At 64.5% G+C, this 54,168-nt stretch carries 60 protein-coding genes (1 of these 60 only partly in view); 23 read left to right on the plus strand and 37 right to left on the minus strand.

The features are described from left to right. Positions 1 to 173 precede the first annotated feature (173 nt). Positions 174 to 776 carry a GNAT family N-acetyltransferase gene (locus LOM8899_RS17960; RefSeq protein ID WP_133065065.1) on the minus strand — a complete coding sequence of 201 codons (603 nt, stop codon included), beginning with the start codon at positions 774 to 776 and terminating at the stop codon, positions 174 to 176. 49 nt (positions 777 to 825) lie between these two features. Then, positions 826 to 1,311 carry a GNAT family N-acetyltransferase gene (locus LOM8899_RS17965; RefSeq protein WP_093993642.1) on the minus strand — a complete coding sequence of 162 codons (486 nt, stop codon included), beginning with the start codon at positions 1,309 to 1,311 and terminating at the stop codon, positions 826 to 828. Positions 1,312 to 1,451: 140 nt separating this feature from the next. Here LOM8899_RS17965 and LOM8899_RS17970 point away from each other — a divergent pair, with 140 nt between their 5' ends. From LOM8899_RS17970 to LOM8899_RS17980, 3 genes are read left to right on the plus strand one after another with little or no spacing between them, the layout of a single operon-like run. After that, positions 1,452 to 2,093, plus strand: a complete 642-nt coding sequence (locus LOM8899_RS17970; protein WP_093993643.1) for a DUF1007 family protein — start codon at positions 1,452 to 1,454, stop codon at positions 2,091 to 2,093. Continuing rightward, positions 2,084 to 3,025: a nickel/cobalt transporter gene (locus tag LOM8899_RS17975; RefSeq protein WP_093993644.1), complete on the plus strand. Its 942-nt coding sequence runs from the start codon at positions 2,084 to 2,086 to the stop codon at positions 3,023 to 3,025. Before LOM8899_RS17970 ends, LOM8899_RS17975 begins: the two co-directional genes overlap by 10 nt. Before the next feature lie 42 nt (positions 3,026 to 3,067). Next, positions 3,068 to 4,444, plus strand: a complete 1,377-nt coding sequence (locus LOM8899_RS17980) for an MATE family efflux transporter (RefSeq protein WP_093993645.1) — start codon at positions 3,068 to 3,070, stop codon at positions 4,442 to 4,444. Here the strand turns inward: LOM8899_RS17980 and LOM8899_RS17985 are convergent. Both LOM8899_RS17985 and LOM8899_RS17990 read right to left on the minus strand, forming a co-directional pair. After that, positions 4,419 to 4,859: a hypothetical protein gene (locus LOM8899_RS17985; protein ID WP_093993646.1), complete on the minus strand. Its 441-nt coding sequence runs from the start codon at positions 4,857 to 4,859 to the stop codon at positions 4,419 to 4,421. The genes LOM8899_RS17980 and LOM8899_RS17985 overlap by 26 nt on opposite strands. A gap of 305 nt (positions 4,860 to 5,164) precedes the next feature. After that, positions 5,165 to 6,367, minus strand: a complete 1,203-nt coding sequence (locus LOM8899_RS17990; RefSeq protein WP_093993647.1) for a pyridoxal phosphate-dependent aminotransferase — start codon at positions 6,365 to 6,367, stop codon at positions 5,165 to 5,167. A 93-nt stretch (positions 6,368 to 6,460) separates the two neighbouring features. Between LOM8899_RS17990 and LOM8899_RS17995 the strand changes: the two genes are divergently transcribed. The 3 genes from LOM8899_RS17995 (at position 6,461) to LOM8899_RS18005 (ending at position 7,867) form a co-directional block, all read left to right on the plus strand. Continuing rightward, positions 6,461 to 6,913 (plus strand): helix-turn-helix domain-containing protein, encoded by a 453-nt coding sequence (locus LOM8899_RS17995; protein ID WP_093993762.1) that lies wholly within the window; start codon positions 6,461 to 6,463, stop codon positions 6,911 to 6,913. Between the two features lie 34 nt (positions 6,914 to 6,947). After that, positions 6,948 to 7,247 carry a succinate dehydrogenase assembly factor 2 gene (locus LOM8899_RS18000; RefSeq protein ID WP_093993648.1) on the plus strand — a complete coding sequence of 100 codons (300 nt, stop codon included), beginning with the start codon at positions 6,948 to 6,950 and terminating at the stop codon, positions 7,245 to 7,247. A 110-nt stretch (positions 7,248 to 7,357) separates the two neighbouring features. Further along, complete coding sequence (locus LOM8899_RS18005; RefSeq protein WP_093993649.1) at positions 7,358 to 7,867, plus strand: MarR family winged helix-turn-helix transcriptional regulator; 510 nt, start codon at positions 7,358 to 7,360, stop codon at positions 7,865 to 7,867. A gap of 3 nt (positions 7,868 to 7,870) precedes the next feature. On the opposite strand, the gene LOM8899_RS18010 is transcribed toward LOM8899_RS18005, so the two are convergent. From LOM8899_RS18010 to LOM8899_RS18030, 5 genes are all read right to left on the minus strand, one after another. Then, the gene (locus LOM8899_RS18010; RefSeq protein WP_093993650.1) at positions 7,871 to 8,635 is read right to left on the minus strand and encodes a DUF1194 domain-containing protein; all 765 of its coding nucleotides are present in this window, start codon (positions 8,633 to 8,635) and stop codon (positions 7,871 to 7,873) included. Then, positions 8,632 to 9,342, minus strand: a complete 711-nt coding sequence (locus LOM8899_RS18015; RefSeq protein ID WP_093993651.1) for a DUF1194 domain-containing protein — start codon at positions 9,340 to 9,342, stop codon at positions 8,632 to 8,634. The genes LOM8899_RS18010 and LOM8899_RS18015 overlap by 4 nt, the downstream gene beginning before the upstream one ends. After that, on the minus strand, positions 9,342 to 9,770 hold the full coding sequence (locus tag LOM8899_RS18020; protein ID WP_093993652.1) for a VOC family protein: 429 nt from the start codon (positions 9,768 to 9,770) through the stop codon (positions 9,342 to 9,344). The genes LOM8899_RS18015 and LOM8899_RS18020 overlap by 1 nt, the downstream gene beginning before the upstream one ends. A 90-nt stretch (positions 9,771 to 9,860) precedes the next feature. After that, positions 9,861 to 11,252, minus strand: coding sequence for a fimbria/pilus outer membrane usher protein (locus LOM8899_RS18025; RefSeq protein WP_093993653.1), 1,392 nt, complete (start codon positions 11,250 to 11,252; stop codon positions 9,861 to 9,863). Between the two features lies 1 nt (position 11,253). After that, positions 11,254 to 12,339 carry a hypothetical protein gene (locus LOM8899_RS18030; RefSeq protein WP_093993654.1) on the minus strand — a complete coding sequence of 362 codons (1,086 nt, stop codon included), beginning with the start codon at positions 12,337 to 12,339 and terminating at the stop codon, positions 11,254 to 11,256. 216 nt (positions 12,340 to 12,555) lie between these two features. Here LOM8899_RS18030 and thyX point away from each other — a divergent pair, with 216 nt between their 5' ends. From thyX to LOM8899_RS18045, 3 genes are all read left to right on the plus strand, one after another. After that, positions 12,556 to 13,485 carry an FAD-dependent thymidylate synthase gene (gene thyX, locus LOM8899_RS18035; protein ID WP_093993655.1) on the plus strand — a complete coding sequence of 310 codons (930 nt, stop codon included), beginning with the start codon at positions 12,556 to 12,558 and terminating at the stop codon, positions 13,483 to 13,485. Positions 13,486 to 13,585: 100 nt separating this feature from the next. Further along, positions 13,586 to 14,293 (plus strand): hypothetical protein, encoded by a 708-nt coding sequence (locus LOM8899_RS18040; RefSeq protein WP_093993656.1) that lies wholly within the window; start codon positions 13,586 to 13,588, stop codon positions 14,291 to 14,293. A gap of 228 nt (positions 14,294 to 14,521) precedes the next feature. After that, complete coding sequence (locus tag LOM8899_RS18045) at positions 14,522 to 14,848, plus strand: arsenate reductase family protein (RefSeq protein WP_093993657.1); 327 nt, start codon at positions 14,522 to 14,524, stop codon at positions 14,846 to 14,848. 61 nt (positions 14,849 to 14,909) lie between these two features. Here LOM8899_RS18045 and LOM8899_RS18050 read toward each other — a convergent pair whose 3' ends face one another. Beyond that, positions 14,910 to 15,116 carry a cold-shock protein gene (locus LOM8899_RS18050; protein ID WP_093993658.1) on the minus strand — a complete coding sequence of 69 codons (207 nt, stop codon included), beginning with the start codon at positions 15,114 to 15,116 and terminating at the stop codon, positions 14,910 to 14,912. A gap of 171 nt (positions 15,117 to 15,287) precedes the next feature. Here LOM8899_RS18050 and LOM8899_RS18055 point away from each other — a divergent pair, with 171 nt between their 5' ends. Further along, complete coding sequence (locus tag LOM8899_RS18055; protein ID WP_093993659.1) at positions 15,288 to 15,632, plus strand: arsenate reductase family protein; 345 nt, start codon at positions 15,288 to 15,290, stop codon at positions 15,630 to 15,632. Positions 15,633 to 15,659: 27 nt separating this feature from the next. Beyond that, positions 15,660 to 16,025, plus strand: a complete 366-nt coding sequence (locus LOM8899_RS18060) for a hypothetical protein (protein ID WP_093993660.1) — start codon at positions 15,660 to 15,662, stop codon at positions 16,023 to 16,025. On the opposite strand, the gene LOM8899_RS18065 is transcribed toward LOM8899_RS18060, so the two are convergent. From LOM8899_RS18065 to LOM8899_RS18095, 7 genes are all read right to left on the minus strand, one after another. Next, positions 16,009 to 16,548 carry a DoxX family membrane protein gene (locus LOM8899_RS18065; protein ID WP_093993661.1) on the minus strand — a complete coding sequence of 180 codons (540 nt, stop codon included), beginning with the start codon at positions 16,546 to 16,548 and terminating at the stop codon, positions 16,009 to 16,011. The two genes, LOM8899_RS18060 and LOM8899_RS18065, sit on opposite strands and share 17 nt — an antisense overlap. Positions 16,549 to 16,560: 12 nt before the next feature. After that, the gene (locus tag LOM8899_RS18070; protein WP_093993662.1) at positions 16,561 to 17,298 is read right to left on the minus strand and encodes an HvfC/BufC N-terminal domain-containing protein; all 738 of its coding nucleotides are present in this window, start codon (positions 17,296 to 17,298) and stop codon (positions 16,561 to 16,563) included. Then, positions 17,295 to 18,152, minus strand: a complete 858-nt coding sequence (gene bufB, locus LOM8899_RS18075) for an MNIO family bufferin maturase (RefSeq protein ID WP_093993663.1) — start codon at positions 18,150 to 18,152, stop codon at positions 17,295 to 17,297. The genes LOM8899_RS18070 and bufB overlap by 4 nt, the downstream gene beginning before the upstream one ends. Positions 18,153 to 18,267: 115 nt before the next feature. Next, positions 18,268 to 18,570 (minus strand): BufA1 family periplasmic bufferin-type metallophore, encoded by a 303-nt coding sequence (locus tag LOM8899_RS18080; RefSeq protein WP_093993664.1) that lies wholly within the window; start codon positions 18,568 to 18,570, stop codon positions 18,268 to 18,270. 405 nt (positions 18,571 to 18,975) lie between these two features. Next, positions 18,976 to 20,928, minus strand: coding sequence for a threonine--tRNA ligase (gene thrS / locus LOM8899_RS18085; protein WP_093993665.1), 1,953 nt, complete (start codon positions 20,926 to 20,928; stop codon positions 18,976 to 18,978). A 177-nt stretch (positions 20,929 to 21,105) separates the two neighbouring features. Beyond that, positions 21,106 to 21,525, minus strand: coding sequence for an MAPEG family protein (locus tag LOM8899_RS18090; RefSeq protein WP_093993666.1), 420 nt, complete (start codon positions 21,523 to 21,525; stop codon positions 21,106 to 21,108). Beyond that, the gene (locus tag LOM8899_RS18095) at positions 21,522 to 22,271 is read right to left on the minus strand and encodes an ArsR/SmtB family transcription factor (RefSeq protein WP_093993667.1); all 750 of its coding nucleotides are present in this window, start codon (positions 22,269 to 22,271) and stop codon (positions 21,522 to 21,524) included. Before LOM8899_RS18095 ends, LOM8899_RS18090 begins: the two co-directional genes overlap by 4 nt. Positions 22,272 to 22,391: 120 nt before the next feature. On the opposite strand from LOM8899_RS18095, the gene LOM8899_RS18100 reads away from it, so the two are divergent. From LOM8899_RS18100 to LOM8899_RS18125, 6 genes are all read left to right on the plus strand, one after another. Then, entirely contained in the window at positions 22,392 to 23,690 is a 1,299-nt protein-coding gene (locus LOM8899_RS18100; protein WP_245820599.1) for an MFS transporter, read from the plus strand. Next, the gene (locus LOM8899_RS18105) at positions 23,683 to 24,426 is read left to right on the plus strand and encodes an alpha/beta fold hydrolase (RefSeq protein WP_245820600.1); all 744 of its coding nucleotides are present in this window, start codon (positions 23,683 to 23,685) and stop codon (positions 24,424 to 24,426) included. Before LOM8899_RS18100 ends, LOM8899_RS18105 begins: the two co-directional genes overlap by 8 nt. A gap of 82 nt (positions 24,427 to 24,508) precedes the next feature. After that, entirely contained in the window at positions 24,509 to 25,858 is a 1,350-nt protein-coding gene (locus LOM8899_RS18110; protein ID WP_093993668.1) for an MFS transporter, read from the plus strand. Beyond that, positions 25,842 to 26,711 (plus strand): alpha/beta hydrolase, encoded by an 870-nt coding sequence (locus tag LOM8899_RS18115; RefSeq protein WP_133065066.1) that lies wholly within the window; start codon positions 25,842 to 25,844, stop codon positions 26,709 to 26,711. The genes LOM8899_RS18110 and LOM8899_RS18115 overlap by 17 nt, the downstream gene beginning before the upstream one ends. Before the next feature lie 17 nt (positions 26,712 to 26,728). After that, positions 26,729 to 27,355 (plus strand): hypothetical protein, encoded by a 627-nt coding sequence (locus tag LOM8899_RS18120; protein WP_093993670.1) that lies wholly within the window; start codon positions 26,729 to 26,731, stop codon positions 27,353 to 27,355. Positions 27,356 to 27,437: 82 nt separating this feature from the next. Further along, the gene (locus LOM8899_RS18125; RefSeq protein WP_093993671.1) at positions 27,438 to 28,148 is read left to right on the plus strand and encodes an alpha/beta fold hydrolase; all 711 of its coding nucleotides are present in this window, start codon (positions 27,438 to 27,440) and stop codon (positions 28,146 to 28,148) included. On the opposite strand, the gene LOM8899_RS18130 is transcribed toward LOM8899_RS18125, so the two are convergent. Together LOM8899_RS18130 and phaZ are read right to left on the minus strand one after the other, a co-directional pair. After that, positions 28,145 to 28,726 (minus strand): DUF6151 family protein, encoded by a 582-nt coding sequence (locus LOM8899_RS18130; protein WP_093993672.1) that lies wholly within the window; start codon positions 28,724 to 28,726, stop codon positions 28,145 to 28,147. The two genes, LOM8899_RS18125 and LOM8899_RS18130, sit on opposite strands and share 4 nt — an antisense overlap. A gap of 6 nt (positions 28,727 to 28,732) precedes the next feature. Then, the gene (gene phaZ, locus LOM8899_RS18135; RefSeq protein WP_093993673.1) at positions 28,733 to 30,016 is read right to left on the minus strand and encodes a polyhydroxyalkanoate depolymerase; all 1,284 of its coding nucleotides are present in this window, start codon (positions 30,014 to 30,016) and stop codon (positions 28,733 to 28,735) included. A 103-nt stretch (positions 30,017 to 30,119) separates the two neighbouring features. Here phaZ and phaC point away from each other — a divergent pair, with 103 nt between their 5' ends. The 3 genes from phaC (at position 30,120) to phaR (ending at position 33,236) form a co-directional block, all read left to right on the plus strand. Beyond that, positions 30,120 to 31,937 (plus strand): class I poly(R)-hydroxyalkanoic acid synthase, encoded by a 1,818-nt coding sequence (gene phaC, locus LOM8899_RS18140; protein WP_093993674.1) that lies wholly within the window; start codon positions 30,120 to 30,122, stop codon positions 31,935 to 31,937. A gap of 153 nt (positions 31,938 to 32,090) precedes the next feature. Further along, the gene (locus LOM8899_RS18145; protein WP_093993675.1) at positions 32,091 to 32,534 is read left to right on the plus strand and encodes a phasin family protein; all 444 of its coding nucleotides are present in this window, start codon (positions 32,091 to 32,093) and stop codon (positions 32,532 to 32,534) included. A 162-nt stretch (positions 32,535 to 32,696) separates the two neighbouring features. Beyond that, positions 32,697 to 33,236: a polyhydroxyalkanoate synthesis repressor PhaR gene (gene phaR, locus LOM8899_RS18150; protein WP_093993676.1), complete on the plus strand. Its 540-nt coding sequence runs from the start codon at positions 32,697 to 32,699 to the stop codon at positions 33,234 to 33,236. A 198-nt stretch (positions 33,237 to 33,434) separates the two neighbouring features. On the opposite strand, the gene LOM8899_RS18155 is transcribed toward phaR, so the two are convergent. Continuing rightward, the gene (locus LOM8899_RS18155; RefSeq protein ID WP_093993677.1) at positions 33,435 to 34,802 is read right to left on the minus strand and encodes an aminotransferase; all 1,368 of its coding nucleotides are present in this window, start codon (positions 34,800 to 34,802) and stop codon (positions 33,435 to 33,437) included. Between the two features lie 332 nt (positions 34,803 to 35,134). Between LOM8899_RS18155 and LOM8899_RS18160 the strand changes: the two genes are divergently transcribed. Then, positions 35,135 to 36,094 (plus strand): LysR family transcriptional regulator, encoded by a 960-nt coding sequence (locus LOM8899_RS18160; RefSeq protein WP_093993678.1) that lies wholly within the window; start codon positions 35,135 to 35,137, stop codon positions 36,092 to 36,094. Between the two features lie 8 nt (positions 36,095 to 36,102). Here the strand turns inward: LOM8899_RS18160 and LOM8899_RS18165 are convergent, their stop codons facing one another. The 15 genes from LOM8899_RS18165 to LOM8899_RS18235 all read right to left on the minus strand — a co-directional run bounded on the left by LOM8899_RS18165 (position 36,103) and on the right by LOM8899_RS18235 (position 50,228). Continuing rightward, a complete protein-coding gene (locus tag LOM8899_RS18165; protein WP_093993679.1) occupies positions 36,103 to 37,281 on the minus strand; it encodes a DegT/DnrJ/EryC1/StrS family aminotransferase in 1,179 nt (392 codons plus the stop codon). A 338-nt stretch (positions 37,282 to 37,619) separates the two neighbouring features. Then, positions 37,620 to 38,921, minus strand: coding sequence for an NAD(P)/FAD-dependent oxidoreductase (locus LOM8899_RS18170; RefSeq protein ID WP_093993680.1), 1,302 nt, complete (start codon positions 38,919 to 38,921; stop codon positions 37,620 to 37,622). 27 nt (positions 38,922 to 38,948) lie between these two features. Continuing rightward, on the minus strand, positions 38,949 to 39,521 hold the full coding sequence (locus tag LOM8899_RS18175) for a hypothetical protein (protein ID WP_133065067.1): 573 nt from the start codon (positions 39,519 to 39,521) through the stop codon (positions 38,949 to 38,951). A gap of 64 nt (positions 39,522 to 39,585) precedes the next feature. After that, the gene (locus tag LOM8899_RS18180) at positions 39,586 to 40,938 is read right to left on the minus strand and encodes a glutamine synthetase family protein (protein ID WP_093993682.1); all 1,353 of its coding nucleotides are present in this window, start codon (positions 40,936 to 40,938) and stop codon (positions 39,586 to 39,588) included. After that, complete coding sequence (locus tag LOM8899_RS18185; protein WP_093993683.1) at positions 40,935 to 41,615, minus strand: type 1 glutamine amidotransferase; 681 nt, start codon at positions 41,613 to 41,615, stop codon at positions 40,935 to 40,937. The genes LOM8899_RS18180 and LOM8899_RS18185 overlap by 4 nt, the downstream gene beginning before the upstream one ends. 130 nt (positions 41,616 to 41,745) lie before the next feature. Next, positions 41,746 to 43,077 carry a glutamine synthetase family protein gene (locus tag LOM8899_RS18190; RefSeq protein WP_093993684.1) on the minus strand — a complete coding sequence of 444 codons (1,332 nt, stop codon included), beginning with the start codon at positions 43,075 to 43,077 and terminating at the stop codon, positions 41,746 to 41,748. Further along, on the minus strand, positions 43,074 to 43,880 hold the full coding sequence (locus LOM8899_RS18195) for an ABC transporter permease (RefSeq protein WP_093993685.1): 807 nt from the start codon (positions 43,878 to 43,880) through the stop codon (positions 43,074 to 43,076). The genes LOM8899_RS18190 and LOM8899_RS18195 overlap by 4 nt, the downstream gene beginning before the upstream one ends. Next, entirely contained in the window at positions 43,880 to 44,761 is an 882-nt protein-coding gene (locus LOM8899_RS18200; protein ID WP_093993686.1) for an ABC transporter permease, read from the minus strand. Before LOM8899_RS18200 ends, LOM8899_RS18195 begins: the two co-directional genes overlap by 1 nt. Before the next feature lie 45 nt (positions 44,762 to 44,806). Continuing rightward, positions 44,807 to 45,535 (minus strand): transporter substrate-binding domain-containing protein, encoded by a 729-nt coding sequence (locus LOM8899_RS18205; protein ID WP_093993687.1) that lies wholly within the window; start codon positions 45,533 to 45,535, stop codon positions 44,807 to 44,809. 53 nt (positions 45,536 to 45,588) lie between these two features. Continuing rightward, positions 45,589 to 46,326, minus strand: a complete 738-nt coding sequence (locus LOM8899_RS18210; protein ID WP_093993688.1) for a transporter substrate-binding domain-containing protein — start codon at positions 46,324 to 46,326, stop codon at positions 45,589 to 45,591. Next, positions 46,323 to 47,114, minus strand: coding sequence for an ABC transporter ATP-binding protein (locus tag LOM8899_RS18215; protein ID WP_093993689.1), 792 nt, complete (start codon positions 47,112 to 47,114; stop codon positions 46,323 to 46,325). Before LOM8899_RS18215 ends, LOM8899_RS18210 begins: the two co-directional genes overlap by 4 nt. 60 nt (positions 47,115 to 47,174) lie before the next feature. Continuing rightward, the gene (locus LOM8899_RS18220; RefSeq protein WP_093993690.1) at positions 47,175 to 47,957 is read right to left on the minus strand and encodes a phosphate/phosphite/phosphonate ABC transporter substrate-binding protein; all 783 of its coding nucleotides are present in this window, start codon (positions 47,955 to 47,957) and stop codon (positions 47,175 to 47,177) included. Beyond that, the gene (locus LOM8899_RS18225; protein WP_093993691.1) at positions 47,954 to 48,397 is read right to left on the minus strand and encodes a tellurite resistance TerB family protein; all 444 of its coding nucleotides are present in this window, start codon (positions 48,395 to 48,397) and stop codon (positions 47,954 to 47,956) included. The genes LOM8899_RS18220 and LOM8899_RS18225 overlap by 4 nt, the downstream gene beginning before the upstream one ends. Positions 48,398 to 48,535: 138 nt before the next feature. Continuing rightward, positions 48,536 to 49,438, minus strand: coding sequence for a PhzF family phenazine biosynthesis protein (locus LOM8899_RS18230; RefSeq protein WP_093993692.1), 903 nt, complete (start codon positions 49,436 to 49,438; stop codon positions 48,536 to 48,538). Continuing rightward, the gene (locus tag LOM8899_RS18235) at positions 49,431 to 50,228 is read right to left on the minus strand and encodes a 23S rRNA (adenine(2030)-N(6))-methyltransferase RlmJ (protein ID WP_093993693.1); all 798 of its coding nucleotides are present in this window, start codon (positions 50,226 to 50,228) and stop codon (positions 49,431 to 49,433) included. Before LOM8899_RS18235 ends, LOM8899_RS18230 begins: the two co-directional genes overlap by 8 nt. A 175-nt stretch (positions 50,229 to 50,403) precedes the next feature. Between LOM8899_RS18235 and LOM8899_RS18240 the strand changes: the two genes are divergently transcribed. Then, the gene (locus LOM8899_RS18240; RefSeq protein ID WP_093993694.1) at positions 50,404 to 51,237 is read left to right on the plus strand and encodes a MipA/OmpV family protein; all 834 of its coding nucleotides are present in this window, start codon (positions 50,404 to 50,406) and stop codon (positions 51,235 to 51,237) included. 165 nt (positions 51,238 to 51,402) lie between these two features. On the opposite strand, the gene pyrG is transcribed toward LOM8899_RS18240, so the two are convergent. Continuing rightward, positions 51,403 to 53,046 carry a CTP synthase gene (gene pyrG / locus LOM8899_RS18245; RefSeq protein WP_093993695.1) on the minus strand — a complete coding sequence of 548 codons (1,644 nt, stop codon included), beginning with the start codon at positions 53,044 to 53,046 and terminating at the stop codon, positions 51,403 to 51,405. Between the two features lie 164 nt (positions 53,047 to 53,210). Then, positions 53,211 to 53,567, minus strand: a complete 357-nt coding sequence (secG, locus tag LOM8899_RS18250) for a preprotein translocase subunit SecG (RefSeq protein WP_093993696.1) — start codon at positions 53,565 to 53,567, stop codon at positions 53,211 to 53,213. A gap of 138 nt (positions 53,568 to 53,705) precedes the next feature. Here secG and LOM8899_RS18255 point away from each other — a divergent pair, with 138 nt between their 5' ends. Beyond that, positions 53,706 to 54,168 carry the 5' portion of a hypothetical protein gene (locus LOM8899_RS18255; RefSeq protein WP_093993697.1) on the plus strand. 236 nt of this gene lie beyond the right edge of the window, so 463 of the gene's 699 nt are visible here — the first part of the coding sequence; it begins with the start codon at positions 53,706 to 53,708; the stop codon falls past the right edge of the window.

Genomic DNA, 54,168 nt, shown 5'->3' on the forward strand with positions numbered 1-54,168 from the left:
CAAAACCTCCGGAAACTGGCGAAATTGGTCCCAGAAGCATCGCCAGCGTGAAGGGCAACGAGGCTGGCCAGCTTCTCGCTCAGCATCAAGCTCACCAAAACCCCCACTTTTTCAACAGTATCCGGACAAAGTGAGCTTTCGCTGCGGCTGCGCCAATGTCTGCATTGCATTTCTTAGAGCGACTTGACCATTAGCACCCAATCTTGGCCTGGCCCTTTCCAGTCACCCTTGAACATAGGGCGTCTGGCTATTTCTTCGAAGCCACTACGTTCATAAAGGCGGATCGCCGGAATGCTGGCATCGGAGACCACCAGTGCGATGCGGGAATGTCCGCCAGCGCGTGCCATGCTTTGCGCTTGCGCCATCAAACGGGCACCATGTCCTAAGCCGCGATATGCGGGCAGCGTTGCGATCACGTTCAGGCACCATGCTTCTGGGACGAGGTTTTCCAGTTCCATTAGTGGGACCCACTCGGCATCGACGCCTTCGAGCGAAGCCGGTTCGGCTCCGTGGGGTTGTCCCATCATGACCGCCTCGACACCGGACCCTTGATCGAGCACGACGATGTTCCATCCGGACTCTATCTGCTCGAACTGTTGATGACGGCCTTGTTCCCAAGGATCACCGTTTGTGCCTGCCATTCGCTTCCAGACTGTTAGGAGTATGCCGCCAGATGCCATGTCGTTAAGCCGCGCAACGGTGTCGGCATCTTCGGGTTTGAAAGGACGCAACGGAGGAGCAAGTGCGACTGATAGATTTGACCTGATTTGCGTCACTGGATTTCCTTCAGCTTTCTAAGTTGGGTGGAATCAAGCCAATTGCAAATCACAGCGTCAAAGACATTTCATGCCAAACCATCCCACCGTGTTCGGAGGCTGAGGGTTGCTGATAGACATATCCAAACTTCTCATAGAGCTGCACGTGTTGCTCCTTGCACATGAGATGAATGGCCTCCTTGCCCCGCCCCCTCATGCGTTTCTCGAACTCGACTAACAGTGCCTTTGAGTAGCCTTTCCCTTGATGCTCGGGATCGACAACAACTGACAAGATGACCACATTCGGTGCGTCTGGATCGTGACCGATGAGTTCCTTGAACTCTTCGTCTGACATCTCGACATTGTTTGCACATCCGGAATTGATGAACCCTACAACTTGACCATCGATTTCAAGGATCAGAAAACCTTCTGGATAGGTCCCAATGCGCTTTGCGATTTTCGCAAGGCTAGCTGCCTCGTCGCCTTCGTAGGCATCGGTCTCTATTTCAAAGCAGCGATTTGCGTCGGTAGGTTTGGCGTTTCGAAATTCGTTCATGCGACTACACTATTCGGGATGGATCAAGTTGCAAAGCCGCCGTTCGCACTGCTCGCAGCATCCGGCACTCTGGGCTCAAACCCGCCGTTTGCCGCGCACCCCGGATTGCCTCGCTCTGCCCACTCCACTAGATATCGCAAATGCTTCGCCCAACCGCCCTTGCCCTCGCCTTGCTGCCCGCCCCGCTGGCCGCTCATCCGCATGTCTTTGTCGAGGCGCAGGTGGGCCTTGTCTTTGACGGCGCGGCGCTGGTCGGGGTCCGCCTGTCGTGGACCTATGACGATTTCTTTTCGCTGCTGCTGACCGAGGATCTGGGCGTCGATCCCGATGGCGACATGGTCCTGACCGAGGAAGAGCTGGAGATCGTGCGTGCCTCCGTGCTCGATTGGCCTGCGGATTATGCCGGCGATCTGGTGCTGACCGGTCCGGCCGGCGAGCTGCCTCTTGGCCCCCGCATCGACGCCGAGGTCGAGGTGATCGAGGGCCGCATCATCGAGAGCCATCTGCGTCTGCTCGCGGATCCGGTGGACCCCGGCCCGCAGGGCGTGGCGGTGCAGGTCTACGACCCGTTCTACTACGTCGCCTATCAGGTGGTCGGCGAGATCGCGATCGAGGGCACCGACGCCTGTGCCGCCGCCTACACCCCTGCCGATCTGGAGGCGGCCTATGCGCTGCTCGACGAGCTCCTCTATGGCCGCCCGGCCAGCGATGTCGGCCCCGAGGAAGAGTTCCCCATGGTCGGCGTGGCCTTTGCCGATACCGTGATGGTCACATGCGACTGAGGGCGCTGTGGCTGCTGCCGCTGGCGCTGTTCGGCGCGGCGGCGCTCTGGCTCTGGGGCTTTGGCGGGGCAGGGCAGGTGGCCCGCTTTGCCGCCGAGGGTCAGCGCGACGTGCAGAACGCGATGGCGGGTGCCTTGCGGTCGCTGCGTGCGGGAGAGCCGGGGGCGCTGGTGTCGCTCTGGACACTGTGCTTTGCCTACGGGTTCTTCCATGCGGCCGGCCCCGGTCACGGCAAGCTGGTGATCGGCGGCTACGGTCTGGCGCGCCGGGTGCCGATGCTGCGGCTCAGCGCCCTGGCCGTCGGAAGCAGTCTGGCCCAGGCCGCCACCGCCGTCCTGCTGGTCTATGCCAGTGTGCTGGCGCTTGGCTGGAGCCGCGAGCGGATGCAGGGCCTTGCCGAGGGCCGGATGACCGATCTGAGCTATGCGCTGATCGCGGGTCTGGGCCTGTGGCTGGTCGTGCGCGGGTCACGGGCGCTCTGGCGGAACCGGGTGGCCCCAACCGGGCCAGAGGCGGCAGCCGAAGGCCACCACTCCGATCACGACCATGTCGGCCATGGCGCCGACTGCGCCGTCTGTGGCCATGCCCACGGCCCCAGTCTGGCCGAGGCCGAACAGGTCCGCTCGCTGCGTGACGCGGTAGCCGTCATCGGGGCGGTCGCGGTCCGTCCCTGCACCGGGGCGTTGTTCCTGCTGATCCTGTGCTGGCGCTTCGGCATCGATGCGGCGGGCATCGCGGGGGCCTTCATCATGGGGCTCGGCACCGCCTGCGTGACGCTCGTGGTCGCCCTTGCCGCCGTCAGCCTGCGCGAGAGCGCCTTGCTGCGTGTCGCATCCGGCCCGGCGGTCCCACGGGCGATGGCGCTGATCGAAGCGCTCGCGGGCGCGTTGGTCTTTGCGGTGGCGCTGCAGTTGCTGCTGCGCGGCATATAAGCCGTCTGGACTGACCGCGCCGCCGGGCGTAAGGCTGCCCACATGACTGCAAATCCCCTGACATACCGCGAACACGCAAAGCTGCTGCTGGCGCTTGGATTGCCTTTGGTCGGCACCAGCGTGGCAGGGTTTGCCATCCACATGACCGACACGCTGATGCTCGGCTGGTACAGCGTCACGGCGTTGGCGGCGGCGACGATTGCCTCGTCGTTCTGGTTCATCACCTTTATCGTCGGCGCGGGCTTTGGCCGGGCCGTGGTGCCCCTCGTCGCCGAGGCGGTGGCGCAGGACGACGAGACGACCGCCCGCCGGGTGACCCGGATGGCGCTATGGCTGTCGGTGGCGTTCGGCTGCGTCGCGGTGGCGGTGCTGTGGGAATCCGAGGCGCTGTTTCTGGCCATCGGGCAGACCCCGACCGTGGCCGCGGAGGCGCAGAACTACATGCGGATCGCGGTCTTCGGGATGTTTCCGGCGCTGATCGGCAACGTGATCCGATCCTACCTCGCCGCACAGGGCCTGACGGCGGTGCAGTTGTGGATCACCGTGGGGGCGCTGCTCCTGAATGTGCTGGCCAACTACGTGCTGATCTTTGGCAATTTCGGAGCGCCGGAAATGGGCATCAAGGGTGCTGCCGTGGCCTCGATCCTCGTGCAGTCGGTGCAGGCCATCGTCCTGTGCTGGTACGCCCATTGGAAGCTGCCCGAGGTGCGCCTGTTTCAGCGCATCTGGAAGGCCGACCCCGGCGCGTTGCTCACCGTGTTTCGCCTCGGCGGGCCGATTGGCCTGACCGGGTTGGCCGAGGGCGGCCTGTTTGCGGCGAGCGCGGTGATGATGGGCTGGATCGGTGAAGTGGAGCTGGCCGCCCACGGCATCGCTCTGCAACTGGCCGGTCTGACCTTCATGTTTCACGTCGGCATGGCCGAAGCCGCCACCGTCCGGGCCGGCCGCGCCTTTGGCCACCGCGACCGCGCCGAGCTCGCCATGGCGGGCCAGACCGCCTATGCCGTGGGGCTCGGCTTTTCGGTGCTGGTGGTGACGCTGTTCGTCACCATGCCGGGCCTGCTGATCAGTCTGTTCGTCGATCCGTCGGAGCCGCAGCGCGCCGAGTTGATCGCCGTCGGCACCAGCCTGCTTCTGGTCGCCGCCCTGTTCCAGCTTGTCGATGCGGGCCAGATTCTGGCCCTGAGTCTGTTGCGCGGGGTGCAGGACACCGCGGTGCCGATGTGGATGGCCATCGGCAGCTATTGGGCCGTTGGCCTGCCTGCCGGCTACCTCATGGGATTTGTCTTTGGCTGGGGCGGCATCGGCATCTGGTTCGGCCTGACCGTCGGGCTGGGCGCCGCGGCCCTGTCGCTGGGCTGGCGCTTCTGGGGCGGGTCGATCGAGCGGGCGGCTATTCCGCGGCCGCCGGCCCCTTAGCCTCCTTGCCGTCGGCGGCCTTGATCAGCCGGTCCGCCTTCTTGCGCACCAGAACCGACCGCAGGTCGTGCATCGCCAGCAAGAGCGCGTCGGTCACGTCCTCGAGCTGCTCTTCCGAGGCTTTGGACTGCGCCCATTGCGTCGTCAGATTCAGATAGTCGACCGCCCGGTGGATGTCGTCGATGTCGCGCTTGGCCAGCAGCGCGATCCGCTCTGTCAGCCAGTCCTTGATCACCGTCAGGTCTTGCTCCGAGAGCACCCTGTCGCCCTGCGGCTTGATATCGCCGTTGCGCACGTTGACGACGGCGATCTGGTCCATCTCGATCCGCCGCTGCCGGTTTTCGGTATCCACACGAAACACAGCCGCCCCGTTTTCGCGGATGCGAAAGTAATAGTCGGGAAGCTCTGCGCCCATGAATGATGCCCTTAGCCTGTCGCGCGTGGCGGAATACGTTGGAATTTGAGGGGATCGTAGCAAATCCATTCCCGTCGCGCCAGCGGCCGATCACCCATTGGCCGGCCTCTTGGCAAACTGTTTGAAAACGGGCACAGCCGCGCAATTGTTTCCCAAAGGGAAACAATGTGCGATCTACGAGGATTTCGCCCTGCAACGCCCGGCAGATCGCCGGTGAGGGCCGTTCAGCCTTGGATTGCGGGCGCCGCGTGGTGCTCCACCCGGTCGCGCCCCGTCCCGCCCCGTTGCCCGGTGCCGGTTCGCCGTCAGGCCAGACCGGCGCAGAACGATTGGATCCGTGCGCAGGCCTCGGTCAGTGCCTCGTCCGAGGTGGCATAGCTGACCCGGAAGTTTGGGCTGAGTCCGAAGGCCGCTCCGAACACGACCGCCACGCCGGTTTCATCGAGCAGAGCGGTGGCAAAGGCTTCGTCGTCGGTGATCCTGGTGCCGCCGGCGCTGGTCTTGCCGATGCAGCCCGAGATGTCGGGGTAGACGTAGAACGCCCCTTCGGGCACCGGACAGGAGATGCCCTTGCAGGCGTTCAGCCCCGCCACCACCAGATCCCGCCGCCGTTGAAACAGCGCCCGGTTCGTCGCCAGATAATCCTGCGGCCCGTTCAGAGCGGCCACGGCGGCGTGCTGGCTGATCGAGCAGGGGTTCGACGTGGACTGCGACTGCACCTTGCGCATCGCGGTGATCAATTCGATCGGCCCGGCCGCATAGCCGATCCGCCAGCCCGTCATCGCATAGGCTTTCGACACGCCGTTGACGGTGAGCGTCTGGTCGTAGAGCCCCGGCTCGACCTCGGCGGGGGTGCAGAACTTGAAATCGTCGAAGACGAGGTGTTCGTACATGTCGTCGGTCATCACCCAGACATGCGGGTGACGCATCAGCACCTCGGTCAGCGCCTTCAACTCGTCCCAGCTATAGCCCGCGCCGGTCGGGTTCGACGGCGAGTTGAACAGGAACCACTTGGTCTTGGGCGTGATCGCCGCCTCGAGCTGCTCGGGCGTGATCTTGAAAGCGGTGTCGATCTTGGCGGTGACGATGACGGGCGTGCCGCCGGCCAGCAGCACCATATCGGGATAGCTCACCCAATAGGGCGCCGGAATGATCACCTCGTCGCCGGGGTTCAGCGTCGCCATGAAGGCATTGTAGAGCACCTGCTTGCCGCCGGTCCCGACGCTGACCTGCTTGGGCGTGTAGGTCAGGTGGTTTTCACGGGCGAACTTGGTGCAGATCGCGGTCTTGAGCTCGGGGATCCCGTCGACGGGCGTATACTTGGTCTTGCCCGCGTTGATCGCGGCAATGGCGGCGGCCTTGATGTTCTGCGGGGTGTCGAAATCCGGCTCTCCCGCGCCGAGGCCGATGATGTCGCGCCCGCCGGCCTTGAGTTCGGCGGCACGGGTGGTGACGGCGATGGTGGGCGAAGGTTTGACGCGGGCAAGGGAGGCGGAGAGGATCGACATGGCTGGGCTCCTGCGCAGGGATCGGCTGGCAATTACTACCTGTCCGTGTCATATGGCGGGCCGAGCGACCAAGCAAGCGAGAAGGAGGCCGTGATGACGCGCACCGACGCCACGATTGACGCCGAGACTGACACCGACACCGAAGTTCCCACCGACGCTGCCAATTCGGATTGGTACGGCGAGGAAACCGCCACCTTTGGCGACCGGCTTGCCGGCGCCCGCGAGGCCGCCGGCCTAACGCAATCGGAGGTGGCACACCGGTTGGGCGTCAAGACGGCGACCCTGCGCAAGTGGGAAGACGATCTGGCCGAGCCGCGCGCCAACCGGCTGACCATGCTCGCCGGCATGACCGGCGTGTCGCTGACATGGCTGATGACCGGCCGCGGCGAGGGGCCGGAGGCCCCCGGCGAAGAGCCCGACATGTCCGACGACGTCAAGACGATGCTCGACGAGATGCGCGTGCTGCGCAGCCAGATGGCCGTGGCGACCTCGCAGCTTGCCGCCCTTGAAAAGCGCCTGCGCAAGACCCTCAGCCAGCCGCAGTAACCGCAACCGCCGATCCAGCCAGAAGAGCCTGCCCATGACCACGCCCGAACCCCGCGACACCGCGATCAAGCGGCTGAAGATGCGCTCCATGCGGCGCGGCATCAAGGAGATGGACCTGATCCTGTCGGATTTTGCCGGGCGCGCACTGGACGGGATGGAGCCGGCCGAACTGCTGCTCTATGACCAGCTTCTCGAAGAGAACGACCACGACATCTATGGCTGGGTCAACGGCCAGTTTGCCGTGCCCGAGCACTATGCCGAGATGATCGCGCGGATCGCTGACGGCGCCAGAGGGATCGTGCGTCCGGGCGTATTTGGTGGGGCAATTGAATAAAAATGGCAGCTTTTAGGCTTTTTTGGGCCGCCGAACCAAGGATCGCTTAACCGCTTGTTGGACATTTTGCTTCAATTCTGACCGTCAAACAGGAAGACGGAGACTGGAGCATGAGCGTGCATTCAAACCTTGACGACACCCGGAGTGCGGGTCGTCAGGCAGCCTTTATGAACGGCTATCTGGAGGCGTTGACGCTTGTCGAACGGCTTCACCGGCTGTTGCTGGATGTCATCAAAGACGAATTCGAGCGCGTCGGCGTGCTGGAGATCAACGCGGTGCAGGCGCTGCTGTTGTTCAACATCGGCGACAACGAGGTAACCGCGGGCGAGCTGAAATCGCGCGGCTACTATCAGGGCAGCAACGTCAGCTACAACCTCAAGAAGCTGGTCGAGATGGGATATATGCACCACCAACGCTGCGAGATCGACCGCCGGTCGGTGCGCGTCCGTCTGACCGACAAGGGCCGCAAGATCCGCGACGTGGTGACCGACCTGTTCATGGGCCATTCCGAAGGGCTGATGACGCGCGGCGTGCTGGATATGAACGGGATCGACAACATCACCACCTCGCTGCGCAGGGTCGAACGCTATTGGAGCGAGCAGATCCGGTATATCTATTGACCCTCAGTCGGCGCTGACCCGGATCACGGGCAGCGTGGCGGGGGCCGTCAGGGCAGGTGCGCTATCGGGTTCCGGGCCTGCGCCGATGGCCAGACTGGTCAATTCACGCAGGAGCTTGCGCCGCATCGCCGTCTCGTAATCCTCGAAGCCGAGCGCGGTTTCGACAAAGGCCCCGAAGCCCCGGATCACATAGGCGGTGTAGTAGGACGACAGCTCCTTGATCTCGGCCAGACGCGCGTCGCCGTTGGTGTCGGATGTGCCGATCACCAGCCCGTTGACCGTGATCGGCCGGGGCCCGGAATGGGCCACGTCCTGCGGCCTCGGTCCGGTATTGGACGGCCCGTCGCCCGAGATATCGAGCGTGAGGGTCAGGCAGTCCGACCGCTGATCCAGCAGGTCGAAGCCGGTCCGCAGCGCCGATCCGATGGCAGTCGTCAGCGCGCCGTTCTGGCGTTGCGCGGACTGCAGCCTGGCAACGGCCCCAAAGAGCGCGGCCTCGTCGGTGATCGAGGTCCACGGCACCAGAAGCGCCTGATTCTCCGGCCCGCTCCATTCGTAGACGGCGAGGCTGATCGGTGCTTCGGGCTGGTCCAGCAGCACTGCGCGCACCTCGGGGTCGAGCAGCGCCCCGGCAAGGCCGTTGATCTGCAGGGCATATTCGCGCGCGTCGACAGAGCCTGACACGTCCAGCCCCAAGGCCAGCGCCTGCCGGCAGTCGGCCGTGACGGGCCCCGCGATGCAGGCGAGCAGGGCGGCAAGGCGCATCATCCGGGGCTGACCTCTGCTGTGGGCACGCCGCCGATGACCTGAACCGACAGTTCTGTCAGTAATTTGCGGCGCATGGCACGGGCATAATCTTCGAACCCGGCGGCGGTTTCCACGAAGGCTCCCGGCCCCCGGATCACGTTCGTGCGGAAATATTCGGGCAAGTCGGGCGCAAAGTCGGCAATGGGCGAGCGGATCGCCAAGGCGTTCACCGTGACCCCATCGAACGGAAAGGCGGCATAGGCCGACGCCGGGCCGAAGCCCTCGTTGTTGGTGCCGTCCCCCGACACGTCGATGGTCGAGAACAGGCAGCCCGGATTGTCCTTGAGCACGACCGACGCGTGCCCCAGCGCATAACCGAGGGCGGTCGGCATATCGGCGCGCGATCGGGTGCTGGCCGCGATGCGCCCCGCGACGTTTGCCAGATCGGCGGGGGTCTCGATCAATGTCCAGTCCGGCAGCAGGGCGACCTGATCGTAGCGCCCCGACCATTCGAAGACATAGAGCGCTACCGGCTCAGGCGCCGCAAAGAACGCGCGATTGACGGAGGGGTCCAGCAACGCGCTGGCCAGTCCGTCCCGTTGCAACGCGTATTCGCGGGCATCGACCGAGGACGAGACGTCGAGCGCGAGGACGAGCGCCAATCGGCACGCCTCGGCGCTTGCGGGGAGGGCGGCCGCAGCCGCGATGGCCGGGGCCGCCCAGTGCATCACCAGTGACCGGTGTTTTCCATCGAAGCCCACGGCTCTTGCGGCGGCAGGGAGTCGCCCTCTTGCAGCAGCTCGATCGAGATGTTGTCGGGCGAGCGCACGAAGGCCATGTGCCCGTCGCGCGGCGGCCGGTTGATGGTGACGCCCGCGTCCATCAGCTTTTGGCAGGTCTCGTAGATATTTTCGACGCGGTAGGCCAGATGCCCGAAATGCCGGCTGTCGGACGGCAGGCCGTCGTCCCCGTCCCAGTTGTAGGTCAACTCGACCGGGCATTCCTCTTGGCCGGGAGGCGCCATGAAAATAAGGCTGAACCGCCCCTTTTCATTGTCGCTGCGCCGGGTCTGTTGCAGGCCGAGCAGTTCGTAGAATGCCATCGAGGCTTCGAGGTCTTTGACCCGAACCATGGTGTGCAGATATTTCAGGGCCATCGGCGCTGTTCCTTCTTTTGTGATTGCTTGGCCTACACTAGCACGGCTCTGGCCGAGGGCCAGAGCACGCGGCCAGAGAAGAGGCATCGATCAGAAGGTGGAACGCACGCCGATTTCGATATTGAACTCGTCCAGCTCGAAACGGCTGATGTTGCTGTCGGTCGTGGCCGCGTTCAGCCGCACCACCGGGGCGAACCCGGCATAGGCGTAGTCGCTGAACACCGCTTCGAGACTGCCGAAGACCTTGTTGTCCTCGCGTCCGTCCGGCACCTGAATGAAGCCCACGAAATAGTCGTCATACTGAAGGTTCTGATACCCCAGATAGCCTGACAGGCGGGCCGGGCCGATCTTTTCCCCGTGGGAGTAGCCGGCCTGAACCGTCCAGCTTTCGTAGTCGTCGTTCAGGTTGTCGCTACGCCGGGCCGACCATGCGAGCGTCGCGCTGGCCTGCGAGCCGCCTTCGAGGTTGCGGATATACTGCCCCTGCACGTAGTAGACCCGGTCTTCGGGGATGCTGTCGTCGGGGTCGAACCGCTGCTCGACGTAGAACGAGCCGCGCAGGGCGTTGGCCGCGTCGATCGACACCGTCCGATCCGCGCCGAGGCGCAGGTAGGTATAGTCGAGCTCGGTTCCGGACCAATAGGCACCGATGGACCCGTCGAGCCCGAATTGCCCGCGCTCGGCCACCTGATCGTGCCCAAGGCTGAATTGCAGCCGCCCGGTCGAAAAATCTTCGGCTTCGGCGGTGTCGAGGGTGTCGGCGTCGAGCTTGGCCTGTGCGTCCTCGGACAGGATGACGAACCGCCCGTTGGCCAGCGCGCTGACCGTCGTCCGGGAGGTTTCGTTCTGGCGCAGCCGGTAGGAGAGCGACACCTCGCCCTGTCCAAGCCAGCCGTCGAGCGCCTGCGCCGAGGCGCTGAGGATCCCGACCAGCGGCACACCGTCGATGATGTTGAGCTCGCTGTCGGCGCCGCCGTTCACGTTGTTGGAGGGCGCAAAGGAGAGCCGGATGTTGCTGCTCCACGGGTTGAGCCGGCGCAGGCCGGCCGCGTCGCGGACCGTCAAGCGCAATTCGTCGTCGGACGGCGCGACCGTCAACGCCCGGCGCAGCCAGATCTCGCCCAGACCGAACCGTTCCTGGTTGGCGGCGGCGAGGGCGGCGAGCCGGGCCGCCTCGTAGCGGCGGCGGTCTTCGGCGCCGGAGCGATAGATCGCGGCGGCGGCTTCCCGCGCTGCCGTCATGTCGCCCATCTGGAACGCCGTGGTGGCGAGGATGGTCAAGGCCGTCAGATCGTTCGGATCACGTTCGAGCAGGGCCTCGGCCAAGGCGCGCGCCTCGGCCCATTGCTGGTTGGCCATGGTGTCGGCGGCAAGCTGTCGCATCTGGTCGACGTTCAACCGGATTTCGGTGCTTTGCGCAGCGGCGGCCCCCGCCAGCGAAATGGCGAGGGCCGTGCTCATCAGGAATGATTTGAGGATCATGTCAGGTCGGCGGTTCACGATAGAGAATGAAGCCGCCGGTCTCCTGGAACTGGACACCCTCGGCGCGAGGATCATCGCCGGTCAGGACGACCACCCCGACAACCTCGTCGGCGTTATCACCGCCAATGATGCCGTAATAGGTGCCGGATTCGTAGACCTCGACCGCTCCGTCCTCGTCGAGAGTGAAGCTGCCCAGCTGGCCGCCGATCTCGCCGTTTTCGGTGATCGAGCCGGGGCCGACCTCAAAGCGCACGTCGGCATCGGGGATGTCGGTGGCGCTGGTGCCGGTGGGGATCGAATTGCCGTTGATGTCGAAATAGACCCGGTCGTAGATCACGCCGCGCACAGCGTCACCTTCGTCGAAGTCGTTGAAATCGACCGCGATATCCATCAGGCCGCTGGAGTATTCCAGACCGCCCGCGTTGTTGAACACTCGCACGCCGGCATATTCGCCGGTGTAGAAGGCCTGCCCGGTGGTCGGCAGCACGACACCGCCGTTGCGTTCGTAGATGAACCCGCCAAAGCCGTAGTTCACGTAAGAGCCGGTCCGCACGATGGCAAAGCGCGACACGGGCAGCTCGACCCCGTCGATGACCACGGTGTTGGCGCTTTCGCCGTAGAGGGCGCGGTAGGTGAACTGATCGACGGACGAGCCGGTCTGCGGGTCGGTGACCGTCTCGGCCCCTTCGTAGACGGCGTAGATCGTCGGGTTGTTTACGGTGCTCAGCGTGTCGACGTCGCTGTCACGGCTGTAGACGTTCAGCCCGTCGAAGGCGAGGTTGTCGACGGTGAAGGTATCGTCGGTGGAATTGTAGCTGACGTCGGTGACGAAACCGCCTTGGTTCTCGTCATTCTTCGCCTCATACCGGACGATGGACGCGGTCGAGGTGGGCGATGTGGTGCCCGGCAACAAGCCGCTGTCGCCGCCGATCCCGAGGTCTTCGCTGTCTTCTGCGGTGACGTCGCCGTCAGTGTCCTGGTCGGCGTCGGTGTCTTCGTTCGTCATTTCGTCGGATGGGAATGGGTTTCCATCGCCGCAAGCGGCCAATAGCGCCAAAACCGACAACGCTGAAAGAAATTTCTTCATTTTTTGCCTCGTGCCCGTTCTTTTTTCGTCACCATCCGGGTGAGTGGGCCACAAGTCAACGCCGCATTCGCCGGACAAGCGACCTCATGCCGCCCCTGTATCAGGAAAACCACGCGACTGCGGCCCCAATGTGGCGGTTTGCGGGCAACTCTGCGCAATATATGGTGTATGCAGCGAGTCGCAGCGCCGCATTTGCCAAAGCCATAGGAGAGCCCGATGCCCGTCACCCCCGAACAGCAGGCCGAGATTGACGCCCTGCGCGCCCAGCCCCGCCAGACCTTGCGCGCCGTGTCAGAGGGGATGGAGGCCCATCTTTACAAGGCTATTCCGGTGCTCGACCACGGTTTTGTCCGGGTGATCGACTATATGGGCGACGACGCCGCCATCTGTCAGGCCGCGCGCGTGTCTTACGGAAAGGGCACCAAGTCGGTGCAGAACGACGAGGGCCTGATCCGCTATCTCATGCGCCACTGGCATTCGACCCCGTTCGAGATGTGCGAGGTCAAGCTGCATGTGAAGCTGCCCGTGTTTGTCGCCCGCCAGTGGATCCGCCACCGCACCGCCAACGTCAACGAATACTCCGCCCGTTATTCGATCCTGGATCGTGAGTTCTACATTCCCGAGCCCTCGCAATTGGCCGCCCAATCGGTCGTCAACAATCAGGGTAGGGGTGCTGCGTTAACGGCAGATGAATCCGCGCGGGTCTTGGAGATTCTCAAGGGCGACGCCGCCCGCACCTATGACCATTACGAGGAAATGATTTCCGACACCTCTCCTGATGGGGGGGCAAAGCAGGGCCTCGCCCGCGAGTTGGCCCGGATGAACCTGCCCGCCAACATCTATACCCAATGGTATTGGAAGGTCGATCTGCACAACCTGTTCCATTTCCTGCGCCTGCGCGCCGACGCCCATGCGCAATACGAGATCCGGGTCTATGCCGACGCGATCTGCAAGGTCGTCGCCGACTGGGTGCCTGCGGCCTACGGCGCCTTCGAGGACTACCGGATGGGCGGCGCGGTCCTTTCCGCCAAGGGGCTGGAGTGTTTGAGGCGGATGTTGAAGGGCGAGGCGGTCACGCAGGAGACCTCGGGCATGTCCAAGGGGGAATGGCGGGAGTTTGAGGGGGTCCTGAACGACCCAGCATAGCTGGGGCAAATCGCTCCAGTGGAGCGATTTGAGTGAGGGACGCCAGCAAGTTTATGGGTCGACTACATTTCGCAATAGTCCCTAAGAAAGGTGTCGTGGGTTGCAACTCGATTTAGCAGAAATAATTCTGGGCATCTTGGGCCTAGGAGGTGGGGGGGCGGCCGTCGCGTTTGCAGTTTTTAGGCTGCTTGGGGCGAGTTGGATCGAAGAAAAATTCGCCCAGCGGCTTGAGAGTTTCCGGCATGAGAACGCGAAAGAGCTTCAGCAATTAAATGCTCGGATTGATGGTTCTTTGGCTGCTACTCTTAGGGCGCAGGAAAAAGAGTTTGAATGTCTGCGGGAATGTTGGGCGGTTGCCAAATCGGCGGAAGGACATGTCCTTAACTTTTGCAGCATGATAAAGAGCCATCCCGATCTTAGATGGGAATCTGAAGACCGCATGCGAGAAATTTTGGCGCAGCTTGACCTTGGGCAAGCTCAGATCGAAAAAATTGTTCGCGCGGAGGCCCCAAACGATGAATTGGCGGATGCATTGTTCTGGAAGCAGCGAAATGAAGCATTTAGGGCGATTTCAGAATTCAGGAATTTCTTACTGCTCAATGAAATTTTTATTAATGAGTCCGTCGTGGGGGAATTCAAATCCATTTCGGAGAATCTATACCGGGCCGCAAATAATATGGAGTTTTCGAAGGAGGATTCCGACCAAAAGTTAAGTCGAGATGCATTCGAATTGATTACTAAGGTCGTTCCACATCAATTCGCAACTCTGGCGCCAGCGCTGCGCAGCAAGTTCTTTGAGCAAATGTAGAATAATTCTGAGGATATTTCGAAGCATTTGCGTTTCGTCTTGAGTCACTAAGTGGCGTTCCAACGCGAAACTTCGTTTCGCACGCGCCCGACCCGCCCCCAGGGCGGGCGCGTTCCGCGCCTCCCTCGTGCCGGGCGCGTCGCCTGTGACAGCGCGGCGCTTATGCCGGGTCGTTTTGTCTGTGAATTGGTGCTAGAGCGCCGGGGACACTGATAGAAAGCCCACCCCATGATCCTCTACGGCCTTCCCACCTGCGCCCAGACCGCTCTTGCCCGCAAGGCGCTCGACCGGGCCGGCACGACGTATACGTTCCGCGATATCCGGGCCGAGCCGCTGTCCGAGGCGGAGTGGCAGCCGCTTCTGCATGAGTTCGGCGATACGCTGGTCGACACGTCCAGCCAAGCCTACCGCAACCTCAATGCGTGGATGCGCGAATCCGAGGCCGAGGACCAGTTGGCCCAGCATCCGGCCATAATGCGCCGCCCGGTGATCACCGACGGCACGTCGTGGACGATCGGCTGGGAGCCGGACGCCCGCGCGGTCTGGGGACTGTGAACGGCGCCGAAAACGGGGCCATCGCGGCCCCGTCGATGCGGTCGCTCCGGCCGCCGGGTGCCTAGCCGGCCTTGAGGTTGGCCGCCATCTGCCGACCGTCGCGGCCCTCGACCAGCTCGAATTCGATCGGCATGTCGTCAGCCAATCCCGTCAGCCCCGATTGTTCCACGGCGGAAATGTGGACGAAAATGTCCTTGCCGCCGCCTTCGGGCGCAATGAACCCGTAGCCTTTTGTCGTGTTGAACCACTTTACGGTGCCTTTGGGCATATCCGGTCTCCATTCTGATCGTGCCGCAGCGCGGGTCTGCGGGTCTTGCGGTGGGCCGAGACCCTGCCGCCATTCCAGTTCACTTCATGTTAGGGCTGATTTACAAAAGGCAAATAACAACCCCGAGATCCGCTTTGGACGGGGGTTTGGCTGCTTAAATCGGAGGCAACGATGCGGTTCTTTGGCCTAAAAACATGCGACGCCTGTCGCAAAGCCCGCAAGGCGCTGGAGGCCGCGGGCCGTTCCCCACAGGTGATCGACGTCCGCGCCGATGGTGTCGACCCGGCCGATTTGCAGTCCATCGTGGCGGCCTTTGGCGACCGCGCCGTCAACCGGTCCTCGGCCACCTGGCGCGGTCTGAGCGAGGCCGACCGCGCCTTGCCCGTGCCCGAGTTGCTCGCCCTGCATCCGACGGTGATGAAGCGCCCGGTGATCGAGGCCGAGGGCGCGTGGCATCTGGGTTGGGGCAAGGATGTGCAGGCGGTCCTTCTTGGAACCGCCCCTCCGAGCGCATAGGTAGGGGGCGCAACCAAAGGAGCCGATATGCGCAACGCCGCCCTGACCCTCGGAATTATCGCCGGTATCTTCGGCATGTTTGTCGGCTTTGTCGGCTTTGGCTGGACCGAGCTGGTCGCCGCCCGCCCGGAGGCGGCCGAGTTCTATTCGGTGCAGAACCCCGCGTTTCTGCGCACCGTCGCCGTTCTCGGCCCGATCCTCGCGATCGCGGGGGGTGCCATGGCCAAAGTCCGCGCCTTGTGGGGCGGCATCGCGTTGCTCGCCTCAGCCGCGCTGATGTATCTGGGCTTTGGCTTTCACGTGGGCACGATGTTTCCCATCGCGATGGCCGGTTTGGCCGGCGTTCTGGCGCTGGCGGCGGGCAAGCCCGACGAGCCTAAGGCACATTTCTGAACAGGATCCGGTCGAACGACAGCGGCCCCGCCCCCCGCATCACGAGGATCAGCAGCACCATCACCCAGAGCGTCCGCTGGTCCATGATCAGTGATCCCGACAGCCGGTCGAACCATGCCCCGATGGTGACCGGATCGGCGGCGTGCCCGATGATGTCGGTGAGGCTTTGCACCACCACGAACCCGATCATCCCGAGTGCCGCCAGCCGCGTCAGCAGCCCCAGCACGATCAAGAGCGGCAGGACGAATTCCGCGATGGTCCCGCCGACGACGACGGCCCATGGGAACAGCCCCAGTTGCGAGGCGTCGTAGCCCGCCGCTTCGAGCGCGCGTGGGTAGATCTGGGCGTAGGCGTTGACGCTGGGCCGGAAGATCCCGAGCACTCCGTCCCCCAGCTTCGTCACCGCCGAGGCCCAGAAATATTGCAGCAGCACCGCAGCGAAGGTCAGCCGCGCCAGCGTGGGCAGGACGAATGCGGCGCGCCGGTTCAGGCTGTCGGACAGGCGTGAGAGCAGGAGGAGCATGAGCGGGGCCTTTCAGGTGAGTGCGGTGATCGCGCCGTGAGTGAGGAGCAGCGTGAGCAGGGCCGAAGGATCGAAGCCCGCGCCGCCTTGGTCGAAGGCAGCCCCAAGGGCGGTGCCCCCCAAAAGCGCCGTCATCACCGGCAGGGCGTTGCCGGGGATCAGGCTGACGGTCGGGTCCATGTCGGGCCGGGCGACGAGCACCGCCTGCGCCTCGGCCACCGGGGCCGGGCCGCCTGCGTCGGAGTTTGCCCGCCAGATGCCGTGGATCGGATAGGCCGAGGCGATGATCTGCACCGCCGGGGCGAACCGAAACCGCACCTGTGGCAGGGCGTCCGGGGCGACCTCGGCCAGTGCGGTGCCGGCGATCGGCGTGGCGTCGGCGGCGTGATAGGCGCGCCGGATCGCGCATTCCAGCCGGGCGATATCGGGCAGATAGGGCAGGGCGGCGGCAGGCGGGAAGGTCTCCAGAAAGCCCGCCATCTCGGCCCCGTAGTGCATCATCAGCGGCGAGGTCGGTGGGTGCGCCCGTAGATAGACCGCGGCCATCGCGCGGAAGAAATCCCGCCCCACGAGCTTGTAGATCACCGGAAAGCCCTGTTCGAGCGCCTCGATCAGGCTGGCGTTGACGTTGTTGCGGTAGACGTCGAAGCGCTTGCCCGCGGGCCGGCCTTGCGCGTCGGTCAGCCCGTTGGGCGCGGGCCGGTCCGGGTCGAGCAGACCGGCGGTGAAGTCGGATGGCGCCACGCTCATGCGGGTATCAGCGACAGGGCGGCATGGGCGCGATCCGCCTCGGCGGCGAGGATCGGCCAATCCGGCACGTCGTTGTCCCATTCGATGAGGATCGGCTTTGGCCCGGACCGGGCGAGCGTGTAGTCGAGCAGCGCCCAGACCGGATCGACGACGGCCTTGCCGTGGCTGTCGATCAGCAGCAGCTCGCCGTGTTCGTCGCGGTCTTCGTCATGGCCTCCGAGGTGGATCTCGCCCACGGCATCGAGCGGAAAGCTGTCGATATAGTCGCGCGGGCTGGTCCGCAGGTTCGTGGCCGAGACAAAGACGTTGTTCACGTCGAGTAGCAGCCCGCAGCCGGTGCGGGCGACGATCTCGCGCAAGAAATCGGTCTCGGACATCTCGCTTTCGGCAAAGGCGAGGTAGGAGGACGGGTTTTCGAGCAGCATCTGCCGGCCGAGCGTCTCCTGCACCTGCTCGATATGCCGGGCGACCCGGTCGACGGTGCCTGCCGTGTAGGGCAACGGCAGCAGGTCGTTGAGGAAATGCGCGTCGTGGGTGGACCAAGCGAGGTGTTCGGAGAAGCTGGCGGGGTTGAGCCAGCCGACGAGGTGCTTGAGCCGGGCGAGATGGTCGGCGTCCAAGGGGCCTTCGCCGCCGATGGACAGGCCGACGCCGTGCACCGAGATCGCGAACCGTTCGGACAGGTGTCGAAGCTGCGCCAGCGGGCGGCCACCGTCGCCCATGTAGTTCTCGGCGTGGATTTCGAGCCAGCGGACCGGGCCGGGATCGGCGGTCAACGCGGCGAAATGCTGGGGCTTGTAGCCGACGCCGGGGTGGTTGGGCAAGCTGTCTGGATGCGAGGAGGCGTCGAACATAGGTCAAGAGCCTTTTGTGGTGCCGGGTGAAGCTGACCTCACCCTAGCGTAGTCATCTGCGAATCCCAAAGCGGGGAGCGCAGGGCGGGGCTGGACCCGCCCTGCCAGCGGGCTGTTAGCCGGCCATGTCGCGGTCGAGGGCCTCGAGCGAGCCCATGCGTGCGGTGCCGTCTGCCATTGCGGGCAATTCGATGTCGGCGCAGGTGCCAGCGGGGACGAGTGTCCATGCATTGCCCTGGTAATCGACGGTCGAGGTGCCTGCGCAGGTGGTGCCGGGGCCGGCTGCACAGGAATTCTCACCGGCCAGTGCCACGCCGAAGCACTTTTCCTGCTCCTGAGCGGAGGCGGTGTGGGCCAGACCAGCCACTGCGGTGGCGACGGAAGCGGCGAGGAAGATCGACTTGGAAGTGTTGGACATGAGAGTTCCTTTGGTTTTTCAAGCGGTTTTGCTGTCACCCAACGAGGTGATGACCAAAGCATAGGGGCAGGCTTTGCATTCGGACCACTCACGCCCGCGTGCCTCGCGTCTCCGTGAGGTGACGTGACCCTGCGACGGGCTGTCGCATGTGCTGCGCTGCGGCAAGAGCTTGAAAAGGCAGGGGCCGGTGTGGCTGTGCGGGCGGCGCTCGTAACATGGCGGGGGCCAATTGTTACAAACCGGCGGCGCGAAAAGCGCGGTTCCGCCGGCGGATCACCAAATGTTACAGTTCGATCACGGCGGTTGCCGGTGCCGTTCTGGTCCCGCGCGGCTCTGCACCGTCACCACAGTAAAACGCCAGCGCCGGGGGCGGCGCTGGCGTTGCTCTTGGCGGGGTCTCGGAGGTCAGTCCGCTTGCAAGTCGGGCGGCGTGGCCGCGCCTGCGAGCTCTGCGGTAATGTCGTCGAGGCTGACCACGGAGGTGTTCTTTTCGCCCAGCCGGCGCACGGTGACCGTCCGCTCCTCGACCTCGCGCGCGCCGATGGCGAGGATCACAGGCACCTTGCCCACCGAATGCTCGCGGACCTTGTAGTTGATCTTTTCGTTGCGGGTGTCGGCCTCGGCCCGGACGCCTTTGGCCCGGAGCGCCGCGACGACCTCGTGGACGTAGTCGTCCGCATCCGAGACGATCGAGGCCACGACGACCTGACGCGGGGCGAGCCAGAATGGCAGCTTGCCCGCGTGTTCCTCGATCAGGATGCCGATGAACCGCTCGAACGAGCCGAGCACGGCGCGGTGCAACATCACGGGCCGATGCTTCGCCCCGTCTTGCGCCACATAGTTGGCGTCGAGCCGGTCGGGCAGGTTCGGATCGACCTGCAAGGTGCCGCACTGCCATTCCCGCCCGATGGCGTCGGTCAGGGTGAACTCCAGCTTGGGGCCATAGAAGGCGCCTTCACCGGGCAGCACCTCGAAATCATAGCCCGCCGCCTTGCAGGCATCGCCCAGAGCGGCTTCGACCCGGTCCCAGCTTTCGTCGGACCCGATCCGCTTTTCCGGCCGGGTGGACAGCTTGATCGTCCAGTTGTCAAAGCCGAGGTCGGCATAGACCGAGGCGAGCAGCTTGATGAACTTCTCGGTCTCACCGACGATCTGGTCCTCTGTGCAAAAGATATGCGCGTCGTCCTGCGTGAACCCGCGGACCCGCATGATCCCGTGCAGGGCGCCCGACGGCTCGTAGCGGTTGCACGATCCGAACTCGGCCATCCGAAGCGGCAGATCGCGGTAGCTCTTGAGCCCCTGATTGAAGATCTGCACGTGGCAGGGGCAGTTCATCGGCTTGAGCGCGTTGATCGTCTTTTCGCGGGCGTGCTCTTCGTCGACCTCGACGATGAACATGTGGTCCTGATAGTTGTCCCAGTGGCCGGATTTCTCCCACAGCACACGGTTCACCACCTGCGGGGTGTTCACCTCGACATAGCCGTCGGCCCGCTGCTTGCGGCGCATGTAGTCCTGCAACTGGGTATAGATCGTCCAGCCGTTGGGGTGCCAGAACACCTGACCGGGGGCCTCTTCCTGCATGTGATAGAGGTCCATCTCGCGGCCCAGCTTGCGGTGGTCGCGCTTGGCGGCCTCTTCGAGCATGTGCAGATGGGCCTTGAGCTGTTCCTTGTTCTGGAACGCCACGCCGTAGATCCGCTGAAGCTGTGCGCGGTCGCTGTCGCCGCGCCAATAGGCGCCCGCGATGGACATGAGCTTCCACGAGTCGCCCGGCACCTGGCCGGTGTTCTGCAGGTGCGGCCCGCGGCAGAGATCCTGCCAGTCGCCGTGCCAATACATCCGCAGAGGCTCGTCGCCGGGGATCGCGTCGATCAGCTCGACCTTGTAGGGCTCGCCGTTGTCCTCGTAGTGCTTGATCGCGCGGGCGCGGTCCCAGACCTCGGTGCGAACCGGATCACGCTTGTTGATGATCTCTTTCATCTTCTTCTCGATGGTTTCGAGATCTTCGGGCGTGAACGGCTCCTTGCGGTCGAAGTCGTAATACCAGCCGTCCTTGATCACCGGGCCGATGGTCACCTGCACGTCGGGCCAAAGCTCCTGCACCGCGCGGGCCATGATATGGGCCAGATCGTGCCGGATCAGTTCGAGCGCCGGGGCCTCGTCCTTCATGGTGTTGATCGCGATGGAAGCTTCTGCCTCGATCGGCCATGTCAGATCGTAATGCGCGCCGTTCACGGTCGCACTGATCGCCTTCTTGGCGAGGCTGGTCGCGATGGAGGCAGCGACCTCGGCTGCGGTGACCCCTGCGTCGTAGTCACGCGCGTTGCCGTCGGGAAATGTCAGGGAAATCTGGCTCATCGGGCCATGCTCCTCGTCTGTTTGGCGCCTACGAAACGCCCGGTTGCGGGTTATGTGAGCGGTGTTTTGGCGCGGCCTTTGCCGGAGGTCAAGCCTGTGAGGGCCGTCGACCCTCCGGGGGGGATATTTTTGACCCAAAGAAGGGGCCGTGGCGCGACGGCCCCGGCCCCCTGCGCGTCAGGTGGCGGCGAAGACCGCGTAGCCGAGGATCAGGCAGCAGAGCCAGCCCAGATTGAACAGGATCGAGCGCAGCGGGAACAGGGCGAGCCCCGAGATCATTCCCGCCGCATGGGCGATCCGCAGACCGAGGAAGGCGATCGTGGTCCATGCGGTGAGTGCCGAGAACCCGTTCGCCCTGTCGAGCAGCAGGACCAGCACGGCGAAGGGCACGAACTGTTCGATCAGGTTGAGATGCGCCCGGTGCGCCCGGTGGATCCAGGCGGGCAGGCTGCGCAGGTCGGCCGGCCGGGTGAAGCCGTCGGCCTCGCCCGCCGCCTCGGGAAGCCGGGCCACCCCGATCACGTAGGGCATCCACATGCTCGCGGCCAGCAGGGCGAGGATCGTCAGGACGATCAGTTCGGTGGGGAGGCCGGTCATTGGGCCGGCCCGCCGAAGTTGGCGGGTTGCCCGGTTTCAAGGTAGGTCTTGAGCCCCGACAGGATCCGCGACCAGCCGTCGAGGACGCCGGTCTGTTCGGCCGGGACGTCGTAGTGTTCGAGCGTCAACTGGCAGAAATCCCCCTGCGGCTCGATCTGGTAGACGAAGCGCGACGTGGCCATCGGCACGTCGGGGCCGGCCCATTTCGGCTCGAAGGTGCTTTCGATCCGGGTTTTGGGCGTCAGCGTCGTCTCGGTGCAGATCAGCATGACGTTGCCGCCGGCCACATAGTAGACGAGCGCGTTGCCGTCCCGTTCGACCCGCTCGGCCATGAAGTGGAAATTCGGCGCGGCCTCGGCGGAGGTGAGCGCCTCCCAGAGCGCGTCCTGGCTGCATTTGATATAGGTCTGCATCATGAAATCGGGTTTGGTCATATCTGGTAACTCCAGTTTTGTTTTCAGGTCGATCATCGCCCGCGCTGCCGGGCGGGCCAGGAGGGGTTCGATCCAGCGGTCCATCACCTCGGCCAGAGGCACGACGTTGAGGTAATGGTGTTTGAACCGTCCCACCTTGCGGGGGATGATCAGGTGCGCGTCCTCCAAGACCTTGAGGTGCTTCATCACCCCGAACCGGGTCATGTTCAGCTGCTCTTCCAGTTCGGTGAGCGTTTGTCCGTCCTTGCCGCGCAAGCTGTCGAGCAAGGCGCGGCGGGCGGGGTCGTTGAGGGCTTTGAACACGGCATCCATGGGGGTGAGTATAGGTGACTGCATTGTCACGTGACAATAGAGTCACCTATAAAGAATCGGAACCGCTGGCCGCGTCCCGGTGTTATTGGGTGACGTAGCAGACCGGGGTGGACCTTATTCATGGCAGAAGCACAGGCGGGGATGACCCGGCAAGTATTTGATATCCTGAGGAAAGACTCGAAGGGGTCGGACGGCTCTGCCGTCGAGGTGCCGGATGCCGAACCGGCCAATTTCCTGCGTCACGTGGCCGCCCTGTCGGCCAGCAAGGTGGCCGATGGGCTGGTCGATCCCAAGCTGGTGCTCAGCTGGCTGATGACCCATCTGGGCGCCGGGACGGTGCTGACCGGCCTGCTGGTGCCGATCCGCGAATCGGGCGCCCTGCTGCCGCAGCTGTTCACCGCAGGCGCGATCCGGGCGATGCCGCGCCGCAAATGGGCCTGGGTCGGCGGTGCCGTCGGGCAGGCGGTCTCGGCGGCAGGCATCATGCTCGTCGCGTTGACGCTGGAGGGGCAGGCCGCGGGGCTGTCCATCGTCGCGCTCCTCGCCGTGCTGGCGCTCAGCCGGTCGGTCTGTTCGGCCAGCTACAAGGATATTCTGGGCAAGACCGTGTCCAAGACCCGCAGGGGATCGGCCACGGGGGCCGCGAGTTCGGCAGCTTCGGCGGCGGTGGTTCTGTTTGCGCTGATCCTGATGACCGGCTGGGGCGAGCGGGCAACGGTCGTCCTGATCGCCATCGGGCTGGCGGCGGCGTCTTGGGCCGTCGGGGCACTGATCCTGTCGGGGCTGCGCGAAGAGGCGTCTCCGGCCGACGAGGGGCTGACCGGCTGGAAGGCCCTGTCGCAGCTGTCCCTGTTGCGCAGCCGCCCGCAACTGGCCCGCTTCGTCGCCGTCAGGTGCCTGCTTGTCGGCACCGCATTGGCGCCGCCCTATCTGGTGATGCTCGGCGCGGGAGAGGGCGGTGCGCTGGACGCCTTGGGGGCGCTGGTGCTGGCCTCGGCCCTTGCGTCGCTGCTGTCCTCATGGGTATGGGGCCGGTTGTCGGACCGGTCCTCGCGCTGGGTGCTGCTCCTGTCCGGGATCGCCGGGGCCGGGGCGCTGGTGGCCGCGCTGGTCGTCCATGCGCTGGGACTGGCCTCGAAGGCGAGCGTTCTGGCGGTGGTGCTGTTTGCCCTGATGATCGCCTATCACGGCGTCCGGCAGGGGCGATCCACCCATCTCGTCGATATGTCGAGCGAAGAGGACCGCGCCGCCTATACGGCGGTCGCCAACACCAGCGTGGGCGTGGTGCTGATCGCGGCCGGTGCCGCCTTTGCCGGGCTGTCTGCGCTGAGCGTCCCTCTTGTCATCGGGGTGTTTGCTGTGATGTGTCTTGTGGCGGCCGCGGTGGCCAGAGGACTCGACGAGGTGCAGAGTGATTGAACGGACAAGGACGGCGCAGGGCCGCGAGATAGCCTATGAACATGTGCCGGGCAAACTGCCGGGGGTGGTGTTTCTGGGCGGCTTCAAATCCGACATGGAGGGCACCAAGGCGATCTATCTGCGCGACTGGGCGCTGGCCGAGGGCCGCGCCTTTACCCGGCTCGATTATTCCGGCCACGGGGTCAGCGGCGGCGCGTTCGAGGACGGTGCGATCGGCGACTGGTTCGAGGATGCCTGCGCCATCATCGGCCTGACGGACGGGCCGCAGATCCTTGTCGGATCGTCGATGGGCGGCTGGATCGCGCTGCTCGTGGCCCGCGAAATGCCCGACAAGGTGGCCGGTCTGGTGACCATCGCCGCCGCCCCGGATTTCACCGAGGACAGCATGTGGGACGGGTTTTCCGAGGCGCAGCGGACCGAGCTGGCCACCAAGGGCAAGGTCGCCCTGCCGTCCGAATACGGCGAGCCCTACGTCATTACGCAGCGCCTGATCGAAGAGGGCCGGGGGCGGCTCGTTCTGCGCGACCGGCTCGCCCTGCCGTTTCCGGTGCGCTCGCTGCAAGGGACCGCCGACAAGGACGTGGATCAATCCGTCGCGCTGCGCCTGCTGGCGCATGCCGAGGCAGAAGATATGCGCCTGACCCTCGTGAAAGGCGCCGATCACCGGTTCTCGGACCCGGCCTGTCTGGCGCTGATCCGCGACAGCGTGAACGAGGTTCTCGCGGCGTTGGAATAGCCCTGCCTCGCGCTGACGTCACGTTTCTGTTTGGCCCCGGCGCGCGGCGTGGCTAGGCTCTGCCCAAAGGGTGGGCTGCGACATGAAGCTGACGACGATCGAAAAGGCAGGCTGGGGGCTGGCGGACATGGGCGTCGTCGTCTTTGTCGTGGTCAAGCAACTGCTGGTGCTGGCGTTCCTGACCTCTATCCTCGGAGTGCCCGTCGGGCTGGCGGGCGCGATCACCACCTTCGTGCTGATCTTTGACGTCATCACCGACCCGCTGGTCGGTTATCTGAGCGACCGGACGCATACCCGCTGGGGCCGCCGGGCCCCGTGGATGGTGCTGGGCGCGCTGGTCATGGTGGCCGGGATGATCGGCCTGTTCTCGGTGCCGCCCGACACCGGGCAGGCCGGCAGCATCGCGTGGGTGGCGGGGTTCTTCGTGATCGCCACCATCGGCTTTACCATGGTGGCCATTCCCTATGGCGCGATGGCGGGCGAGATCACCCAAGACCCCGAAGAACGCTCGGCCATGACGGCGTGGCGCATGGGCTTTGCCTCGGTCGGCATCCTCGTCGGCGGGGCGCTGATCCCCGGATTGGCGGCGTCGATGGGCTATGCGGCGGCGGCGACTGTCGTGGCGCCGCTGATCGTCGCGGCGATCTGGCTTTCGGTCTGGCTGACCCGCAAGGCGCCGCGCATCGCGCAACCGTCGAGCCTTGCCCCGAGGGCGATGGCCCGGCTCGTTCTGCTGAACCGGCCGTTCATGGCGCTCGTGGTTCTCTACGGGATCATGACCCTTGCTATTGCGCTGATCACCGCCGGCCTGCCGTTCGCGGCGATCTATCTGATCACCGACACGGGCGACACTCTGCTGTCTGGCGCGGCTCAGGCGCTGACGACCCTGTCGCTGCTATTTGCCGCCTTTGTCGTCGGTTCGATCCTCAGCCAAGCGGTCTGGGTGATCCTGTCGCGGCTGCTCAGCAAGGTCGGGGCGCTGGTGCTCGGGCTGCTGCTCTACATGGCGCTGCTCTACGGGCTCAACACGCAACTGCCCTCTGCCGACGTGACGCTGATCGCCGGGCTCTTTGTTCTGGCGGGGATGACCAACGGAGCCTATCAGCAGATCCCTTGGGCGATCTATCCCGACCTGATGGACGTGACCCGGAACGAGACCGGCGAGGCGATCGAGGGCGCGTTCTCGGCGCTGTGGCTGTTCGGCCAGAAGGTCGCGAATGCCGTCGCGCCGCTGGTGCTTGGGGCGATCCTCGCACTCTGGGGTTGGGAGGAGACGACGCAGGGCCGGACAGAGCAGACCGAGGCGGCACTCGGGGCGCTGCAAATGTCGATCACGCTGGTGCCTGCTGCGATCCTCGGGCTATCTGCGATTGGCCTCGTGGCCGTCTATCTGCCCCTGCTGAGGAGAATGCAGCGTGCGCCACTTGCCTGATCTGGAGATGCTCGACGACTGGATCGCGACGACCGAGGCCGCGGTGCCGGGGCTGCGCCCGCAATGCGCCAAGCATATCGTCTGGCCCACGGACGCGCGGGTTCAGGCGGATGTGGCGGTGGTCTATGTCCACGGCTTTTCGGCCAGCCCCAAGGAGATCGCGCCGGTGCCCGAGCGGCTCGCCGCCGCCCTTGGTGCGCCGCTGTTCGCCGCCCGGCTGACTGGGCATGGCATCGACGGAGAGGCCATGGCGCGGGCGACCTGCGCCGATTGGGAGGCCGACGTCTCCGAGGCGCTGGCCATCGGGGCAAAGCTCGGCAAACGGATCATCGTGATCGGCTGCTCGACCGGCTGCACCCTGCTGACCATCGCGATGGGGCAGGGGGCCGACGTGGCGGGCGCTGTGTTCGTGTCGCCGAATTTCAAGATGAGCTCCAAGGTCGTGCAGGCCATGCTGATGGCGCCGGGCGTCCGGGCCTGGGGGAGCTACCTGGTCGGCCAGACCCGCAGCTTTCCTCCGATCAGCGATGCCCATGCGGCGCATTGGACGAACAGTTATCCCACCGCCGCGCTCTGGCCGATGGCCGACGCGATGCGCAAGGTCTATGCGCTCGACCTCGGCCGGATCAAGGTGCCCGCCTTCTTTGCCACCTGCCGGACCGACAGGGTCGTCAGCCCTACAGCCACCCAGAAGGTCGCTGCCGTATGGGGCGGGCCGGTGACCCATCTCGATGTGGTCATGGGCCGGGGCGACGACAGCAACGGCCACGTCATCGCGGGCGACATCATGTGCCCCGGTCAGACCGACCGGGTGGCCAACGCCGCGATCGACTGGGCGCGGAGCATCCTGTGAGGCGCCCCCCCGCCTCCATGCGGGGGTTGGAGGATCTGGGCCGGGTGCGCCTGTCAAAGCACTTTTTCATGCGGGATTTCCTGCATTCCGAGATCGGCAGCCTTTACGGCATTCCCAACATCCCGACCGACCCCGATCTGGCGATCGAGAATGGACGGGCGTTCTGCACGACCCTGCTCGACCCGTTGGAGGAGACCTTTGGGCGGATCGCCGTCCGGTCGGGCTATCGCTCGCCCGCGCTCAACCAGTTCGGCAACGAGAACAAGCTCAATTGCGCCCGCAACGCGCATCCCGAGGAGTGCCATATCTGGGATCGGGCCGGGGGCGAGGCGGCGATTGCAGGGGCGTCGATCGTGGTGCCTTGGTTTGCCGACCAATACGCCCGAGGGCGGGATTGGCGCGATCTGGCATGGTGGGTCCATGACCATCTGCCCTATTCGGAGATGTGGTTCTTTTCGAAACTTTGCGCATTCAACCTGTCGTGGCGGCCAAGCCCTTGGCGCAAGATCGCGAGCTATGTCGCCCCGCGCGGCACCCTGCTGGCCCGCGGCGCGGAGCCGGACGAGCAGAAACCCGCCCGCCAAGCCCGATATGTGGATTTTCCACCCCTCGGAGGGCTCCGTTTACCTGCCTTTGGCGGTTGACGGCGCGGCCCGCTTCCGGTCAATTCCCCCCATATTATTGGGCAGGGTTTGACGAAATGACGCGCACGAACGGGGCAGTCGGATGACGGAGCCATTGGTGCTGCTGCCCGGCATGATGTGCGATGCGCGGGTGTTTTTGCCACAGATCACGGACCTTGCCCGCGATCACGCCGTGACCGTCGCACCGGTTAGCGGGGCAGAGCGGGTGGAGGAACTCGCTTCCAGCCTTCTGACGCTCCTGCCGTCGAAATTCGCGCTGGCGGGGCACAGCTTTGGCGGGATCGTCGCGCTGGAAATCCTGCGCCGGGCGCCGGGCCGGGTGTCGCGGATTGCGCTGATGAACACCACGCCGCTGCCCGAAAGCCCGGCCTATGCGGCGACGCGAGAGCCACGCATCGTCGCCGCCCGCTCTGGCCGGCTGAGCCAGGTGATGCACGAGGAATTGCCGCCCTCGGCGCTCGCCCCGATGTCGGACCGCAAGGCGATCATGGCGCTGGTCGAGGATATGGCCGATCACATGGGCGCCGACGTCTTTGTCCGCCAGACCCGCGCGCTGCAACGGCGCCGCGACCAGCAGGCGACCCTGCGCCAGATCCGCCAGCCCGCGCTGGTTCTGACCGGGGCCTACGATACGATCACGCCGGTCAAACGCCATGAATTCATGGCCGAGTTGATCCCCTATGCCGAATTGCGCGTGATCGAGGAGGCCGGGCATCTGCCCTCGCTGGAAACGCCCGAAGAGCTGAACGCGATCCTGCGGGCATGGCTGCGCCAGCCCTTGGTGCTGCGCTAGCCCTTGAGCGGCAGGGCGGCGCGTTCGTCCGAGGAGAGGACGCGCACCGGGCCGTTGGGCGTGCCGGTGGCGACATCGAAGAACGGCGTCTGTTTCCACCGCCCCGACAGCCGGGCCGCGATGCTGCGGCTGGCGATGCCATAGACGAACCGGGCGACGTTGGTGTGCTTGGTGCCGCCGCCGGGCTGCGGGACAAAGACCTTCGAGCTCACCTTGCCCAAGGCATCCGGATCCGCCACGCGGCGCAGGTTGAAGCTGACAAAGGGGAACTTCGGCGACGGGCCGGTGATCGCAAGCGGCGCGTCGCAGCAGGTCGCATACCAGCGATAGGTGTTGCTCTTGGGGCCAAGCCGCATCACCGCCAGACGATCGGCCCCTGTGTCAAAGACGACCCTGTCGGGCGTGGTCTGGAACAGGGGCATCGGCTCCGGCTTGGGGTCGGGCTGGCCGAGGGCCAGCTCCGCCGAGCGGCATGAATTGCAGTAGCAGGCCAAGCGCGAACCCGACGCGCCCGACTCGGCCCCGATCAGATGGCCGGTGACCGTCCCGCAGGTGCAGCGAAAGGCGATGTCGCCCATCGCGGCTTAGGCGGCCGTGTTTTGATTGGCGGGCTTGCGCTTGAGCTTTGCAGGCGCCGCGGGCGAATTCTCGTCGATGAACTTGAGCACGAGGGGCCGGATATTGTTGCGCCAGCTGCTGCCCGCGAAAATACCGTAGTGGCCCGCGCCGCGCTCCAGATGCTGCGCCTTTTTCGAGGCCGGCAGACCGGTCAGCAGATCGAGCGCTGCCAGACACTGGCCGGGGGCGGAGATGTCGTCGTCTTCGCCTTCGACGATCTTGACCGCCACGGTGGTGATCTTGCCGATATCGACCTTGTGGCCATCGACCACGAAATCGTTGCGGGCAATATCGCGGCCCTTGAAGATGCGCTCGACCGTCGAGAGGTAGAATTCGGCGGTCATGTCCATCACGGCGAGATATTCGTCGTAGAACATGTTGTGCTTGTCATGGTCGGCGGCTTCGCCCTTGGCGACCTTGAGGATCTGGTTCTGGAACGCGGTCATATGCGTATCGGCGTTCATCGAGATGAAGGAGGCGAGCTGCAACAGGCCGGGATAGACCATGCGGCCCACGCCCGGATGCTTGAAGCCGACCTGCTGGATCATCGTCTCTTCGAGCTGGCCCATGGTGACGGAGCGGCCGAAGTCGGTGACGTCGGTGTGATTCGCTTCCGGATCGACGGGGCCGCCGATCAGGGTCAGGGTGCGCGGCTGCGCCGCCGGGTCGAGCTCTGCCAGATAGGCGGTGGCGGCAAGCGCCAGCGGCACCGGCTGACAGACCGCGATGACGTGCAGGTCGCTGCCCAGATGCTTCATGAAGTCCATCAGGTAGAGGGTGTAATCCTCGACGTCGAACTTGCCCGCGCTGACAGGGATGTCCCGTGCGTTGTGCCAGTCGGTGATAAAGACTTCGCAATCGGGCAGCAGGGAAATGACGGTCTTGCGCAGCAGCGTCGCATAGTGCCCGGACATCGGCGCGACCAGTAGCACACGGCGTTTGCGCGGCGTCCGGCCCGGCACCTTGAAGTGAATGAGATCACCGAAGGGCTTTTCGACCAGCTTCATGATGCGGACACTGTGATCCTTGCCGTCCTCGGTGGTGACGTTGGGAATGCCCCAGTCGGGTTTGGCCACCATCCGCGCAAAGCTGCGCTCCGCCACTTCGCCCCAGGCGCCGATCCATTCGACCATCGGATTGGTCGTCATCGACATCGCCGGATAGGCCGCAAAGGCGCGCGCCGTCGCACCCATCCACTGATTGGTGTTACGAATTGTTTCCATCAGGTCGTAGGTCAACATATACTTCATGATAGTACTCCGGCGTCGGCGCGGCATCACGGGGTAGTGCATGGGACGCGGGCCGCGTGGCCGGTCGAATGCTGCAAGTGCAAAGTAGGCTTAGGAAGTTAATATGACAACCAATGATTCTGACAATTCTGCAGCCACAGATGCGGCCGATGGTAAACATCTGGTTAAACTTGAGCAAAATTTAACACGAATTGAAGAGCTTACCCAGCGTTTGCTGGGGGCATTGGCAGGCCGACGGCATGTGCCTCCCGCGCTACAGGGGCCCAGCCACGAGCTCTATTTGAAGGCCGCGACCGCCTATATGGCCGAAATGGTCAACAATCCGGCCAAGCTGATGGAGCATCAGATCGGCTATTGGGGCAAAACCGTCAAACATTACATCGAGGCCCAGACCGCGCTGTCCAAGGGCAAACTGACCGCCCCGCCGGATCCGACCCCCACGGACCGCCGCTTTGCCAACCCGATGTGGGAAACCCATCCCTATTTCAACTTCATCAAGCAGCAATACATGATGAACGCCGAAGCGGTGCGAACCGCCGTGGCCGATCTGGAGGGGCTGGAGCCCGAGGAAAAGAACCGGCTGACCTATTTCTCCCAGCAGATCGTCGATCTGATGTCGCCCACGAATTTTCTGGCCACCAATCCCGAGGCGCTGGAACGGGCGGTCGCCACCGAGGGCGAAAGCCTTGTGAAAGGGCTGGAGAACCTGATCAGCGATCTGGAGGCGAACGACGGCGATCTGGTGGTCAGCCTCGCCGACAAATCGGCCTTCGTCGTGGGCGAAAACCTCGCCACCACGCCGGGCGAGGTGGTGTTTCGCAATCACCTGATGGAGCTGATCCAGTATGCCCCCAGCACCGAGACGGTCCACAAGACGCCGCTGATCCTGTTTCCGCCGTGGATCAACAAGTTCTACATCCTCGACCTCAAGGAGCAGAACAGCCTGATCAAATGGATCGTCGATCAGGGCTATACCCTGTTCGTGGTGTCCTGGGTCAATCCCGATCCGGGCTACCGCGAGACCTCGATGACCGACTATATCGAAGACGGCTATCTGACCGGCATTCGCGTGGCGAAGTCGATCTGCAAGGTCAAGAAGGTGAACGCGATCGGCTATTGCATCGCCGGCACCACCCTGTCGCTGACGCTGGCGGTCCTGAAAAAGCGCAAGGACAGCTCGATCAATTCGGCGACGCTGTTCACCACGCTCACCGATTTCTCGGATCGGGGCGAGGTCGGCGTGTTCCTCAACGACGATTTCATCGACGGGATCGAGGAGCAGGTGGGCGAGGACGGCATTCTCGACAAGTTCTTCATGGCGCGGACCTTCTCGTTCCTGCGCTCGAACGACCTGATCTATCAGCCCGCGATCAAGAGCTATATGCTGGGCCAGACCCCGCCCGCCTTCGACCTTCTCTACTGGAACGGCGACGGCACCAACCTTCCCGCCAAGATGAGCGTCGAATATCTGCGCGGCCTGTGTCAGCGCGACGAATTCGCCACCACCGGATTTTCCGTCGCGGGCGAGGTGGTGCGGCTGTCGGACGTAACCGTGCCGATCTGCGCCATCGCCTGCGAGACCGACCACATCGCCGGTTGGAAATCGAGCTATGCGGGCGTCCAGCAGATGGGATCGAAGGACAAGACCTTCATCCTGTCGGAGAGCGGCCACATCGCGGGCATCGTCAACCCGCCGAGCAAGAAGAAATACGGCCATTGGACAAACGACGATCTCGGCCTGACCGCCGACGAATGGCAGGCCACCGGCGAAAAGCACGAAGGCTCCTGGTGGCCGCGCTGGGAGGCCTGGCTGAGCAAGCGATCGGGCGACATGATTCCCGCCAGAGAGCCCGGAGATTCGGAATATCCGCCGATTTCCCCCGCGCCCGGAACCTATGTGACGGCCGTCCCGGCGCGTTAACTCTACGTAAGCCATTGATTTCGTGGGTGGCTAAAAATTATGCATGCTGCAGCGCAGAAAAAACTTGAAATGCTGCGGTGCAGCATGCATATACCAGTCATCGAATAACTCATGCGGGGTTGCTCCCGCACAACACCACGAAAGGTGATCCCCATGGCTAAGACACAAGATTACACCGCCGTTTTCAAAGACATGATGGCTTCCTTCCCCGTTGACACCAAAGCAATGGAAGGCATGTTCCAGAGCCAGACCGCTCTGAACGAGAAAATGTCCGCCGTCGCTCTCGACGCTGCCAAGAAGTCGACCGACCTGTCCGCAAAGTGGGCTCAGGACACGCTGGCCAAGATGTCCGCAATCTCGACCGCCAAGGCCGAGCCTGCCGACTACGCCAAGTCCATGTCCGACTTCATGCAGGCAACTGCAGAGTCCGCTGCCGAGAACATGGCCGCTTTCGCTGAAATCGCGAAAAAAGTGCAGACCGAGTCGATGGAACTGCTGATGGCCGCTGGCAAGGACGCAACCGAAGACATGACCGCAGCCGCCAAGAAAGCCGCTGACGACGTCACCGCCGCTGCCAAGAAGGCAACCGCGAAGTAATCATGCCGATCTCGGGCGGGGTCCTCCCTCCCCAACCGTGAGCAAGCAGCAGAAGACGGATCGCGAAAGCGGTCCGTCTTTTGTCGTTCCACAGACGCTTTATTTTTCTGCGCGGGCATCGTAGGCTTCTCTGCACTGCAACACATTCAGGAGGGCAGACCGTTGGCCGATACTTCAAAGCCGCTTTTGATCAAGCGTTATGCCAGCCGCCGCCTCTACAACACAGAGACCAGCGACTACGTGACCCTCGAAGACATCGCCGCCTTCATCCGCGATGGCCGCGAGGTGCAGATCGTTGATCTGAAGTCCGGCGACGACCTGACCCGACAGTATTTGCTCCAGATCATCGCCGAGCACGAAAGCCGTGGCGAAAGCGTCCTGCCGGTGGATGTGCTGACCGATCTGGTCCGCAGCTATACCAGCCAGGCCGCATCCGTCGTGCCGCAGTTTCTGGCGGCCTCCTTCGACATGCTCCGCGATGGGCAGAGCAAGGCGATGGAGACGATGACCAAGAGCAATCCGCTGGCCTCGATGCCCGGCTTCGACGCGATGCGCACGCAGCAGGAGGCGTTCTTCAAGGCGATGACAGGCGGCATGGCGCCGCTGATGGGTGCGGCGAAAGACTCCGCCGACGACAACCTCGACGACATCAAGAAGCAGTTGGCCGAGCTGCAGTCCAAGCTCAACAAGATGACCAAGTGATCCGCAAATAGTGGTCGGCCGGATCAGGCCCCGGCACCGCACATCCGCCCCGAAGCCACGGGGCGGGGCGCATATCGTGCCTACTTCTTGCCTCCGGTCCCTTTCCCGGCGCTTGCGAGCCAGAAGGAGGGCAGGCCACGGCCCTCGCCGGTTCGGCCTGCCTCGGGTGCGTCGCTCACCGTTTGTGGTCGAGGCGGACTAAGCCACCTCGGCAAACACCTTGTCCAGCGCCTTTTCGAGCTTGCCGAACATCTCGTCCATCTGCGCCGGCGTCATGATGAACGGCGGGCAGAGCACGATGGCCTGCCCCAGCGGGCGGCAGATCAGCCCCTGATCGGTGCAAGCGTTTGCGATCCGCTCCGAGACCGAGAGCGATCCGTCGAAGGGCGTCTTGCTGTCCTTGTCGGCCACGGCCTCCAAGGCGCCCATCAGACCCTTGCCGCGCCATTCCCCGATGTTCTTGTTCTCGGCAAGCCGGGCCATGCCGGCCTCGAACAGCGGGGTCAGGGTGCGGACGTTTTCGGCCAGCCCCTCGTTCATCACCACGTCGATCGCCTTGAGCGCGACGGCGCAGCCGACCGGATGGCCCGAGGCGGTAAAGCCATGCGGGAATTCCTCGATCTCCTCGACAGCCGCGTCCAGCCGATCCGACAGTTCCGGCCCGAGGATCACCGCCCCCATGGGAAAGAAGCCTGCGGTCAGGTTCTTGGACGAGATGATCGCGTCGGGCATGAAATCATAGGTCTCACAGCCCCATGTGTTGCCGGTGCGGCCAAAGCCCGTGATCACCTCGTCGGCGATGACGGGGATGTCGTGCTTGCGCAGGATCGGTAGGATCGCTTGGAAATAGCCGTCCGAGGGCGGGATCACCCCGCCGGCCCCCTGCACCGGTTCGGCAAAGAACCCGGCGATGGTGTCGGCGCCTTCCTTGGCGATGGTCTCTTCCAGCTCGGCGGCCATCCGTGCGGTGAACTGAGCCTCGGTCTCGCCGTCCTTGCCATTGCGCCAGTAATGCGGGCAGGTCAGGTGGATAAAGCCAGGCAGGGGCAGGCCGAAAACGGAGTTATAGGGCTTGCCCGTCATCGACGCGCTGACGGCCGTGACCCCGTGATAGGCGTTGACGCGCGTGAGGATCTTGCGGCGCTGCGGGTTGCCCTCGCTGGCATGCAGGAACCACAGCATCTTGACCATGGTGTCGTTCGCCTCCGAGCCGGAGTTGGTGTAAAACACCTTGGCGCGCTCGAACGGCGAAACCTCGGACAGCTTTTCCGACAGCATCACCGTCTGGTCGGACATCCGGCCAAAGAACGCATGATAGCCCGGAAATCTCGCATATTGATCCTGCGCCGCCTTGATCAGGCCGGCGTGGTCAAAGCCCGCGACCATGTTCCACAGGCCCGAGTTGCTGTCGAGATATTCGCGCCCTTGGGTGTCATAGACATAAGGGCCCTTGCCATGGGTCAGCACTACGGTGCCACGGTCGTGGACCGTGGGCATATCGGTGAAGCCATAGAAGGAATGGGCGTCCGCGCGGGCCTCCCAGGAGTTCAGTTTATCGTCCGGCATGGCGCACCTCATATGCATGTTCGCAGCGACTCTAGGCGCATGATGAGGGGCTTTCAATGTGTCCCGTGGGGTTTGTTTCGGGCCGGCGGGCGCCACGCTGCAAAGCCCCGAAACACCGCCGATCGCGGCCCCGCGATCGGCTGCGGATCCGCGCAGACTTCGGCTTCTTTTGGCCCCAAATACGGCCCCGCCGGAGGCGTCCGGCCTCCCCACCAGCGCCGATTTCGGGCAGATTGCCAAACAGCCCCACGGGCGCGGATGAGCGGACCAACCCGTTATTGCAGCCCTCTACCATTGCGCATAGCCTGATCCCGAACAGAGACAGGACAACCATGACCACATCCACCGGACGCATCACCCTCTGGGGGGTCGAGGTCTTTGTGGCCACGGCGGAAGAGGCGTCGATCTCCGCCGCCGCGCGGCGGCTGGGGGCCTCGGCGGCTACGGTGAGCCAGCAGCTGACCAATCTCGAAGGGGCAATCGGCACCACCCTGCTGAACCGGGGGGAGCGGCCGGTGCGGCTGACCCCGGCGGGCGAGATGTTCCTGCGCCGGGCCAACACCATCCTGAACGAAGCGGACATGGCCCGGGCAGAGCTTGCGATGGCCGACCTGTCGCGGCTGACCCGGTTTCGGCTGGGGATGATCGAGGATTTCGATGCGGACGTCACGCCACGGCTGTTGTCGGGCATGGCCGAGACGCTGAAGAACTGCCAGTTCCTCTTGGAAACCGGGGCGAGCCACCGGCTCTACGATCTGCTCGACGCGCGGGCGCTGGATGTGATCGTGGCCGCCGATACCGGCAGCGCGCTCGAGGGGATGGAAGTGCATCCGCTGATGGTCGAGCCGTTCATCGCCGCAGCGCCCAAGGGGGCCGTGACCGGGGACGCGCTGCGCCAGCTGCGGCGGATGCCGCTGATCCAGTATACCACGCGGCACCACATGGGGCGGGCGATCGCGGCGCATCTGGCGCGGCAGAACCTGACGCTGGCGCACCGGTTCGAGATGGACAGCTATCACGCCATCATGGCGATGGTGGCCGAAGGGGCGGGATGGACGATCCTCACCCCGCTCGGCTGGCTGCGGGCGCAACGGTTCCGGCACTCGGTCGACGTGCTGCCGCTGCCTTTCGCGCCGTTGGAGCGGACGATCTCGCTCACCGCCCGTCGCGACCTGCTGGGGGCGATGCCCGGGCAGATCGCCGGGCAGTTGCGGCCGCTCCTGTCCGAGATGATCGTGGGACCGGCGGTCGCGGCATTGCCGTGGCTCAAGGACGAGTTGCGGCTGGCCTGAGGCGCGGGCTAGGCCATCACCCCACGGACCGCCTCTGTCAGCACGCCGGCGATCAGGTCGCATTCCGCAATGGTCAGGCGAGCGGGCAGGCGCACATCGCAGGCCTTGATCAACATCGCGCGGGTCTGCGGCAGATCGGGGGTCTCGCCCAGAAACTGCCAGTTCCAAAAGGCGCGGGCGTTGTCGGTGGTCAGCCCAAAGACCTGCACCTTCACGCCATTCCGCGCGGCGGCGGCGACAAAGGCCTCGGTCTGGGCGGCGCTCAGGCCATCCAGATTGAACTGGATCGAATCCGGGGCGCGCTCCTCCGGGGGCAGCGGGGCAGGGACGGTGATCCAGGGCGAGGCGTTCAGCAGGGCGGCCACGTGATCATGGTTGCGGCGGCCATCGCGGACGCGGCGGTCGAGCTCGTCGAGCTGCGGGCGGATCAGGGCCGCGGACAAGGTGTTAAGGCGCATGTTGTAGAGCGGCAGCTGGTTCTGCCACTTGGCAAAGGCGTCGTGGAGCACGGCATGCTTTTTCCAGTTGTGCTCGTAGGCACCGGACATGATGACCGCCCGGGCGATCAGATCGGGATCATCGGTGATCATGATGCCGCCCTCACCGGCATTGAGCAGCTTGTAGGATTGAAAGCTAAAACAGCCGATCCGACCGATGGTGCCGATGTTGCGGCCCGCCCAGGTGGTGCCGAGGCTGTGGGCGGCATCCTCGATGACCGGGACGCCGGCGGCGTCGCACAGGGCCATGATCGCATCCATATCCGAGGTATGGCCGCGCATATGGCTAATGATCACCGCCTCGACGGTCGGCAATTTCGCGGCGAAATCGGCCATGTCGATGCGGTAATCATCGGCGCATTCGCAGAGCACCGGAACGCAGTCTGCATGGACGATCGACGACGGCACCGCGGCAAAGGTAAACGCCGGGATCAGAACGCGGGCATCGCGGGGCAGGCCCAAGGCCTTGAGCGACAGGAACAACGCGGCCGAACAGGACGACACCGCCAGCGCATATTTCGCCCCCAGCTTGGCGGCGAATTCCGCCTCCAAAAGGGACACCGGCGAGTTCTCGGAGGTGTAGCGAAACAAGTCGCCAGAGTTGAGGATCCGCGTCACCTCGGCCATCGCGGCCTGCGGGATCGGTTCGGCATCATAGGCATTGGGCGGCGGCATTACGTCGAGGCTCATGTTTTCAGCTTTCCCGAAAGTGCATTTTGGCATTTCCTAACATGTCTGTCGTAACAATTCTACGACGATGTGCCGGGCTCAGCGGTTGGATGCCTCCGGCGGCCGTATTTGGAGCCAAAAGAAGTCCGCAATCTTCCATTAACCAATCGATGCGAAGGTCGGGGCAGGGAACAGGCTGCCGAGCCGATGGCCCTGCCAGAAGAAGCCGCCCCGCCCCCGGCCCACAAGGCCGCTCTGTAAGAAGGACAAGGGGAGCGGGGCGCACCCCTAAGCTTCTTTTGGCCGCAAATACGGCCCCGCCGGAGGCGTCCGAGATCTCCGCCAGCCCGGTGGCTTGGTCAGATACCCAGACGGTCCCGCAGGCTGAACCAAGTCATTGCCAATGTGAGCATCGGTGCGCGGAAGGCAGCGCCGCCGGGAAACGCGGGCACCGGCAGTTTGGCCATCACGTCAAACTGTCCCGCCTGGCCTGCGACGGCCTCGGCCATGATCCGGCCCGCCATGCCGGAGAGCGCCACACCCTGTCCGGAGAACCCGGCCCCCGACAGGACGTTTGGCGCGATCCGTTGCAGGGCGGGCAGGCGGGTGACCGTGATCCCCAGGGTGCCGCCCCAGACATAGTCGACCTTGACGTCGGAAAGCTGTGGGAACAAGTCCGTCATCCGCCGGATCAGCGCCCCTTTGATGTCGGACGGAAAGCCGATGGAATAGCTCTCCCTCCCGCCGAACAGGAACCTGCGGTCTTCGGAGAACCGGTAGTAGTTCACCACGAACTTGCTGTCGGCCACCGAGATATCCTCGGCCAGCACCTCTTGCCAGCGCTCCGGCAGCGGCTCGGTCGCCGCGATGAAGCTGTTGATCGGCATGACCGTCGAGGCGACCTTGCGCTCGATATGCGGCAGATAGCCATTGCCCGCGAGGATCACATGATCCGCAATCACCCGGCCCTTGGGCGTCTGCACCGTCGCGGGCGTGCCGTGGGTCAGGCCGGTCACTTCGCTGCCCTCGTGGATGACCGCCCCCGCCGCCTCGGCCTCGGCGGCCAATGCCAGCGCGTAGTGCAGCGGGTGCAGGTGACCGCCGCCGCGATCCAGCGTGCCGCCCTTGTAGAGCGGGCTCTTCACCAGATCGGCAAAGCCCGGCCCGTCGAAGCTTTCGACCTGATCGTAGCCATAGGCTTTTGCCAGATGCTCGGCCTCGCGGGCGCCGGTGCGGGTATCGGCCTCGCTGTATTCCCCGTGGGCGACGCCGGGCTTGTAGCCCGTCTGGGGGTGGGCCGCGCAGAAGTCGCGGAGTTGATCCTTGGCCGCCTCGGACAGATCCCAGAGCGCCCGCGCCTCGCCCTTGCCCAGCTTGCCCTCCAGCCACGCCTGACCCTTGTTGAACCCCGAATGCACTTGCCCGCCGTTGCGACCCGAGGCCCCGAACCCGGCGCGGTGCGCCTCCAGCACCACCACGCGCATCCCTTTGCGCGCCAGCGTCAGAGCGGCCCACAGTCCGGTATAGCCTGCCCCCACGATGGCCACATCGGCACGGGTCTCACCCTTCAGCTCTGGCCGGGGCGCCGGCGGGCTGACCGATGCGGCATACCAAGACGGTGGATACTGGCCGGGGCGGTCATTGCGATAGAGTGGGTTCATTTCGGTGGCGTCCTTGGCATGACCGGGTCAGAGGGTGTTGAGCGTGAAATCGACCAACACAATCTCATCCCCGGCAACATTGACTTGCAAACTGGCGCTGCGCGCAAGGGGCGCCCGCCGGAAGATCCATTGCACCGGCGCGTTTCGGCCAGCCCAGCGTTCGCGCGTATAGCCCGCGCTATAGGCCGTGACGATGCGACGGATCGGCGGGTCATAAGACAGCATCTGCTCAACCTCGACGCCGCCGCTCAGGTCGAACGAAAGCGCCGCGAAATAGGCCGCGAACTGATCTGGACCGATCAGGCTCAGAACCCGGAAGAAACAAACCTCCAAGGCCGCGTCGGTATCGAGCCTGCGCCAATCAAGGCGTGCCAGATCCAAGCCGTCCACTGGATGGCCGTCCTCCGTCAGGCAGGACCGTATCGTCGGCAGCCGCGCTTCGGTACGCTGATAGTCCCGCCTGATGTCGGGATTGCCCGCCCCGCTGTGGCCGTGCAGGGCCGGGTTGGGCGCGTCGGAGACGAAGGCCAGCGGCGCTCTGTCGTCAACGATGTGGGCCGGGACGACAAAGGCAGTGTCGGCCATGGCAGTTTGGGCCACGCACATCCCGCCTGCGCAAATCGCAGGCCAAAGGAAGGTGCGCCACCAAGACACCGCCCGGCGCTCAGACGTTCAACAGCAGGTGCTCCCGCTCCCACGGGCTGATCACCTGCAGGAATTCGTTGTATTCCGCCCGTTTGACGATCGAATAGACGCGGGCGAATTCCTCGCCCAAGACGCTGTGCATCTCTTCGGCCTCGTCGAACAGATCTAGCGCGGCATAGAGGCCCTGCGGGATCTCGTCGTCGCTTTCATAGGCGTCGCCGGTCCAGCGTTTGTCGGGGCGGATCTCGTTCATCATGCCGAGATAGCCGCAGGCGAGGCTGGCGGCGATACAGAGATAGGGGTTGCAGTCCATCCCGGCGAGCCGGTTCTCGATCCGTCGGGCTGATGGGTCCGAAATCGGGATGCGGATGCCGGTGGTCCGGTTGTCACGCCCCCATTCGAGGTTGATCGGGGCGGCATGGTCGCGGACATAACGCCGGTAGCTGTTCACATAGGGAGCGAACATCGCGATCACGCTGGGCATATGCTCTTGCAGGCCGCCGATGAAGTTGAAGAATGCGTCCGTCTCGCCGCCCTGCGGTCCAGTAAAGAGATTGCGCCCCTTGGCCTCGACAACCGAATGGTGGACGTGCATCGCAGAGCCGGGCTCACCCTCGATCGGCTTGGCCATGAAGGTGGCAAAGCAATCGTGCTTGAGCGCGGCCTCGCGGATCAGCCGCTTGAAGAAGAACACCTCGTCGGCAAGCTTCACCGGATCGCCGTGGCGCAGGTTGATCTCGAGCTGGCCCGCGCCGCCTTCCTGAGTGATGCCGTCGATCTCGATGCCCTGTATCTCGGCGTATTCGTAGATGTCGTCGATCACCGGGCCATAGTCGTCGACGGCACTCATCGAATAGGCCTGCCGGCCCGCGGCCAGACGACCGGTCCGGCCCATCATCGGCTCGATCGCCTTGGCGGGGTCGATGTTGCGGCCGACGAGGTAGAACTCCATCTCCGGGGCGACGACCGGGGTCCAGCCCTGCGCCTTGTAGAGATCGCAGACACGGCGGAGCACGTTGCGCGGGGCGCAACCCACCGGGCGGCCCTTTTGATCAAAGGCATCGTGGATCACCTGCAAGGTGCCATCGGCGGCCCAGGGGGCGGCGGTCGCGGTGCTCAGGTCCGGCTTGAGGATCATGTCGGGCTCAAGAAACCCGTCCGGGCCGGCGGCCTCGCCCCAATCGCCGGTGATGGTCTGGAAGAAGATCGAGTTGGGCAGGTGAAAGAACTGCTGCTTCTCCCACTTGGTCGCAGGCACGGCCTTGCCGCGGGCGATGCCGGGCAGATCGGCAATCACGCATTCCACCTCGTCGAGGCGGTTGATCTCCAGATAGGCGCGGGCGGCTTGTGGGATCTTGTCGGTCCAGCTCATGCCAGCGTCCTTTCGGTGAAGAATCTGGCGATCTGATCGGCCAGATAGATGTCGTCGAGGGGCGTGTCCCTCCGGGCGAGGGCCGGGTCGAGCACGGCGTCGGGCACGATGCCGCGCCGGGCCTTGGCCAGATCGACGAAGAATTCCGGGGTATGTTCGGGGTGGGCCTGCACGGTATAGGCCCGGTCGCCATAGAGCAGCGCGGCATTGGCACAGAAATCGTTGCTGCCGCAAACCTCGGCACCCTCGGGCAGAACGGTGACCTGATCCTGATGCCAGGCATTCAAGGTCACCGGGCGGCCCGCGAAATCATACTGCTGCGGCCCGACGGCCCAGCCGCCCGCATATTTCTCGACCTTGCCGCCCAGCGCTTTTGCGATGATCTGATGGCCAAAGCATATGCCCACCAGCGGCACGTTGGCCGCATAAATGGCGCGGATCAAATCCTCCAGCGGCGCGATGAAGGGATGATCCTCATAGGCACCATGGCGCGATCCGGTGATCAGCCAGCCCTCGCAGGCCTCGGGGCCTTCGGGGAAATGCATGTGCTCGACATCAAAGGTCGAAAAGGTCAGGCCACGGCCCGCCAGAAGCCGCTCGAAAAGGTCGGAATAGTCGCCATGAACAGGGCGCATCGCGTCGGGCGACGTGCCAGTCTGAAGGATACCGATATGCATGGTTCACCAAGATCTGAGTTTGTCGCCACGCTACGCCGGGCGATGCGGCAGGGCAAGCCAGCCACTTCTTTGGGTCGAAAATATCCTGGGGTCTGGGGCAACGCCCCAGGACGATCACGCCGGGCGCAGGTCACACCGTATCGAGATACAGTTCCAACTGCTCCTCTGCGCTCAATTCGGCAAAGTAATGCAGCTCCTGTCGCTTGGTCATCACAAGGTTGTCGACCAGCAATTCGGGAAAGATCCGGCGGGCGATATCGCTGCCCTCGAAGCGGTCGATCGCGGCGGCCCATGTGTCGGGGATCTGCGCCAGATCCTGCTCGTAGGCGTTGCCCGAGATCGGCGGCGGCGGGGACATGTCCTCCTCGATGCCGATCAGGGCCGCGCCCAGCACGGCGGTCAGGAACAGATAGGGGTTCACGTCGCCACCCGCGACCCGGTGCTCGACCCGGCGAGCCTTGAAGCTGCCGCCCGGCACCCGCACGCTGGCGGTGCGATTGTCATAGGCCCAGCAAATGCCCGTGGGCGCGTGGCTCTCGGGCACCAGCCGGTCATAGGAATTGCCGTGCGGAGCAAAGATCAGGGCGCAATCCGGGATCGCCTTGAGGCAGCCCGCAATGGCGTTGTGCAGCAGGCGCGAGCCTTCGAACGTGTCGTTGGCGAACAGGTTGTTGCCGTCCTTGTCGATCACGCTGAAATGGGTGTGCAGCCCGTTGCCCGCGTATTCCTCGTAGGGCTTGGCCATGAAGCTGGCCGCCATGCCGTGGTTTCGGGCCAGACCGCGGACCAGCATCTTGAACAGCCACGCATCGTCGGCGGCCTTCAGCGCGTCGGGGACGTGTTCGAGATTGATCTCGAACTGGCCCATGCCCACCTCCGAGATCGCGGCCTCGGCGGGGATGTCCATCAGATCGCAGGCGTCATAGAGCTCGGTAAAGAACGTGTCGAAGGCGTCCAGTGCGCGCAAGCTGAGGATCTCTGCCCCCGGACGGCGCTTGCCCGAGCGTGGCGAGCGCGGCTGGCGGATGCCGTCGCCGCTGTCGTCGACAAGGTAGAATTCCATCTCGGTGGCGACCACGGGGGTCAAGCCCCGCGCCTTGTAGCGGTCGACCACGGCGGCGAGCGCATGGCGGGGATCGCCCTCGAAGGGCCGCCCGTCTTCGTGAAACATCCACAGCGGCAGCAGCGCCGAGGGCGTGCGGAGCCACGGCATCTGGACATAGCCGCGTTCCGTCGGCAGCAAGACCCCGTCCGGGTCGCCGGCCTCAAAGACCAGCGGGCTGTCCTCGACGTCTTCGCCCCAGATATCGAGATTGAGGATCGAGAAGGGAAAGCGCGTGCCTTCTTCTTCGAGCTTGCGGGCAAAGCGGATCGGCACCCGTTTGCCTCGCGCCTGACCATTCAAATCGGAAGTGCCGCAGCGAATGTTGCGGACATCGGGATGCTCGTCGAGCCAACTCATCTTATCACCTGAGGACGGAGTTTCAGGCGCGCGCGCCTGTCTTGCGGCAGGTGTCTGTTGAGCCTGCCGTTGATCCATCCGAATACGCCGATAATGCAAAGTGTCAAGATGATGAAATAGCCTGCAAGGATCGGATAGGGGATGAACGGATTGAATGTCTTGTCCGCGAAATAGTTGGCGTAATAGAGCGCGTCGCCCTTCTGCTGGGTGGCCGGAAAGCCGGAAAAGAACACCAGCGTCGTGGCCTGAAACAGAAAGATCGCCTCGTTGGTGTAGGACGGCCATGCCAGCCGCAGCATGGTGGGCCAGATCACCCGGCGAAACCGGGGCAGGCCGGTCAGCCCGTAGGCATCCGCCGCCTCCACATCGCCCTTGGGGATCGACCGCAGGGCGCCATAGAAGATCTCGGCCGAATAGGCGGAGGTGTTGAGAAACAGCACCAGCGCCGCCCCCAGCCATGCACTGGTGAACGGCCCCCACGCGGGATAGGCCTGCTTGAGGCTCAGAAACAGGAAGTAGCCAAAGAAGAACTGGATGAACAACGGCGAGCCACGGAAGATAAAGACGAACCACTCCGCCGGCTTGCGGATCCACAGATGCCGCGAGGCTTTGCCCACCGCCACCGCCGTCGCCAAGGCAAAGCCGGTGAGCAGGGCGACAACGCCGAAATAGACATTCCAGATCATCCCCGACCCGATCAGCGTGAACTGCTGGCACAGGGTGAAATCGGTCCGCGGGAGCAGCCGTTCGCCATAGCCGAGCGACCGCAGGGCGTAGTCGCCGATGGTGTCGAGGCATTCCATCATGCGGCTCTCCTCTGGGATTCGCCGCCGGTGGTGGCCTGCCCGTGGGTCAGTCGGAGCATCAGCCGTTCCAGCACCACCTCGGAGACTTTGGTCAGGCAGAGGTAGAACACCAGCAGGAACAGGAAATACCACATCCGCCAGTCGCCGTGGGGATAGGCGGTGAACTGTGGCGTTTTGGTGCCGCCCAATTCGCGGGCCCAGTAGACGATGTCTTCGACGCCGAGAAGGAACAACAAGGGTGTCGCCTTGATCAGCACCATCCACAGGTTCGACAGGCCGGGCAGGGCATAGACCCACATTTGCGGGACAAGCACCCGGCGAAACACCTGACGGTGGCTCATGCCATAGGCTTCGGCGGTTTCAAGCTGGGCGCGGGGCACGGCACGCATCGCCCCAAAGAGGATGTTGGCGGCAAAGGCTCCGAACACGATGGCAAAGGTCAGCACCGCGATGGAAAAGCCGTAAACCTCGTGGACCCATTGCGGCGAATTGCCCAAGGGCAGCTTGGCCGCCTGACAGACGATGAAATCGCTGCCCTGTCGGATCGGTTCGGTCCATTCGGGGCATTTGATTTTGTGGCGGATCAGCTCGAAAATCTGATCGATCGCGATCACGAAGAACAGGAAGAAGACGATGTCCGGTACGCCGCGCACGACCGAGATATAGGCCTTGCCGATCCACGAAACCGGCAGGATCCGCGACCGGGCCATTGCCGCGCCGCCAAAGCCGAAGGCAAGAGACACCGGGGCGGTGATCGCCAGCAAAAGCAGCACCGTGCCAAAGGCGTAATAGAACCCCATGTGCTTGCCTGTGGTCAGGTAGCAGCTCAGCCATGTCAGGCCGTCTAGGGTGGAGGGATCAGCGCAATACGCGAACATCTGAGGGCCATGAGGGCGACGCGGGCGCCGCCCTCACATGCTGCCTTAGTAGGTGGTGACGTCGTCGCCAAACCACTTGACGAGCAGCGTGTTTAGCGTGCCGTCTTCCTTCATCGAGGTGATCGCCGCGTCCATCGCGTCGCGCAACTCGGCATCGCTCTCGCGGATGCCCATGCCGACGCCGCCGCCCAGCGGAACAGGCTCGCCTGCATAGGTCAATTCTCCGCCAGAGGCGTCGACGATGGCCGCAAGGAAATCATAATCGGCAAACACCGCGTCGGCCTCGCCGTTGCGCACGGCGGCAACGGTTTCCTCGGGCGTGGCGTATTCGAGCAGGGTCGCGCCGCTCTCGGCGACATAGCCGGCCTGAATGGTCGAGGTCTGCGCCGCAACGACGCCCGTCAGATCGGCATCTGCGGACAGGGCGACATAGACCGAGGCGGTCGGCGGGAAGTAGTCCTGCGTGAAGTCGATGACTTCGTCACGCTCGGCCGTGATGCTCATGCCCGCGATGATCGCGTCGTAGTTGCCCGACACGAGGTTGGGGATGATGCTGTCCCACTCGTTGGTGACCCACTCACAGGTCAGTTCGGCGCGGGCGCAAAGCTCGTTGCCGACATCCGCCTCGAAGCCGTCGATCTCGCCGGCGTCGTTGATGAAGTTGAACGGAGGGTAAGCGCCCTCTGTGCCGAGGCGGACGGTCGAATGGGCATCGGCAAAGGCCATGCCGGCGGTCAATGCCAAGGCGGCGGTGGTGAGGGTCAGAGTTTTCATCGGTCGCTCCCGTGAGGATGAAAGTGTGTCGTGCGTTGACTGTCGAATGTCAGTCAAAGGTTATTCCGCGCAGTGAACCAAAAACGAGCCATCTGCGCAACGGTGCCATCAGCCAACATGGCCGCAATCGTAGCGTCAAGCTGATTGCGCAGATCGTCACGTCCTTTGGCGATTGCGATGGCGGTGCCGTCGACGGCAACCGGGTCAAAGCTCAAGAATTGGAACATCGGATAAGTGCGGGGCAGTATCTGTTCAAAGTAGCTGCTCGATCCAAACACCAGATTAACGCGGCCCGCCGCCATCGCGGCAAGGGCGGCCTGCGCAGTGTCAAAGCTTTGATAGCGCAGGGCGCGGCTGGCCACGTGGGCCTCGTGGATGGTGCCGGCCTGCACCCCGATCAGGGCGGCATCGGGGGGCGGCGCGCCGAGCGGTCCGACATAGGCGGACGGTACGCTCGAGGGCAGGTAGATCGCGGTGAAATCGACCAGCGCCCGCCGTTCCGGGCTGTCGCCGAGGCCCGACATCGCCAGATCGAACCGGCCGGCGACCACGCCGGGGATCAACTGATCGAATTCGGTCAGCACCCAGTCGCAGGTCAGCCCGGCGCGGGCGCACATCTCGTCTCCGAAGACGCGGTCGAAGCCGGTCAGCTCTCCTGCGTCGTCGAGCATCACAAAGGGGGCAAAGGTGGTTTCCGCCGCAATGAGAAGCCGCTCGGCCATGGCCGAACCGGTCAGTCCGGCGCTCGCCACGCCGATCCACAGGGCGGCCAGCCAGGACGCTGGCGTCATCCGGGCACCGTCGCCGAGAGAAATCCGCGCAGGCGGTCGGTCTGGGGATTGCCGAACAGGGCGTCGGGCGCGCCCTCTTCCTCGATGCGGCCTTGGTGCAGGAACACCACGTGATCGCTGACATCGGCGGCCAGCCGCATGTCGTGGGTGACGATGATCATGGTCCGGCCCTCCTGGGCGAGGGACTTGATCACGCGGACGACCTCCTGCTCCAACTCGGGGTCGAGCGCCGAGGTGGGTTCGTCGAACAACAGCGCCTTAGGCTCCATGCACAGGGCGCGGGCGATGGCGGCGCGCTGCTGCTGGCCGCCTGACAACATCGCCGGATAGGCATCGCATTTGTCCCCGATCCCGACCTTGTCGAGATAGCCGCGGGCGGCGGCCTCGACCTCGGCCGGATCGCGGCGGAGCACGGTCAGCGGCGCCTCCATCACGTTTTGCAGGATGGTCATGTGAGCCCAGAGATTGAACTGCTGGAACACCATCGACAGATTGGTGCGGATGCGCACGATCTGCGCCCGGTCGGACGGGCGGCGGTTGAGGCCGGTGCCATGCCAGGTCACGGGCTCTCCGCAGAACAGGATCTCGCCCCGCTGGCTGTCTTCCAACAGGTTGGCGCAGCGCAGCAGCGTGGATTTTCCCGACCCCGACGAGCCGATGAGCGACACCACATGCCCGGCCGGGGCGCTGATATCGACGCCTTTCAGAACCTCCAGCGATCCGTAGGATTTGTGCAGGTCTCTGATCTCGATGACGGGGGCCGCTGTCGCCACGTGGTTCTCACTCATAGGGTCGCCCGATTAGGGACCAGATTTGGTTAAAGTGCAACGGGCGGGCTTAACATTGCGCTAACCCGACGCCGACATGGGCGCGTTTGCGGTCATGGTAGCCGGTTCGGGAGGCAGCGGCAGGTCATAGGCCGCGACAGGCAGACGCACGATGCCGCGCAGGCCGGTGGCGTCCTTGTGCTCGGCAGGCATCGCCGCGATGGCGTCGCTGATCGCCGCGAAATAGGGAGCGGGGTCTTGGCCTCTGGCGGTGATAAAAGACTGGCCGGGCCTGCCCATGGTCTGGCCAAGGGGGCGCAGGCTTTGGGCCGGCTTGTCCCAGCGGCGGGCCATTGCCCATGTCACCGCATCAATCGCCGCCAGATCGGCAGCGCCGCTGGCGACGGCGGCGATGCTGGCCAGATGCGCCCCGGTCTGCAGGTGCGGGGTCAGCGTCAAGCCGCGTTCCGTGGCGTCGGCCACCGCGGAGCCCCAGCCCGAATGGGACATCGGATCGTTGAAGGCGAGGCGGTAGCCGGCGCAGTCCTCGACCCGCGTCGCGGGATCGTCGGCACGGACCACCCAGACGCTGCGGTAATAGCCCGGCGGAACAGCGTCGACGCCGTAATCGGCCGCGCCGATCAGCGTGACCCGATCCCGGTAGCGGGCGCGGTAGGGCAGGTTGCAAATCTGGCTCAGGACCAGATCGTCGCGGCCCCAGGCTTCCATGAAATGCGCCTCGTGGTCGAGCGCGTCCGGCGCGGCGAGGCCACGCTGCCGAAGCCCGTCACGGACCGCCGCCCACAGGGCGTCATAGGCCGCCCGCGTCTCGGGGCGGTCATACATCGGCAGGGTCGCGATCACGATTTGTCTGCTTCGACCCGCTGCCGCGCGAGGGCGCTTTCCTGATCGGTGACACCGAGCATCGGAGCGATCATCCGCAGCAGAGAATCCTCGTCGCTGTCGCGCACGCCGTCGGCCAGAACCACCTGCCACAGGGCTTCGATCACGCCGAGCCGGTCCTCGTAGGGCACCGCCTCCTTGATCGCGCGGGTGAAGCGGACGGTGTCGGGCGCCTCGTGCTCGATCGCTTCGGCATCGGCGCGCAGCTTGGCGGCATCGACGACCGAGAGGCCGTAGCGCTCAGCGGTGATCCGGTCGATCCGGGCGATCTCTTCGACCGAATATTCGCCGTCGGATTTGGCGATCCGGACCAAAAGGGCCGTCAACGCCAGACGGGCGTCGAGATCGGGCATGGGGGCGGGTTCTGGCGCCAGAAGGCGCGAAAGGAAATCAGCTATCATGACGGCCGATATAGGGCGAAGCCGCTGGCTGGAAAACCCCAAAGGGCATCACGGGATGAAGATGCCGAGGGGGCGCTGCCCCCCGCGCGTGCCGCGCGTCCCCCGGAGTTTTCCGGCCAAGATGAAGATGTGGAGGTCTCAGGCCTTTGGGGGGCTGATCTGGCCGTGGCTGATCCGGACGGCGGCGCCCTTGATCCGGACCTCTCCGATTGCGCCGTCGGAGCTTCGCGTGACCGTCAGCCCGATATCGGAGGGCCGGCCCATTTCGACGCCCTGACGCAAGGGGATCTCGGTGGTGCCGGGGCCGAGCTCACCGGCGGCCAGAAGCTGGGCGGCGAGGATCGCGCTGGCCGATCCCGTGGCGGGGTCTTCCGGGATGCCGGCGCCGGGCGAGAACATCCGGGCCTGATAGCCGCCGTCGGCGCTGGGCGTGTAGAGATAGGCCGAATCGACGCCGCCTGCCGCCATCAGCGCCGACCAGTCGGGCTCCATCGGGCGGGCGCGGGCCAGCGCGTCGGCATCCGCCACGGGGATGTAGAGGAAGGCCGGGCCTCCGGCCCAGACCCCTGGCGCATGGTTGCTAAAGCCGATCTCGGTCTCCGACAGGCCCAGAGCCGCCGCGCAGTCGCCGTTGCTGACCTGTCCGGGATGCGCATGCGGGATGACCGGGGCCACGAATTCCGCGCTCGTCCTGTCGCCGGTCTTGACCACGCGCACCGGCACGAGGCCGGCCTGTTCCTCGAGCTTGATGTCATGGACCCAGTCGCCGTCGCCCTGCGCCATCTGAGCCAGAAGGATCGCGCAACCGATGGTGGGATGACCGGCAAAGGGGATCTCGGCGGTGGGAAAGAAGATCCGCACTTCGGCGCTATGCGCCGGATCGGCCGGGCGGCGCACGAAGATCGTCTCGGATAGGTTGAATTCGCGGGCGATGGTCTGCATCTGCGCGGTGCTCAGGTGATCGGCGCCCAGCACAACGGCCAGCGGATTGCCCGCATAGGGCGCGGTGGTGAAGACGTCGAGCGTGTGGAAATCAATCATTTCGAGTGTCGTTCTGCTTCGTCAGCGTGGCGAATTGACGGGTCAGCGCCTGCGCCTGCTCGTGAAAGCCGTAGGGCGGGTTGACCACGAACAGACCCGAGCCGATCATCCGGTGCCCCTCGCGGACCGGAGGGAAGCGGACCTCGTGACAGACGGCGTCCGGCACGGCGGCCTCCAGCGTGCGGCGCATCGGGACATGCGGGGTGCCGACGAGGATCGGATACCACAGCGCGATCACCCCGACGGGCCATTTGCGATGCAGCTTGGCGACCAGACGGGGCAGGGCGGTATAGTCGTCCTTGATCTCGTAGGAGGGGTCGATCAGGCAAAAGCCCCGGCGCGGATCGGGCGGGCAGAGGGCGAGGGCCATCTCGGCGCCGTCGCGCTGCTGGATATGCGCCTCGGGCACCGCCTCGCGCAGGGCGGCGACCTCTTGGGGATGCAATTCGGCCAGATGGATGCGGTCACCGTCGCGGAGCATCCGGGCGGCGATTATGGGCGATCCGGGATAGGCGGTCGGGCCGTCGATGGCGCGGGTCTGGGCGAGGACCTCCGCATAGGGATGATCGGCGGCGAACCAGTCGGAGACGCGGGCGATCCCGGCGGCGGCCTCGCCTGTCTTGACCGCCTCGGCCGCGTCGAGCCGGTAGAGGCCGCGCCCGGCGTGCGTCTCGATATAGGTCATCGGTTTCGGCTTGGCCGTCATGTAGGAGAGCATCCACGCCAGCAGGCTGTGTTTGTGGACGTCGGCCAGATTCCCGGCATGATACATGTGCTGATATGACAGCATGGGCGCCCCTCCTGGATTCACTGCTGCCTATCCTCTGGGCAGGGACACCGCAAGGCATCGGCAATTTGGCATCACCGCCACGATAGAATGTTGCGTGCCCACCCGGAATGTTGTGCGGCGGTAAGGATCCATTAATCCTGATCGTCGAGGCTCGCCTCATCTGGGGAAGAAATATATGCGATTCGTTGCCGGCACCGCCTGCATTGCCACTCTTGCGGCCATCCTGTCCACGCCTCTGGGCGCTCAGGGGGAGGCCGAACCGACTCTGCTGATCGAGAGTGCGGGTGCGGGCGACGTGGTCGCGCCGGGGCGCAATCAATTGTCCTTTACCCTGGGGGCCGGCGCCTTGGTCCAGCCCGGCTATTTCGGCTCGGACGAGGTCGTTTTCGGCCCGACGGGGAGCCTCTCTGGCCTCTACCTTCGGTATAACGGCACCGAGTTCGGCTCGGCAGACCCGGATGCGATTGCCACCGGTTTCGGGTTTGGCGGCTCGCTGCGGTTCGTCGGCGAACGGTCGGCCGAGCTCTACCCGGAGCTTGCCGGGCTCGACAGCATCGACCCGGCGCTGGAGCTGGGCGGCGGGGTCAGCTATGCGCAGCCCGCGTGGCAGGTCTTTGCAGATCTGCGCTTCGGGATCGGCGGCCACGAGTCGGCTGTGGGCGAGGTCGGGATGGACCTGATCGTCCGGCCGACGGATGATCTGACGCTGACAGCCGGGCCGCGTTTCTTCCTCGGTTCGGACGACTATGCCGATACCTATTTCGGGGTCAGCCCGGCCGAAGCCGCGGCAAGCGGCTTTGACACCTACGAGGCACAGGGCGGACTGTTGTCGGCCGGGGTTGCGCTCGGGGCGAATTACGATCTGGGCGGGCCGTGGGGCCTGAACGGGCAGATCAGCTGGGAGCGGTTGCAGGGGGATGCGGCGAACAGCCCCATCGTGCTGCAAGGCTCCGCGGATCAATTCTCGGCAGGCATCGTGGCCACGCGGCGGTTCAGCCTCGAATTCTGAGGGGCGCGACGTGGCCGGCGAACTTGCCGGCACGATCAGGTCGGGACGGCCTCGACACGCGGCGCGCTCAGGCAGGCCCGGGCGAGCGATGCGCGCCAGCGGCGATCAGACCGGTTCCGACAGGACCGGCCCAAATCCAGACAGCCACAGCCGGATCGGCGGCGATCACACCAGCCGCGAGGTCTCGACCGCGGCGCGCACGAAATCGGCGAACAGCGGATGCGGCGCGAAGGGCTTTGACTTCAGCTCCGGATGGAACTGGACCCCGATAAACCACGGGTGATCCTTCCACTCGACGATCTCGGGCAGGCGACCGTCCGGCGACATGCCGGAAAAGCACAGACCCTTGGCCTCGAGCGCCTTGCGGTATTTCGTGTCGACCTCATAGCGGTGACGATGGCGCTCTTCGATGGCTGTCGATCCATAGATCTCGGCCACGTGGCTGCCGTCGACCAGCGTCGCGTCATAGGCACCGAGGCGCATGGTGCCGCCCTTGTCGTCGCCCACGGCACGCTGGACGGTATAGTTGCCCTGCACCCATTCCTTGAGGTGATAAACCACCGGCTCGAAACGCTTTTTCCCGGCCTCGTGGTCGAATTCCTCGGATCCGGCGCTGGCGATCCCGGCGACGTTGCGGGCGGCCTCGATGACCGCCATCTGCATGCCCAGACAGATGCCCAGATAGGGAATGCCGCGTTCGCGGGCGAATTGGGCGGCCTTGATCTTGCCCTCGGTGCCGCGCTCGCCAAAGCCGCCGGGCACCAGAATGGCGTGATAGCCCTGCAGATGCGGGGCGGGGTCTTCGCGGTCGAACAATTCGGCGTCGACCCATTCGACGCGCACACGCACCCGGTTGGCCATGCCGCCATGGGTCAGCGCCTCGGCGATGGATTTGTAGGCATCCTCGAGCTGGGTGTATTTGCCCACGATGGCCACGCGCACCTCGCCCTCGGCGTTGGTCAGGCGGTCCATCACGTCTTCCCAGCGGTCGAGATTCGGCTTTGGCGCGGGCGAAATGCCAAAGGCATCCAGAACCGCCTGATCGAGCCCCTGCTTGTGATAGGCCAACGGCGCCTCGTAGATCGACTTCAGGTCATAGGCGGCGATGACGGCATCCTTGCGGACGTTGCAGAACAGGCCGATCTTCTCGCGCTCCTTCTCCGGGATCGGATGTTCGGAGCGGCAGACGAGGATATCGGGCGCGATCCCGATGGAGCGCAGTTCCTTGACCGAGTGCTGCGTCGGCTTGGTCTTCAACTCGCCCGACGCGGCCAGATAGGGCAGCAACGTCAGGTGCATAAAGATGCACTGGCCGCGCGGCCGGTCATGGGCGAACTGGCGGATCGCCTCAAAGAACGGCAAGCCCTCGATGTCGCCGACGGTGCCGCCGATCTCGCAGAGCATGAAATCCACCTCGTCCTCGCCGATGGCGATGAAATCCTTGATCTCGTTCGTGACGTGGGGGATCACCTGAATGGTCTTGCCCAGATAGTCGCCGCGACGCTCTTTTTCCAACACGTTGGAATAGATGCGGCCCGACGAGACGGAATCGGTCTTGCGGGCGGCGACACCGGTAAAGCGCTCGTAATGGCCCAGATCGAGGTCGGTCTCGGCGCCGTCGTCGGTGACGAAGACCTCGCCGTGCTCGAAGGGGCTCATCGTGCCGGGATCGACGTTGAGGTAGGGGTCAAGCTTGCGCAACCGCACGGAAAATCCGCGCGCCTGCAACAGCGATCCCAAGGCCGCCGAGGCCAGCCCCTTGCCCAAGGAGGACACAACCCCGCCGGTAATGAAAATGAATCGCGCCATGGCAGGCCAGCCCCCGTGAAGTAGCAAATTTGAGTGGAGCCGCGCAGCGTCGGATGCGCGGTATCACGGGATTTAAGAATAGCCGGATTCGCCCCCGCAGCGCAACCGGTGCCGCAACATGATGTTGATCAAATGGCCCGGACGGCCATCTGTTGTGGCTTGGCTCAGTCTGCCTGTGGAACCAGCGGCGTCGCGTCGCCGCCCGTCGGTGGCAACAGGGCATCACCCAGATCGGGCAGCGCCGGGGCTGCCGGGGCAGGGGCATCGGTGATCCGGTCGACCACGGAGGCGCCGGCCGATTGTTCTGCTGCGATGATGGTGAGCGCGATCGAGGTGCAGATGAAGGCAATGGCGAGGATCCACGTCACCTTGCCCAGCGCCGTCGCCGCCGAGCGGCCCGAGACGACACCGCCGCCACCGCCGCCCATACCAAGCCCGCCGCCTTCCGACCGCTGCAAGAGCACCACGCCAATCAGCGAGAGCGCGAGGATCAGGTGAACGATCAGAACGACATTTTCCATCAGGTGCGGCCTTTGGTTTGCGACTGGGAGTATCTAGAAGCTGGATCGCGCCGACGCAACCCAGTTCTCGTTAGACTTTGCACCGGGCGCTCACTAGAATCACGCGGTGGGATGATACATCGAGTGGGGATTTCAATTATGTCGCGTGTTCTAGGCCTGAGCCTCGGTTTCGGCTCGATCGCTTTGGTCGCTGGCTGCACCTCCGGAGCCGGCCTCGCCGGCGATCCGGGGGCGATTGCGGTGGCGCAAGACCTCAACCCCGTGTTGTCCGTGCTCTCTGACGACACCATCAAGGATCTGACGCAGGATCAGGTGCCGTCGGGATTTGCCAACTATGGTGGCGGCGTGCTGATCCTCGGCGAGGTGCTGGGCCCGCTCGACGCGCCGCAGACGACCGGGGTCTCGGGCAGTCTCAACGCAACGGTCACCTTCGACGACGCCCAGACAGACGTGACCATCGGCGACCTGTCCTATTTCCAGTTGACCAGCGAAGCATCGCAGGATCAGACGCTCAGCCAGATCGACGGCAGCGATGTCACCCTCGTCTCGCCGGTGCAGGGCGGGTTTTCCGGGTCGGGCGACGTGCAGCTCGTCCCCGATG

It is taken from the genome of Flavimaricola marinus (genome assembly GCF_900184895.1).
GTDB lineage: Bacteria > Pseudomonadota > Alphaproteobacteria > Rhodobacterales > Rhodobacteraceae > Flavimaricola > Flavimaricola marinus.

Coding starts and splice junctions, on each gene's coding strand:
- LOM8899_RS17965 (WP_093993642.1), bottom strand. CDS start 1,311: ATGAACGAATTTCGAAACGCCAAACCTACCGACGCAAATCGCTGCTTT.
- LOM8899_RS17970 (WP_093993643.1), top strand. CDS start 1,452: ATGCTTCGCCCAACCGCCCTTGCCCTCGCCTTGCTGCCCGCCCCGCTG.
- LOM8899_RS17975 (WP_093993644.1), top strand. CDS start 2,084: ATGCGACTGAGGGCGCTGTGGCTGCTGCCGCTGGCGCTGTTCGGCGCG.
- LOM8899_RS17980 (WP_093993645.1), top strand. CDS start 3,068: ATGACTGCAAATCCCCTGACATACCGCGAACACGCAAAGCTGCTGCTG.
- LOM8899_RS17985 (WP_093993646.1), bottom strand. CDS start 4,859: ATGGGCGCAGAGCTTCCCGACTATTACTTTCGCATCCGCGAAAACGGG.
- LOM8899_RS17990 (WP_093993647.1), bottom strand. CDS start 6,367: ATGTCGATCCTCTCCGCCTCCCTTGCCCGCGTCAAACCTTCGCCCACC.
- LOM8899_RS17995 (WP_093993762.1), top strand. CDS start 6,461: ATGACGCGCACCGACGCCACGATTGACGCCGAGACTGACACCGACACC.
- LOM8899_RS18000 (WP_093993648.1), top strand. CDS start 6,948: ATGACCACGCCCGAACCCCGCGACACCGCGATCAAGCGGCTGAAGATG.
- LOM8899_RS18005 (WP_093993649.1), top strand. CDS start 7,358: ATGAGCGTGCATTCAAACCTTGACGACACCCGGAGTGCGGGTCGTCAG.
- LOM8899_RS18010 (WP_093993650.1), bottom strand. CDS start 8,635: ATGATGCGCCTTGCCGCCCTGCTCGCCTGCATCGCGGGGCCCGTCACG.
- LOM8899_RS18015 (WP_093993651.1), bottom strand. CDS start 9,342: ATGCACTGGGCGGCCCCGGCCATCGCGGCTGCGGCCGCCCTCCCCGCA.
- LOM8899_RS18020 (WP_093993652.1), bottom strand. CDS start 9,770: ATGGCCCTGAAATATCTGCACACCATGGTTCGGGTCAAAGACCTCGAA.
- LOM8899_RS18025 (WP_093993653.1), bottom strand. CDS start 11,252: ATGATCCTCAAATCATTCCTGATGAGCACGGCCCTCGCCATTTCGCTG.
- LOM8899_RS18030 (WP_093993654.1), bottom strand. CDS start 12,339: ATGAAGAAATTTCTTTCAGCGTTGTCGGTTTTGGCGCTATTGGCCGCT.
- thyX (WP_093993655.1), top strand. CDS start 12,556: ATGCCCGTCACCCCCGAACAGCAGGCCGAGATTGACGCCCTGCGCGCC.
- LOM8899_RS18045 (WP_093993657.1), top strand. CDS start 14,522: ATGATCCTCTACGGCCTTCCCACCTGCGCCCAGACCGCTCTTGCCCGC.
- LOM8899_RS18050 (WP_093993658.1), bottom strand. CDS start 15,116: ATGCCCAAAGGCACCGTAAAGTGGTTCAACACGACAAAAGGCTACGGG.
- LOM8899_RS18055 (WP_093993659.1), top strand. CDS start 15,288: ATGCGGTTCTTTGGCCTAAAAACATGCGACGCCTGTCGCAAAGCCCGC.
- LOM8899_RS18060 (WP_093993660.1), top strand. CDS start 15,660: ATGCGCAACGCCGCCCTGACCCTCGGAATTATCGCCGGTATCTTCGGC.
- LOM8899_RS18065 (WP_093993661.1), bottom strand. CDS start 16,548: ATGCTCCTCCTGCTCTCACGCCTGTCCGACAGCCTGAACCGGCGCGCC.
- LOM8899_RS18070 (WP_093993662.1), bottom strand. CDS start 17,298: ATGAGCGTGGCGCCATCCGACTTCACCGCCGGTCTGCTCGACCCGGAC.
- bufB (WP_093993663.1), bottom strand. CDS start 18,152: ATGTTCGACGCCTCCTCGCATCCAGACAGCTTGCCCAACCACCCCGGC.
- LOM8899_RS18080 (WP_093993664.1), bottom strand. CDS start 18,570: ATGTCCAACACTTCCAAGTCGATCTTCCTCGCCGCTTCCGTCGCCACC.
- thrS (WP_093993665.1), bottom strand. CDS start 20,928: ATGAGCCAGATTTCCCTGACATTTCCCGACGGCAACGCGCGTGACTAC.
- LOM8899_RS18090 (WP_093993666.1), bottom strand. CDS start 21,525: ATGACCGGCCTCCCCACCGAACTGATCGTCCTGACGATCCTCGCCCTG.
- LOM8899_RS18095 (WP_093993667.1), bottom strand. CDS start 22,271: ATGGATGCCGTGTTCAAAGCCCTCAACGACCCCGCCCGCCGCGCCTTG.
- LOM8899_RS18100 (WP_245820599.1), top strand. CDS start 22,392: ATGGCAGAAGCACAGGCGGGGATGACCCGGCAAGTATTTGATATCCTG.
- LOM8899_RS18110 (WP_093993668.1), top strand. CDS start 24,509: ATGAAGCTGACGACGATCGAAAAGGCAGGCTGGGGGCTGGCGGACATG.
- LOM8899_RS18120 (WP_093993670.1), top strand. CDS start 26,729: ATGCGGGGGTTGGAGGATCTGGGCCGGGTGCGCCTGTCAAAGCACTTT.
- LOM8899_RS18125 (WP_093993671.1), top strand. CDS start 27,438: ATGACGGAGCCATTGGTGCTGCTGCCCGGCATGATGTGCGATGCGCGG.
- LOM8899_RS18130 (WP_093993672.1), bottom strand. CDS start 28,726: ATGGGCGACATCGCCTTTCGCTGCACCTGCGGGACGGTCACCGGCCAT.
- phaZ (WP_093993673.1), bottom strand. CDS start 30,016: ATGAAGTATATGTTGACCTACGACCTGATGGAAACAATTCGTAACACC.
- phaC (WP_093993674.1), top strand. CDS start 30,120: ATGACAACCAATGATTCTGACAATTCTGCAGCCACAGATGCGGCCGAT.
- LOM8899_RS18145 (WP_093993675.1), top strand. CDS start 32,091: ATGGCTAAGACACAAGATTACACCGCCGTTTTCAAAGACATGATGGCT.
- LOM8899_RS18155 (WP_093993677.1), bottom strand. CDS start 34,802: ATGCCGGACGATAAACTGAACTCCTGGGAGGCCCGCGCGGACGCCCAT.
- LOM8899_RS18160 (WP_093993678.1), top strand. CDS start 35,135: ATGACCACATCCACCGGACGCATCACCCTCTGGGGGGTCGAGGTCTTT.
- LOM8899_RS18165 (WP_093993679.1), bottom strand. CDS start 37,281: ATGAGCCTCGACGTAATGCCGCCGCCCAATGCCTATGATGCCGAACCG.
- LOM8899_RS18170 (WP_093993680.1), bottom strand. CDS start 38,921: ATGAACCCACTCTATCGCAATGACCGCCCCGGCCAGTATCCACCGTCT.
- LOM8899_RS18180 (WP_093993682.1), bottom strand. CDS start 40,938: ATGAGCTGGACCGACAAGATCCCACAAGCCGCCCGCGCCTATCTGGAG.
- LOM8899_RS18185 (WP_093993683.1), bottom strand. CDS start 41,615: ATGCATATCGGTATCCTTCAGACTGGCACGTCGCCCGACGCGATGCGC.
- LOM8899_RS18190 (WP_093993684.1), bottom strand. CDS start 43,077: ATGAGTTGGCTCGACGAGCATCCCGATGTCCGCAACATTCGCTGCGGC.
- LOM8899_RS18195 (WP_093993685.1), bottom strand. CDS start 43,880: ATGGAATGCCTCGACACCATCGGCGACTACGCCCTGCGGTCGCTCGGC.
- LOM8899_RS18200 (WP_093993686.1), bottom strand. CDS start 44,761: ATGTTCGCGTATTGCGCTGATCCCTCCACCCTAGACGGCCTGACATGG.
- LOM8899_RS18205 (WP_093993687.1), bottom strand. CDS start 45,535: ATGAAAACTCTGACCCTCACCACCGCCGCCTTGGCATTGACCGCCGGC.
- LOM8899_RS18210 (WP_093993688.1), bottom strand. CDS start 46,326: ATGACGCCAGCGTCCTGGCTGGCCGCCCTGTGGATCGGCGTGGCGAGC.
- LOM8899_RS18215 (WP_093993689.1), bottom strand. CDS start 47,114: ATGAGTGAGAACCACGTGGCGACAGCGGCCCCCGTCATCGAGATCAGA.
- LOM8899_RS18225 (WP_093993691.1), bottom strand. CDS start 48,397: ATGATAGCTGATTTCCTTTCGCGCCTTCTGGCGCCAGAACCCGCCCCC.
- LOM8899_RS18230 (WP_093993692.1), bottom strand. CDS start 49,438: ATGATTGATTTCCACACGCTCGACGTCTTCACCACCGCGCCCTATGCG.
- LOM8899_RS18235 (WP_093993693.1), bottom strand. CDS start 50,228: ATGCTGTCATATCAGCACATGTATCATGCCGGGAATCTGGCCGACGTC.
- LOM8899_RS18240 (WP_093993694.1), top strand. CDS start 50,404: ATGCGATTCGTTGCCGGCACCGCCTGCATTGCCACTCTTGCGGCCATC.
- pyrG (WP_093993695.1), bottom strand. CDS start 53,046: ATGGCGCGATTCATTTTCATTACCGGCGGGGTTGTGTCCTCCTTGGGC.
- secG (WP_093993696.1), bottom strand. CDS start 53,567: ATGGAAAATGTCGTTCTGATCGTTCACCTGATCCTCGCGCTCTCGCTG.